A 45,943-nucleotide genomic window follows, 5' to 3' on the forward strand; every position below is an offset into this window, starting at 1 on the left:
CGCGGCAGCCGCAGCAAGCGGCGGACGGCTCGACGGCGGTCTTCCGCGTCCCGCACCTCTCCGCCCCGGAGCTGTCCGCCCTCCCCGAGGGCCGCGCCTGGTAGCCGCCCGCCGGGGCCCGCTCACTCCAGCATCCCGATCTGCCGCGCGCACCAGCCCCAGGCGTTCCAGCCCTGGCGGCGCAGGATCTCCTCCCCGACCGCGATCTGCTGCGCCCGGCTCGCCCGGTCGGGGCGGTCGGCGTAGCGCAGGCCGCCGGCCTCGCGCCAGGTGGGCGGCCAGATCTGGAGGCCGCCGTAGTAGCCGTTGCCGGTGTCGGCCTGCCAGTCGCCGCTGCTCTCGCAGTCGGCGAGCCGGTCCCAGACCAGGTCGGAGACGCTCTGCCGGGCGGCGGCGGGCGGGCCGGCCACGCCGGCGACGACGGTGGGGAGCAGCAGGCCGAGCACGATCAGCGCCCGCCGGTACGACCGAGGTATCCGCATCCCCCGACGCTACGCACCGCGCCCGCCGCGCCACCCTCCGGACACCGCCGAGCGGGTACCGCCCCGAAGCCACAGCACCCCGGCCCCCAGCCCCCGACACCCCGGTACCCCGGAAACGGCGGAAGCCGCCGCCCCGCACGCGGGGTGGCGGCTTCACGCCGACAGGGTGGGACCGACGGGCGGCCCCGGGGGAAGCGGTGCTTCCGAGGGGGTGGGTCAGACCGACAGGACCTGGCCCGGGTAGATCAGGTCCGGGTTGCCGCCGACGACACCGGAGTTGTTGTTGTACAGGGCGTGCCAGTCGACGCCCAGGCTGTCCGCGATCTTGGACAGGGTGTCGCCGGACTTCACGGTGTAGCTGTTGCCGGAGGCGGCGGTGTTGGTGCCGGTGGTGGCCGCGGCGGACTTGTTCTTCCAGGTCTGCTTCGGGGTCTCCTGCGCGGCGGCCTTGGGGGCCTGGGCGCGGGACTCGGAGCGGGAGGCCTTGGCGGAGTTGTCCGAGGCGGTGCTGTCCGACTTCGACGAGGTCGACTTCGACGAGGTCGAGTTCGAGGTCGACTTCGAGGAGGAGGTCGACTTCGAGGAGCTGCTCGAGGAGGAGGAGCTGCTGGAGGAGGAGGTGTCGACCTGGGCCGGCGCGCCGCCCTTGGTCAGACCGGCCTGCACGGAGCAGACGGGCCAGGCGCCCGGGCCCTGCGAGGCCAGCACCTTCTCGGCGACGGCGATCTGCTGCGCCTTGGTGGCCTGGTTGGCCTGCGGGGCGTAGGCGGTGCCGCCGAAGGCGGCCCAGGTGGAGGAGGTGAACTGCAGGCCGCCGTAGAAGCCGTTGCCGGTGTTGATCGACCAGTTGCCGGTCGACTCGCACTGGGCGACCTTGTCCCAGGTGGACACGTCCGCGGCGGAGGCCGTGTTGGCCGTGACGAGGCCGGCCACCGGGGCGGCGAGCAGGGCGCCGCCGATCACAGCCGCGCGGACGCGGTTGCGCTTGGGGGTGGTGGTGGCAGCGGCGGTCTCGTTACGGAAGGTCATGAGATTCCTCTCGACATCCCCGGGATGGGCAGGCGGAACCAGGCCCCAGCTGGGCCGTGTTCGCTCGCCAAGTCCGGTGGGCGGGCCGTGCACGTGTCGGACGTGCCGCTTGCCGCCCCGGCCACCTGTCCGCATCCCCGGCGGCGGCTGGCTGCCGTCGCGCCGGTGGGCGCAGGGTCCGCGTTCCGGGGTGAGCCGGTCCGGGGTGAGCCGGTCCGGGGTGAGCCGGAGGGCGGGCCGTGCGTCGGGGGTGAACCCGGGAGGTGCTCGTTGCACCGGGCAAAAACCTACGATTCGGGCTGCCGGGCTCCAAACACTTTCGGGTCGTCCCAGGTCAAAGCAGCGTTACCGACGGTATTGATCAAGCCGATCGAAGCCGAATGTCCGTTTCGTCCGCTTTTTCGAAGATCAAACCATATGCGAATATGGCCCCGGTCACAGTTTGTCCGGTGTGAGGTCAGGCACAGTGTCGACAGAATGTGACATTCCGCGCACACGCAGCTATCAGAAGCCGGGCAAATCCCGTCGCCCGGCCGCGCACCCGTGACCCCAGCCACAACCTCCCGTTGGTAATGGCGGTCGGCGCTCCCCGCGCCGCGCGCCCGGGACGTCCCGCCCGGGGGTACCCGAACGAGCACCCGGAACGTCAGGGCGAACGAGGAGTCTTCAGTGCCGCGCATGCTTGAGGTGAGCGAGGACGTACGCGCCGAGATCGGCGACGACGAGGCCGAGAGCCTGCTCGCGGGCGTCCACGCCCCCGACGCCTACGACTGCACCTCCTGCCGACAACCGGGCGACTCGCTGCGCGAGCCCACCAGCACCGTGCTGTTCGTCGGCGAGGAGACCGCGGTGCTGGCCTTCGCGCACGCCCGCTGCGTGCCGTCCCAGGTGGTGCCGGTGGACGAGCAGCAACTGCGCGGCGCCGTCGAGTCGATCGGCCAGGGCGCGGACGCCGCCGTGCAGCCCGCGGCCGCGCCCCCCGAGCCGGAGCCGGCCGTCCGGGTGAGCATCCCGGAGCCGATCACCGCCCCGCCGACCGCGCCGCCCGGCCGGCCGCAGCCCGCGGTGCTCGGCGTGACCTGCGGCATCGTGCTGTGCGGCGACACCCAGCACGCCGCGCTGGTGGTCGAGCCGACCGGGCCGATCGGGCGCCCGGGCAGCGCCCAGGGCGAGGACGAGTTCCTCTCGCTGCTGACCGAGCACGGCTTCCAGATCGTCCAGGACGTCAACCAGGCGCCGGTGCGGCCGCGGGCCGGCTGGTCGGTGCTGATGGCGATGGGCCAGCTGCACGCGATCCTGCAGCCCTCGGCGACCGGCGGCTCGGCCGCCTGGTGGCAGGCGCACCAGCCGCTCCAGGTCACCCCGGGGTGGCGGGCCGCGGCGGCCCGCAAGTCCGAGGTGATCATGTACGCGGTGCCGGCCGGCACCATCGGCCGCCAGCCCCGCGAGGACCTGCTGCGGATCGCCATGGACCGGGCCGCCGCCCGCGGCCTGCTCGCCGCCGGCATGCTCCCGCTGGCCGGCACCTGAGAGCGGGGGCACGCCGATGACCGACCCCGTGAACGACCCGGCCGTCACCGGGAGCGGCCCCGACGGGCCGTCAACCCCGGCCGCCCGGAACGCCGTTGACCAGGACATGAGCGCCCCGGCCGGGATAGCACCGGGGGCGGCGCCCCCGCATCCCAAGCCGGTCTCGCTCGTTGGCTCCTACGTGTACAGCTACGACCTCGCGTCCCCCGGCCGTCCCCCCGCCCAGTCCGGCCCCGGCGGCGCCGGCCGGTCGATCCCGAACATGCGCCCGTCGTACGACGCCGAGCACCCGGTGTCGGCCACCCCGATCTACGACACGCTGTACTCCGAGTACCGGCGGATGTTCCGGGCGCTGCCCGGCGACCGCTCCGGCGAGGAGGGGATGAAGTTCACCGGCTTCGCGGTCCGCGAAGCGCAGTCGGCCGCCCCGGCGGCGGCGCACGCCCGGGAGGCCGCCGACCGCCCGGGCGGGTCGGCCCACCCGCAGCAGCACCAGTCGTTCGAGACGTACGCCGGGCAGGTCGCGGGCGCCCCGCAGTTCATGCCCGCGCAGGGCTCCGCCGCCAACGGCCAGGGCTGGGTGGCCACCGGCTACCTCGGCACCCCGGGCAGCAGCGCCCCGGGCGGCAGCACCCCGGGGGGACGGCACCGCTCGGTGCTCTCCCTGCCCCCGGGCCGGGACGCCTGAACGGCCGGCCGCCGCCGCACACGGGAAGAGGGCCCGCGGACGAGTCGTCCGCGGGCCCTCTCCTGCTGTCCTGCCGCTACTTCTTCCGGTTGCGCTTCTCGCGGACCCGGACCGAGATCGAGATCGGGGTGCCCTCGAAGCCGAACTCCTCGCGCAGCCGGCGCTCGACGAACCGGCGGTAGCCCGCCTCCAGGAAGCCGGACGCGAACAGCACGAACCGCGGCGGGCGGGTGCCCGCCTGGGTGCCGAACAGGATGCGCGGCTGCTTGCCGCCGCGGATCGGGTGCGGGTGCGCGGCGACCAGCTCGCCGAGGAAGGCGTTCAGCCGGGCGGTCGGGATGCGGGTCTCCCAGCCGGCCAGCGCGGTCTCGATCGCCGGGACGAGCTTCTCCATGTGGCGGCCGGTCTTCGCCGAGACGTTCACCCGGGGCGCCCACTGCACCTGCACCAAGTCGCGCTCGATCTCGCGCTCCAGGTAGAAGCGGCGCTCCTCGTCCAGCTGGTCCCACTTGTTGTAGGCGATGACCACGGCGCGCCCGGCCTCGACGGCCATCGAGATGATCCGGGTGTCCTGCTCGGCGAGGGTCTCGCTGGCGTCGACCAGGACGACCGCGACCTCGGCCTTGTCCAGCGCGGCGGAGGTGCGCAGCGAGGCGTAGAAGTCCGCGCCGGAGGTCAGGTGGACCCGGCGGCGGATGCCCGCGGTGTCGATGAACTTCCAGGTCTTGCCGCCGAGTTCGATCAGCTCGTCGACCGGGTCGCGGGTGGTGCCGGCCAGCTCGTTGACCACCACCCGGTCCTCGCCCGCGACCTTGTTCAGCAGGCTGGACTTGCCGACGTTGGGCCGGCCGATCAGCGCGACCCGGCGCGGGCCGCCGGGGGCCAGGCCGTCGCCGAACAGCTGCGGCGGGGCCTCCGGCAGCACCTTCAGCACGGCGTCCAGCAGGTCGCCGGAGCCGCGGCCGTGCAGCGCGGAGACGGGGTACGGCTCGCCCAGGCCGAGCGACCACAGGTAGGCGGCCTCGGCCTCGGCGGACGGCCCGTCCACCTTGTTGGCGCACAGCACCACGGGCTTGCCGGAACGGCGGATCAGCCGGACCAGGGCGTCCTCGGTGTCGGTGGCGCCGACGGTGGCGTCCACCACGAACAGCACCGCGTCGGCCTGCTCGATGCCCAGCTCGGCCTGGGCGGCGACCATCGCGTCCAGGCCCAGGACGTCGATCTCCCAGCCGCCGGTGTCCAGCACCTTGAACCGGCGCCCGGCCCACATCGCCTCGTAGCTGACCCGGTCGCGGGTCACGCCGGGGCGATCCTCGACGACCGCCTCGCGGCGGCCGATGATCCGGTTGACCAGGGTCGACTTGCCGACGTTCGGGCGGCCGACGATCGCCAGCACCGGCAGCGGGCCGTGGCCGTCCAGGTCGGCGTCGACCTCGTCGCTGTCGAAGCCCTCCTCGGCGGCGAGCGCCATGAACTCGGCGTACTCGGCGTCGCCCAGCTCGCCGTGGTGGGCGGTGGTGTCGTTGCTCATGTTCCGTTTTCCGTTTCCCGGCCCGGCCCTTCCCAGGGGCGTGCCGTGCGTACCTGCCAGGCGGCAGCGCGAACCGCGCGGATCTCGCGCGGTCGGATGGTCGTTGCTGTCTTCGGTCCTACTGGGCGGCGGTCAGCCCGGCCTTCCGCTCGACCAGCGCGGTGATCGTGTCGATCACCTGGTCGAGGGTGAGTTCGCTGGTGTCCACCAGGACCGCGTCGGCGGCCTGGGTCAGCGGGGCGGTCTCCCGCGAGGAGTCCGCGGCGTCCCGGCGGGCCAGGTCGGCGGCCATCGCGGTGATGGTCGCCTCGTCCACGCCCTTCGCCCGGAGCTCCGCGGCCCGGCGCTCGGACCGGGCCCGCTCGGACGCGGTCAGGAACACCTTCACGGTGGCGTCCGGGAACACCACGGAGCCCATGTCGCGGCCCTCGGCGACGATCCCGCGCTCGGTGTGCGCGGCGCAGCCGCGCTGCAGCTCCACCAGCCGGGCCCGCACCGCCGGAACGGCCGACACGGCGCTCACCTTGGCGGTCACCTCGGGCCCGCGGATCGGCCCGGACACGTCCTGCCCGTCCACCGTTATGGTCGGCCCCGCGGCGTCCGTCCCGGACACGATCACCGGCTTCCCGCAGGCGATCGCCACCGCCTCCGCGTCCTCGACGTCCACCTCGTTGGCCAGCATCCACCAGGTCATCGCCCGGTACATCGCGCCGGTGTCCAGGAAGCTCAGCCCCAGCCGCGCGGCCACCGCCCGCGACACGGTCGACTTCCCCGACCCCGAGGGCCCGTCAATGGCGACGACGACCGGGCCGCTCGACGCTCGGTCGACACTGTCCACGGGGCGAACCTCTCTCTCACGACACCAGCACTCACCCCCAAGGTTAATGGACACCCACCCACCCCCCGCCCCGCCCACCCTCCGCCACCACCCCACACCGACAGCGACCCCCGGACCCCGCCCAGCGCCAGCCCTCCCGCCCCGCGCGCCTCGCACAACGGGCAACGGCCCCACCCGGACCCCGCGCCCTCGCCCTTCCCCCTCTCCTCCCCACCCCCGGAAGCCCCGCGCAGCGGCCCCGCCCCCTCTCCTCCCCCTACTGCTCCCGCACGCCCCAGCCCCGCTCGCGCAGCCCCGCCGCCAGCGCCCGCACCGACGTCGGCGCGACCGCCAGTTGCACGTGGCCGACCTGCTGGCCCGTCGAGTGCTCGATCGTCACGTCCTCGATGTTCACGCCGAGCGCGCCGACCTCGCCGAAGAGGCGGCCGAGTTCGCCGGGCTGGTCGCCGAGGACGACGGTGACGGTCTCGTAGCGGGTGGGCGGCGCGCCGTGCTTGCCGGGGATGCGGGCCTGGCCGGTGTTGCCGCGGCGCATGACGGCCTCGATGCCGGCCGCGCCGGCCCGCCGCTGGCCCTCGTCGGCGGCCTGCAGGGCCCGCAGCGCGGTGACGGTGTCGGCGAGGTCGGCGGCGAGGTCGTCGAGGACGTCGGCGACGACGCCCGCGTTGGCGGAGAGGATGTCGATCCACATCGCGGGGTTGGAGGCGGCGATCCGGGTGACGTCGCGCACGCCCTGCCCGGAGAGCCGGACGGCGGTCTCCTCGGCGTGCTCGAGCCGGGCGGCGACCAGCGAGGAGAGCAGTTGCGGGGCGTGCGAGACGAGGGCGACGGCCCGGTCGTGGTCGGCGGCGTCCATCACGATCGGCATGGCCCCGCAGAGGGCGACGAGTTCGAGTGCGGCGTTGAGCGTCTCGGTGTCGGTGTCGGCGGTGGGCGTGAGCACCCACGGGCGGCCCTCGAACAGGTCGGCGGTGGCGGCGAGCGGCCCGGAGCGTTCGCGGCCGGCCATCGGGTGCGAGCCGATGTAGCGGGCGGTGTCGAGCCCGAGCGCGGTGATCTCGCCCCGCGGTCCGGCCTTGACGCTGGCGACGTCGGTGTAGCAGCGGGCCAGGCCGCGCCGCTGGCAGTCCGCGAGGACCTTGCCGACCAGCGCCGGCGGGACGGCGATGACCGCCAGGTCGACGGGGCCGTCGGCGGGCTCGGTGGTGCCCGCGCCGAGCGAGGCGGCCGTGCGGGCGGCGTCCTGGTCGGCGTCCTCGAGGTGGACGCTTATCCCCCGGCGGGTGAGGGCGAGCGCGGCGGAGGTGCCGATCAGTCCGGTGCCGATGACGGCGGCTGTGCGCATGGCGGCTTCTCGTCTCCCGGGTGCGATGTGCGGCTGCATGGGGCGGTCGCCCCCATCCTCCCGCACCCGCGGACGACCCCGCATACCGCCCCGGCCGGGCCGTCCGGCCGACGCGCAGCGGAAATCCGGGTGCGGCGACGGGGGTTGGGTGCAGACTGGGCGCCCGGGTCCGGGGTGCGGGCCGGCAGCGAAGGGGGCCAGGTGGCGGGGCAACGGGCGGTGTGGGAGTCCGGGTTGGAGTCGGTGGTGGTGCACGCGGTGGGCGCGGTGTGCCGGCGCCGGGCCGCGGGCGTACTGCCGGCGGACGGCCGGGTGCGGGTGTCGGGGCTGCCGCTGCTGGCGGCGGCGGGGTCGCTGCGGGTGCGGGTGCTGTCCGGCGAGGGGCGGGTCGCCGAGGCCCGGCTGGGCTATCCGGCCCGGGTCCGCGAGGAAGACGAACTCCCTTCCTGGGAGCAGGAGTTGAAGAACCTCCGGGCCCGGTCCGAGCTGCTGGAGGAGCGCTGCCGCCGGCTGGACGAGCGGATCGCGGAGGTCGCGGCGCTGCGCCCGGTGCCGCCGCAGCGCCGCCGGGACGAGGGGCACCGGCGGGCCCCGGCGGACGCGGTGCTGGCGCTGGCCGAGTTCGTGGACGCCCGGCTGGAGGTGCTGCAGGAGCGGGCGGTGGAGCTGGCCCAGCAGGCCCGGCTGGCCGAGCACGCCTACCAGGTGGCGGCCGCCCGGGCGGACGCCCGTTCCTCGGCCGAACGGGCGGGCGGGGTCGAGGCGGGGGCGTGCGCGGAGCTGACGGTGCGCGGCGCGGGCCCGGTGGAGCTGGAGGTGGAGTACACCGTGCCGGGCGCGGTGTGGGTGCCGACGTACCAGCTGGCGCACCGCCGGGGCGAGCGGACGGCGCGGCTGGTGCTGCGGGCGTCGGTGGCGCAGCGGACGGGCGAGGACTGGTCGGGGGTGCGGCTGGCGCTGTCGACGGCGGGCCTGCTGCGGGCGGGGGCGCTGCCGGAGCTGGCGTCGCTGCGGATCGGCCGCCGGCAGGCGGCGCCCGCCCCGTCGGGGTGGCGCGCGCAACCGGAGGGCCTGGACGGGCTGTTCGACGGCTGGCAGGACGCGCAGCGGTCGAAACCGGAGCCGCCGCAGCCGTCGCCGCGGCGGTCCGGACGGCCGGGCGGCGGGCCCGGTGCGCCGGGTTTCGCCCCGGGCGCGCCGGCCGCGCCGGGGTTCGCGCCGGCCGGGCCGCCGGTGCGGCTGGCCCCGATGGCGATGCCGGTGGCCGCGGCCGCTCCCCCGCCGCCCCCGGCCGGTGAGCTGTCCCGGAGCCTGGCGTACGGCGGGGCGGCGCCCGCCCCGCAGGCCGACTCCGCGCCCGCGGCCCCGGCCGAGCCGCGGCCGTCCGCCGACCAGCTGGACTACCCGGCGATGGTGCTGGCGGGCCCGGCGGAGGAGTCGTACCGGCGCGGCCGGCTGTTCCCGGAGCCGCCGCGGCTGCGCGGCGGCGGGAGTGCGCTGCGCGCGGCGGAGGCGGTGGGCCGGCTGCCGCTGCCCCGGTTCGGGGCGCCGCCGCGCGAGTCGGCGGGCTCGTTCGACCACCGCTTCGACGCGCAGGCCCCGGCGGACGTCCCCTCGGACGGGGTGTGGCACACGGTGGCGGTGGCGGAGCTGCCGGTGGGGGTGCGGACCGCCTACGTGACGGTGCCGTCGGTGGAGGAGGCGGTGTACGCGGTGCTGGAGCTGTCGAACGCGACGGCGCACGCGCTGCTGGCCGGCCCGGTGGAGGTGTCGGTGGACGGCGACTTCCTGCTGACGGCGGCGCTGCCGACGCTGGCGCCGGGCGGGGTGCGGGAGTTGGGCCTGGGCCGGGCCGAGGAGCTGCGGGTGGCCCGGCACGCCGAGGTGCAGGAGTCGACGTCCGGGGTGCTGAACTCGACGACGGTGCTGGAGCACGGCGTGCGGATCGAGCTGGTGAACCGGCTGCCGCACGAGGCGTCGGTGGAGGTCCGCGAGCGGGTGCCGGTGCCGGGCGATCCGGAGGTGCGGGTCGAGGAGCGGCCGGGCTGGTCGCCGCCGGAGCAGCCGTCCGACGGGGTGCCCTCCTCGGCCCGGATCCGCCGGGTGGTGGTGCCGGCGGGCGGTTCGGTGGAGCTGACGGGCGGTTATGCGATCCGCATTCCGGCCGGCAAGGCCGTGGTCGGCGGGAACCGGAGGAGTTGAACGTGCCGGAGGAGTTGAACGTGGACGAGGAGACGATCGCCCTTCCGGTGACCGCCGCGACCTGTCTGGAGGACCGGGCGCAGCTGGAGCGGACGGCGGAGCTGGAGCTGGCACCGGGCGTGCACCGGCTGCGGCTGGGCCCGGTGACGGCGCTGGCGGCGGACCGCTCGCTGCACGCCCGGCTGCTGGACCGGGACGGCGCGCCGACCGGCGCGGCCAAGGTGCTGGACGTGCGGCTGGTGCGGTCCTGGCAGCCGCCGGTGCCGCTGCCGCCGGGGCCGGACGACTCGGCGCTGCGCCGCCGGGTGCACGACCTGGAGCGCGAGCACCTGGCCGAGTCGCGCCGCCAGGAGCGGCTGCAGGCCCGGCTGGCGCTGCTCGGGCAGCTGGCCGCGGACCTGCTGCGGGAGATCGGCGAGGGCGCGGGCCACGGCGAGCTGGAGCAGGCCCGCTGGTCGCGCGAGCTGGACCGGGTGGACGCCGAGCGGGAGTCGTACGGCGAGCGGCTGCGCGGCTCGCGGCTGCGCTCGGTGGAGCTGGCCGCGGAGCTGGCCCGGGCCGAGGAGGCGCTGGACCTGGCGGAGCGGGAGCCGGCCGAGCTGCTGGCGTTCGTGGAGCTGTCGGTGGAGTGCACCGAGCCGGGCCGGTTCCTGGCCCGGGTGGGGCACCTGACGGCGTGTGCGCTGTGGCGTCCGGCGTACCGGGCCGAGCTGGTGGGCGGCACGCTGCGGCTGGAGAGCGACGCGGTGGTGTGGCAGCGCACCGGCGAGGACTGGTCCGACGTGCGGCTGACGCTGTCGACGGCGCGTTCAGCGTCGGCGGGCGAGCCGCCGGCGCTGGTCGAGGACCGGCTGGTGCTGCGGGAGCGCTCGGCGCAGGAGAAGAAGACCGTCGAGGTGGAGCTGCGCGAGCAGGCGGTCTCCGACGCGGGCCCGCTGGAGCCGGGCCTGCCGGGCCTGGACGACGGCGGCGAGGTGCGGGTGCTGCGGGTGGACGGCCCGGTGTCGGTGCCCTCGGACGGGCGGGCGCACCGGGTGCCGGTGAGCGTGTTCGAGGCGGCGGCGCGCAGCGAGTTCGCGGCGGCGCCGGAGCTGTCGGAGGCGGTCACCGAGGTGGTGTCGTTCCGCAACGCGGCGGGGCACCCGCTGCTGGCCGGCCCGGTGGACCTGGTGCGCGGCTCGGGCTACACCGGCCGGGGCGCCCTGGAGTTCACCGCGCCGGGCGCGCCGGTGCGCCTGGCGTTCGGCTCCTCGGACGGGCTGCGGGTGGTCCGGGAGGCCGACGAGCGCCGGGAGGGCGCCGGCCTGGGCGGCCAGCGCACCCTGGTGACCCGCACCGTGCGCCTGCACCTGTCGCGCTTCTCCGGCCCGGACGAGCACACCGAGCGGGTGGTGGTGCTGCGCGAGCGGATCCCGGTCTCCGAGGTGTCCGCGGTGCAGGTGCGGCTGCGCAAGGAGCACTGCTCGCCGCCGCCGGACGAGCTGGACGCCGAGGGCATCGCCCGCTGGGAGGTCCCGCTGCCGCCGGGCGGGCGGCGCACGGTGACGCTGGTGTACGAGATCGCGGCGACGGCGAAGGTGGCGGGCCTGTGAGCCGCGCCCTTGGCCCGGCGGCCCGGCCCGGAAGGGGTAGAAAAGACCCATGATCTACCACCTCGCCCCGCTGGACGACTGGCTGCGCGACCCGGGCCGGCCGTACACCGCCGCGTCGCTGCTGACCGAGGGCTTCCTGCACTGCTCGCCGGACGAGCCCACCGCGCTGGCGGTGGCCAACGCGTTCTTCCGGGACGCCCCGGAGCCGCTGATGGCGCTGCTGATCGAGGAGAAGCTGGTCGAGCCGATGGTGAAGTGGGAGGCGGCGGCCGGCGGGCCGCCGCCGGGCGCCGCCGAGGGGGTGCTGTTCCCGCACATCTACGGCCGGCTGAACCGGACGGCCGTGCTCGGCCTGGAGAAGCTGGAGCGCGGCCAGGACGGCCGCTGGGCGGCCCTGCGGCCCTGGAGCTGACCCGCCCCGGCCCCGGGGGCCCGGCCGGGCGGACGACGGCCCGTCAGGGCCGGTCCGTCAGAGCCAGCCGCGCTCCCGGGCCGCCATGCCCGCCTGGAAGCGGGTGGTGGCGCCGAGTTCCCGCATCAGGCCCTGCAGGCGGCGCTGCGTGGTGCGGGCGCTCCAGCCCAGCGAGCGGGCGATCGACTCGTCGGTGAGGCCGGCCGCCAGCAGGCCCAGCAGCTTGAGGTGGTCGGCCTCCGGCCCGGGCCCCTCGCCGTCGCCGAGCACGGTCTGCAGCGGCACGGCCCGCTCCCACTCGGCCTCGAACAGCGCGTCCAGGGCCTGCAGCAGGGCGGACGGGTGGATGACGTACGCGGCGTCCAGCACGCTGTCGCCGACGCTGATCGGGATGATCGCCATCTTGTCGTCGGCCATCATCATCTTCATCGGCAGCACCGGCCGGACCCGGGCCTCCTCGCCGTCCTCGACGCCGGTGAGGATCTCCTGCTCCAGCCGCCCGGGCCAGGCGATCGCCTCCTTGTCGAAGACGGTGCGGATCCGCACCCCGGACTTGAGCTTGGCCCGCTGCCGGGGCTGCTCGACCGTCGGGTCCTGCACGTACGGCGGGCAGTCGAAGCCGCGGATCTGGTACTGGCTGGACTCGATCAGGTGCTCCAGGCGCTGGGCGATCGCCTCGCCGCCGGTGAGCACCTCCACCGAGTGCGCCGGGTCGGTGTACCGGGAGGCTTCGCGGAAGGCGTCCATCAGCCGGTGCATCTCGGCGCGGGCGGAGCGCAGTTCGGCCTCGCGGTGGCCGATCAGGGTGCCGATGGCGACGTCGGGGGCGACCGACAGGTAGCGCTCCCGGTCGACCGGGGCGCGGGTGGCCATGCCCTGCTCGGCGAGCCGGTCCAGGGCGGCCCGGCACTGCTCCAGGGTCAGGCCGCAGTGCTCCGCCAACTCCTCGGCGGTGGACTGCGGCGCGACGACCAGCGCGGCGTACACCTGGCCGTCGGGCCGGCCGAGGCCCAGCACGGTGAATGCGTCCAGCATGGTGGTGGTTCCTTCCCCCGCCGCCCAGTGGCCTGACGCGGTGGCGCACTTCCGCCACGCGCCGGGGCGAACTTCGGTGGCAATCTTCTGCCACCGGGCGGAACGATAGCAAGGCCGTGCGGTGCGCCTCACATGTCAAGGCGCGTCAAGGCCCGGTAAAGCCCGCCCTCCGCCCGGCCGTCCGGGCACGCGTCGGAGCCCGTCCCCGGCGGTGCGGCGGACGGGCTCCGGTGGGCGGCTGCTACAGGCCGACCTCGTGCATCAGGGTGCCGACCTCGGGGTTGGTCAGGCGGCGCAGCCAGCCGGACTTCTGGTCGCCCAGCGAGATCGGGCCGAACGCGGTGCGCACCAGCCTCTCCACCGGGAAGCCGACCTCGGCCAGCAGGCGGCGCACGATGTGCTTGCGGCCCTCGTGCAGGGTCACCTCGACCAGGTAGTTCTTGCCGAGGTTGGAGATCACCTTGAAGCTGTCGGCGCGGGCCCAGCCGTCCTCCAGCTCGACGCCCTTGGCGAGGGTCTTGCCGAGGTCGCGCGGCAGCGGGCCCTGGATCGCGGCCAGGTAGGTCTTGGTGACGCCGTACTTGGGGTGGGTGAGGCGGTGGGCCAGCTCGCCGTGGTTGGTGAGCAGGATCAGGCCCTCGGTCTCGGTGTCCAGGCGGCCGACGTGGAACAGCCGGGTCTCCCGGTTGGTCACGTAGTCGCCCAGGCACTGCCGGCCCTCGGGGTCCTCCATCGTGGAGACCACGCCGGCCGGCTTGTTGAGCGCGAAGAACAGGTAGGACTGGGTGGCGACGGTCAGGCCGTCCACCTTGATCTCGTCCTTCATCGGGTCGACCCGACGGCCCTGCTCCAGCACGGTCTCGCCGTTGACGTCGACCCGGCCCTGCGCGATCAGCTCCTCGCAGGCCCGGCGGCTGCCCATGCCGGCCCGCGCCAGCACCTTCTGCAGGCGCTCGCCGTCCTCGCCGACCTCCTTGCCGGGGCCCTCGTGCCGGGCCAGCACCCGGTCCTCGATCCGGCCCTGCAGCTCCCGGGAGCGCTGCGGCTGACGCCGCGGGTCGCCGGGCGCGCCCTGCCCCTCCCGCCGCGGCCGGGGCGCCGCCCCGGGCTTGCGGGAGTCGTACGCGCCGCGCCCGGGCGTCGCGTTCGGCCCGCCGCCGTACTCGGGCCGGTCGTACCTGCGCTCCTCCGGACGCGGCTGCCGCCGCTCCTCGCGCCGCTCGCCACCGCGCCCGTACGAGCCCGCGCCCGAGCCGGAGCCCGACCCGCCGCGGCCCTGGCCGCCGCCGTACGAGCCGCTGCCGCCGCCGTACGAGCCCGAGCCGCCGCGCGAGGACTGCCCGCCGCGGCCACCGCCGCTGCCGCCGCCGTAGGACGACGATCCGCCCCGGCCCCCGCCCTGCTGGCCGCCTCGGCCGCCGCCCTGCCCGCCCCGGCCCTGGCCGCCGCTGTTCCTGCCGTTGCCACCGTTGCCACTGCTACGCATCAAAATGTCCGTACGTCGATATCCGTCTGGTCGGCCTGGTTCGGCCTCGGCCCTTCCTGTGCGGCGGCGACCGCCTGCGCGATCATCGTGCCCTCCAGGGACTCCGCTTCCACGTCGTCGACCTCGGGCAGGAAGGGCGCGAGCTCCGGCAGCTCGTCCAGGCCGCGCAGCCCCATCCGTTCCAGGAAGTAGTTCGTCGTCCGATACAGGATCGCTCCGGTCTCGGGCTCGGTGCCGGCTTCTTCGACCAGTCCTCGCTGTACCAGGGTACGCATCACGCCGTCGCAGTTCACACCACGGACCGCGGAAACCCTCCCGCGCGACACCGGCTGCCGGTACGCGACCACCGCCAGCGTCTCCAGCGCGGCCTGGGTGAGCCGGGCCTGCTGCCCGTCCAGCACGAACCGCTCGACCGCCCCGGCGCACTCCGCGCGGCTGTAGAACCGCCACCCGCCGGCCACCTGCCGGAGCTCGAAACCGCGCCCCTGCGCCGTGTACTCGGCCGCCAACTCCCGCAGCACCGCGGCCACTTGATCCCGCGGCGCGTCCAGCACCCCGGCCAGCCTGCCCTCCGCGACCGGCTCGTCGGCGACCATCAGCACCGCCTCCAGCCCCGCCCGCAGCGGCACCCCGCCGGACTCCGGCTCCGGCACGTCCGGCAGCGCCAGGACGCGCTCCACCGGCTCGACGCGCACCCCGTCCGGGTACGCCGACTCCTGCCACTCCCCGGGCCGGGGCGCACCCGGCAGCCCCAGGGACCGGCGCGCGGGCCGCTCCGTCATGCCGTACCGCCTTCCTCGCCGCCGCCCGCCGGGCGGTCGAACTCGTCGGTCACCTCGACCCGCTGCCCGGAGGCGGCCACCCAGCGCACCACCAGCTCCTCCAGGGCCCGCGGCTGCTCGAAGTCCACCGCCCGCTCCCGGTACAGCTCCAGCAGCGCCAGGAACCGGGCCACCACCACCAGCGTGCTCTCCGCGTCCGCCGCCAACCGCCCGAAGGTCGCCTCGCCGAGCTCGCCCAGCCGCCGCGCCACCAGCGCGGCCTGCTCGCGCACGCTCACCGGCGGCACGTGGATGTGGTCCACGTACACGGCCGGCCGCGGCTTGGGCGCGAACGCCTTCGCGGCCAGCTGCGCGAACCGCTCCGGGCCGACCGCCAGCACCACCTCGGGCAGCAGCTGCGCGTACCGGGGCTCCAGCGCGACCGTCCGCGCCCGGCGCAGCGCCTCGCCGTCCCAGCGCTCGGCGAACAGCGCCGCGACCCTCTTGTACGCCCGGTACTGCAGCAGCCGCGCGAACAGCAGGTCGCGCGCCTCCAGCAGCGCCAGGTCCTCCTCGTCCTCGACCTCGGCGACCGGCAGCAGCCGGGCCGCCTTCAGGTCCAGCAGGGTCGCCGCGACCACCAGGAACTCGGTCGCCGCGTCCAGGTCCCACTCCGGCCCCATCGCCCTGATGTGCGCGACGAACTCGTCGGTGACCTTCGACAGCGCCACCTCGGTGACGTCCAGCTTGTGCTTGGCGATCAGTCCGAGCAGCAGGTCGAACGGCCCCTCGAAGTTCTCCAACCGGACCTGGAACGCCATAACGCCACATTCTGGCAGAAGGACCGGCGCGCCCGGGGGTGCGAGGAACTGCGCGCCGACGGCCCGGCAGCCGTGTCCGGGTCGCGCCGCGACCCCCGGCCCCGCCGCGCCCGGCGCCTGCGCCTCGCGGCAGCCCTCAGCGCCCGCGCAGCCGCCGCACCAGGATCGACGCCTCGCCGCGCTGCTCCAGGTCCGCCAGGACCACCGCGACGGCCTCCCGGACGACCCGTCCGCGGTCCACCGCCAGGCCGTGCTCGCCGCGCAGCACCAGCCGGGCGTGCTCCAGGTCCATCAGTTCCTCGGCGGACACGTACACGGTGATCTTCTCGTCGTGCCGTTCCCGCCCGGAGGGCCGCCGGGCCCGTCCGCGTCCGCGCACCGTGGCCGGGGTCGTCCGCCGGGCCTCTGCGGGGTCCTCCGCGCGCCCCGCAGGGGCCGCCGGGGCGGCTTCCGGTCTGGCGGCCGGCACCTCGGGGGTGCGCGGCGCGGGAGCGGCGCCCTCGCCGCTCCCGGGGGGTTCCTGCCCCACCGGGGCGGTGCCGTTCGCGGGGGCGGTGCCGGAGCCGGAGCCGTTGCGCGCGAGCGAGGGCGACAGGGCCATTCCGCCGGTTGCCCGGAACAGTTCGTCGGCCCCCGGGAGGCTCACTCGGCGGGGCGGCACCGGTCGAGCACCTCCCTGGCGAGCTGGCGGTAGGCGGCCGCGCCGACCGAGTTGGTGGCGTAGGTGGTGATCGGCTCGCCCGCCACGGTGGTCTCCGGGAACCTGACGGTCCGTCCGATGACGGTGTGGAAGACGTGCTCGCCGAACGCCTCGACGACCCGGGCCAGCACCTCGCGCGAGTGCACGGTGCGCGAGTCGTACATGGTGGCCAGGATGCCGTCCAGCCGCAGGTCGGGGTTGAGCCGCTCGCAGACCTTCTCGATGGTCTCGGTGAGCAGCGCGACGCCGCGCAGCGCGAAGAACTCGCACTCCAGCGGGACGATCACGCTGTGCGCGGCGGTCAGCGCGTTGACCGTCAGCAGGCCCAGCGAGGGCTGGCAGTCGATGATCACGTAGTCGTAGTCGGGCAGCAGCGGCTTGAGCGCGCGGGCCAGCGCCGACTCCCGGGCGACCTCGCTGACCAGCTGCACCTCGGCGGCCGACAGGTCGATGTTGGACGGCAGCAGGTCCATGCCGGGGATGGCGGTCTTCAGCAGCACCTCGTCGGCCGTCAGGCCCCGCTCCATGAGCAGGTTGTAGACGGTGACGTCGAGCTCCATCGGGTTGACGCCGAGGCCGACCGAGAGCGCGCCCTGCGGGTCGAAGTCCACCAGCAGCACCCGGCGGCCGTACTCGGCGAGCGCCGCGCCCAGGTTGATGGTGGAGGTGGTCTTGCCGACGCCGCCCTTCTGGTTGCACATCGCGATGATCTGCGCGGGGCCGTGCTCGGCGAGCGGCGCGGGGATCGGGAAGTACGGCAGCGGGCGGCCGGTCGGGCCGACCCGCTCGCGGCGCTGGCGGGCCGCGTCGGGGGCCAGGGTGGCGGCGTACTCGGGGTCGGGCTCGTACTCGGCGTCCGGGTCGTCGTAGGGCCCGTAGCCGAGCTCGCTGTAGGCCAGGCCGTACGCCGCGAAGTCGGCGTCGTAGTCGGTGGCGGCCGTCGCCGCGCTCTGGCGGGCCTCGAAGGTGCGGACCGCGACCGAGCCGACCTCCTGCGCACCCACCGTGGCCTGCCGGGCTTCCTCGTTCGGCTGCCCGGCGGAGAGCTCCGCCAGTCCTGGCTGACCACCCCCGGGAGCAAATGTCGACTCATTCACAAGTCGTCTTACCTCCTTGGACGTCCAGGACTCTATGTCGATTCGTCAGCGTGGCAGCATGCCAACGGTTTGCGACTCTAGGCCGTTTCGGGCATTCGCAGCAACACAATCCACGGTAGTGGGCCGTGTGTGTCGGCCGTTCACCCACCCCGTGTCAAGACACGACCCTAACGTTTCCGCGCAGGTACCGGGCCGTGAGGGCCCGTCAGGTGTCCTTGTCGACAGAGCGGGTGACAAACCGCACCGCAATTGACCGCCGGTGGTCACCGCCGGTCCGTCCGCCGGCCCGCGCGGGCATGCCGAAGCCCCCGGCGCGAAGGGGTAGGACGGCCGGGGGCGACAGCGGGTGAGGGGGCGTCAGGCGAGCACGCTCTCCAGGGAGACCGACTCCAGGCCGAAGGCCTCGGCGACGGCCGGGAAGGTGATCTGGCCCTCGTGCACGTTCAGGCCCTTGGCGAGCGCGGCGTCCCGGCGCAGCGCCTCCTTCCAGCCGCGGTTGGCCAGCTCGACCACGTACGGCAGGGTCGCGTTGGTGAGCGCGTAGGTGGAGGTGTTGGGGACGGCGCCCGGCATGTTGGCCACGCAGTAGAAGACCGAGTTGTGGACCTGGAAGGTCGGCTCGGCGTGCGTGGTGGGGTGCGAGTCCTCGAAGCAGCCGCCCTGGTCGATGGCGATGTCCACGAGCACCGAGCCCGGCTTCATCTTGGCGACCAGCTCGTTGGTGACCAGCTTGGGGGCCTTGGCGCCCGGGATCAGCACCGCGCCGATCACCAGGTCGGCCTCGACGACGGCCTTCTCCAGCTCGAAGGAGTTGGAGACGATCGCCTTGACCTTGGTGCCGAAGACCTTGTCGGCCTCGCGCAGCTTGTTGATGTCGCGGTCCAGCAGGGTCACGTCGTAGCCCATGCCGATGGCGATGGTGGCCGCGTGCCAGCCGGAGACGCCGCCGCCGATGACGACCGCCTTGGCCGGGTGGGTGCCGGGCACGCCGCCGGGCAGCACGCCGCGGCCGCCGGCCGGGCGCATCAGGTGGTAGGAGCCGACCTGCGGGGCCAGCCGGCCCGCGACCTCGGACATCGGGGCGAGCAGCGGCAGCGCACCGTTGGGCAGCTGCACCGTCTCGTAGGCGATCGCGGTGGTGCCGGAGGCGACCAGCGCGTCGGTGCCGGCCCGGTCGGCCGCCAGGTGCAGGTAGGTGAAGAGGGTCTGGCCCTTGCGCAGCCGGTGGTACTCGGAGGCGATGGGCTCCTTCACCTTGAGGATCATGTCGGCCGCGGCCCACACCTCGTCGGCGGTGGGGAGGATGGTCGCACCGGCGGCCACGTACTCCTCGTTCGGGATCGAGGAGCCGACACCGGCGTTGTCCTCGATGACGACCTCGTGTCCGTTGCGGACCAGCTCATGCACACCGGCAGGCGTGATGGCCACGCGGTACTCGTGGTTCTTGACCTCGCGGGGGATGCCGACCTTCACGGCTAACACGTCCTCTTGCCATGGGGGATACCGGCCGGGGAAGACCGGCAGGCGACGCACAAGAAGGCACAACGGACAGGCCGGTGCATAGATCTATGCGCGACTGAGTTCGAGTGTAATGAAGCCCAGTCGGCGTGTCAGCCTTCCAAAGTGACTAAATCAGCCAGACACATTGGCAGGTTCGTAGGCTTGCACGTGCTCCAAGGCCACATTTCCGGGCGAACTCGGCACCTACGACATTACTCCGGAAGCGGACGCAGGCCCTCCCGGCCGAGGTGCCGCTGCAGCCGGGCGGCCAGCGCCGCGACCTCCTGCTCGCCCCGCCCGTCGCCGATCCGGCGCAGCACCGCGGCCGCCGACCGGTACTCGCGCAGCGCCTCCTCGAACCGCCGCAGCCCGGCGTGCGCCTCCGCCAGCCGCACCAGCAGCCGGGCCTCGGCCGGCCGGTCGCCCAGCGCCTGCCGCAGCACCAGCGCCCGCCCGTACGCGTCGGCGGCGCGCAGCGGGTCGCCGAGCGCCCGGTGGCCGTGGCCCACGCCCTCCAGCGCGCGGGCGCAGCCCGCCTCGTCGCCCGCCCCCCGGGCCAGCTCGACGGCCCGGCGGTAGCGCTCGCCCGCCTGCTCCCAGCGCCCGGCGGCGGCCTGCAGGTCGCCCAGGTTCAGCAGCGCGGCGGCGGCCCGGCGCGGCGCGCCCTGCCGCTCGGCCACCCTCAGCACCGACTCGTGCAGGGCGTGCAGGTCCGCGGGGGCCGCCTCGCCGGTCAGCGGCAGGGCGCGCAGCAGCGCGGTCACCAGGCGGCCCGCCGAACCGTCCAGGTCGCCCTGGCCCACCGCGTCGGCGACCGCGGCCAGCAGCAGCTCGCGCTCCCCCAGCAGCCAGCCCTCGGCGTGCGCGGCGGTGCGCAGCCGCAGCGGCCCCGGCAGCGGGTCCGGATTGGGGCCCGCCGCCGGGTCCAGCAGCAGCCGCGCCGAGTCCACCAGCCGCACCAGCCGCTCCAGCAGCCGGGCCCGGGCCAGCTCCACCTCGGACGGGCGGTCCACCTCCCCGCGCAGCTCCACCAGCCGCCCGTGCAGCCGGCCCGGCACCCGGTAGCGCTCGGTGCCGTCCGCCGCGTCCGGCTCCCGCTCCAGCAGCTCCAGCTCGGCCAGCGCCGCCAGCCCCGCCCCCGCCTCCGGCGCCGGACACCCCGCCAGCGCGGACGCCGTGCGCAGGTCGACCAGCTGGCCGGGCGCCAGCGTGCACAGCCGCAGCAGCCGGGACCGGGCCGCGGGCAGCCGCCGGTACGCCAGCTCGAACGCCCCGCGCAGCGGGTCGCCCTCCACCACCGGCACCGTCTCCCGCTCCGGATCGGCCGGCCGCACCGGCCCCTCCACCACCACCGGCACGGGCGCCGGCACGGGCCGCAGCCGGGCCGCGGCGTCGGTGACCGCCAGCCGGGGCTCGGTGCGCAGCCACCCCGCCGCCAGGCGCAGCGCGGCCGGCCGGTTCGCGCACGCCTCGGCCAGGTCCGCGGCGCCCACCGGGTCGCAGGAGACCCTGGTCCCGCCGACCAGTTCGCCCAGCAGGTCCACCGCGGCCCGGTGGTCCAGCCCGCCGAGGATCACCGGATCGATCCCCTCGATGCCCATCAGCGGCCCCGAGGTGGTCGCCAGCAGCAGCGAGTCGGTCTTCTCCGCCAGCAGCGGCCACACCTGCCCGGCGTCCCGCACGTCGTCCAGCAGCACCAGCGCCTTGCGCTGCCCCAGCGCCTCCCGCAGCGCCTCGCAGGCCGGGTCCTCCTCCGCCGCCCCCGGCAGCAGCGCCGCCCCCGGCCGCTCCCCCAGCTGGTCCAGCAGCACCCGGGCCGCCCGCCCGGCCCCCACCCGCCCCCCGTCCGGCGCGGACAGCCGCGCGTACAGCAGCCCGTCCGGGTAGTCCCCCGCCACCGACCTGGCCCACCGCACCGCGAGCGCGCTGCGCCCCGAACCCGGCCGCCCCGCCAGCACCAGCAGCCGCCCCCGCCCCTCGGCGGGCCGCCCCGCCGCGACCGTCAACGCCGCCAGCTCCGCCCCCGCCCGGCGAACGGCCGGGCACCCGCGGGCAACACGTCGAAGATCCCGGCCGCCTCGGCCACCGCCGCCGTCTTCCTCGCCACCCGCGCCACTCCCGACCCGTCGCCCAGCGCCCCGAGCCCGCCCACCGAGCCCTGTCCGCGAAGCGTAGTTCGCCCACCCCGCCCCGCCGAGACACCTTGGTATGACCAACGGCCGAATCACCTTGCTGGCGCAAGGGGAACGCACCGACAGGGGCGCACTAATGCAGGCCCGCCGATGCGAAAGCAGGGGCGCGGGGAACTGCGCGGCCGACCGAGCACGCACAGCCGGATCGCCCCGCAGGACAGTGTGTTGCACTGTCCCGCGACCGCACCGACGTGCGACTCCGCCGCGCGCAGTTCCCCGCGCCCCTGCTTTCGCTCCGCTGTCGCCCCCGCCCGCCCCCGCGTCAGTACGGCCGGGCCGGCCACTCCGCGTCCGCGGGCCTGAGCGCGTCGAGGTCGCCGCCGGTCGCGGTGAGGGCCAGGACGCCGGTGACCAGGGTCGGGTTGTGGAGTTCGCCGGCCAGGACCAGCCGGACCAGGTCCTCGCGCGGGACCCGGGCCGTCTCGATCTCCAGTTCCTCGCCGTGCGCCGCGTAGCGCTCGCCGTCCGCCTCCGACAGGTCCGTCGCCAGGAAGATCCGCACGGCCTCGTCGCTGCCGCCGGGCGAGGTGAAGAAGTCGACCAGGACGCGCCACTGCCCGGCCTTGCAGTGGGCCTCCTCGAAGAGCTCCCGCTGCGCCGCGTGCAGCGGGTTCTCGCCGGGCACGTCGAGCAGCCCCGCCGGGAGTTCCCAGAGCCGGTGCCGGACGGGGTGCCGGTACTGGCGCAGGGTCAGCACCCGGCCCTGTTCGTCGAGGGCGAGCACCGCGACCGATCCGGGGTGCAGTTGGTAGTCGCGCTGCGCCCAGACGCCGTCGGGCATCCGCACCTGTTCGCTGCGCACGCCCGTCACCTTGCCGCGGAAGGGCGTGCGCCCGTCCCGGACGTCCCACTCCTCGGCCACGTCGTGAATCCCGGCCACCGGGCACCACCCCTTCTCGTCAGATAGACACAATCTACCGGACGCCGCCCCCGCGACACGCCGAAGCGCCCGCCGGGAGGATCCCGACGGGCGTTCGGCACTACTGGTGGGGCCTTCAGCCGACCTTGCGGTCGATCGCCGCCGCGACCAGGCCCGCGAACAGCGGGTGCGGGCGGGTCGGGCGGGACTTCAGCTCGGGGTGGGCCTGGGTGGCGACCAGGTAGGGGTGCACCTCGCGCGGGTACTCGACGTACTCGACCAGGTCGCCCTTCGGGGAGAGGCCGGAGAACTGCAGGCCGGTCTTCTCCAGGTCGGCGCGGTAGGCGTTGTTGACCTCGTAGCGGTGGCGGTGGCGCTCCTCGACGTACTGCTCGCCGCCGTACACCTCGCGCACGATCGAGCCCTCGGCGAGCTTCGCCGGGTACAGGCCCAGGCGCATGGTGCCGCCCAGGTCGCCCTTGCCGTCGACGATGGCCAGCTGCTCGGCCATGGTCGAGACGACCGGGTACTTCGCCGCGGCGTCGAACTCGGTGGAGTTGGCCTCGGGCAGGCCGGCCAGGTTCCGGGCGGCCTCGATGACCACGCACTGCAGGCCCAGGCACAGGCCCAGCAGCGGGATCCGGTTCTCCCGGCCGTAGGTGATCGCGGCGACCTTGCCGTCCACGCCGCGGTCGCCGAAGCCGCCGGGGATGCAGATCGCGTCCACGTCGCCGAGCTGCTCCTGGGCGCCCTCGGGGGTCTCGCAGTCGTCCGAGGCGACCCACTTGATCTGCACCCGGGCGTTGTTGGCGAAGCCGCCGGCCCGCAGCGCCTCGGTCACCGACAGGTAGGCGTCCGGCAGGTCGATGTACTTGCCGACCAGCGCGACCTTGACCTCGTGCTGCGGCTCGTGGACGCGGCGCAGCAGGTCGTCCCAGACCGTCCAGTCCACGTCGCGGAACGCCAGGTCCAGGCGGCGCACCACGTACGCGTCCAGGCCCTCGCCGTGCAGCACCTTGGGGATGTCGTAGATCGACTTGGCATCGATCGCGGCGACCACGGCCTCCTCGTCGACGTCGCACATCAGCGAGATCTTGCGCTTGATGGCCTGCGGCACCTCGCGGTCGGCGCGCAGCACGATCGCGTCGGGCTGGATGCCGATGTTGCGCAGCGCGGCCACCGAGTGCTGGGTGGGCTTGGTCTTCAGCTCGCCGGACGGGCCGATGTAGGGCAGCAGCGAGACGTGCACGAAGAAGACGTTGTCCCGGCCGACCTCGTGGCGGACCTGGCGGACGGCCTCCAGGAACGGCAGCGACTCGATGTCGCCGACGGTGCCGCCGACCTCGGTGATGACCACGTCGACGTCCTCGGTCGCCATCCGGCGGATCCGGGACTTGATCTCGTTGGTGATGTGCGGGATGACCTGGACGGTGTCGCCGAGGTACTCGCCGCGCCGCTCCTTGGCGATCACGGTGGAGTAGACCTGGCCGGTGGTGACGTTCGCCGAACCGTGCAGGTTGGTGTCGAGGAAGCGCTCGTAGTGGCCGATGTCGAGGTCGGTCTCGGCGCCGTCGTCCGTGACGAAGACCTCACCGTGCTGGAACGGGTTCATGGTGCCCGGGTCCACGTTGAGGTACGGGTCGAGCTTCTGCATCGTCACCCGCAGGCCGCGGGCCTTGAGCAGGGCGCCGAGGCTGGAGGCGGTGAGCCCCTTGCCGAGCGAAGAGGCGACACCCCCGGTGACGAAGAGGTGCTTGGTCGTCACGGCACGGCCGTTGGCCGACTTGCCGGAATGGGGCTGTGCCAAGAGGGGGCTCCCGTGGGTCGCGTGTCGGAGGGTGACGCCGGTGGAGGGGCTCCCGGCCCTCGTTCCCACCAGTTCCACGGGATACCAGCGTATCAGTGCCCCGGCGAGTGCTCGCCCGCGTCCGGGTACCGGGGCCCCGGGCGGATCGGCCGGACGGCGCATCCGGGCTGCTCGGAGCGGGGTCGCCCGGCATGGTCCCGGCACGCGCGGGCAGGCGGCGGGGGCGCGTGAAACCCCCCTAACCGCCCCGATCCACGTATTCTGCTCAAACGTCGACATCCTCGCCCGACCCGTGCGCGCCGTCCGCCGCGGGGCCCGCACGGAACGGAGAACCATGGCCGGTCGCATCGAGGACTACGCGCTGATCGGGGACATGCAGACCGCCGCGCTGGTCAGCCGGGACGGCGCGGTCGACTGGCTGTGCCTGCCCCGGTTCGACTCCCCCGCGGTGTTCGCCGGGCTGCTGGGCACCGACGAGCACGGCTTCTGGCGGATCGGCCCGGCCACACCGGTCGAGGCACCGTCCCCCGCCCCCGAACCCCGCTCCGCGCTGCTCGACAGCGGCGAGCCGCGCGTCCCTCCGGTCACCGCCGCCGCGCCCGCGGTCCCCTGCGACCGGCGCCGCTACCGCGGCGACTCGCTGGTCCTGGAGCAGGAGTGGGACACCCAGGGCGGCACCGTCCGGGTGATCGACTTCATGCCGCCGCGCCACCTGCTCGGCACGCCCGACGTCCCGCAGATGATCCGCATCGTCGAGGGCCTGGCCGGCACCGTCCGGATGCGCTCGGCGGTGCGGATGCGCTTCAGCTACGGCCGGATCGTGCCCTGGGTGCACCGGGTCGAGCACCCGGACGTCGGGCACCGCACCGTCGCCGTCGCCGGGCCCGACTCGGTGTGGCTGGACGGCATGGCCGAGACCTACGGGCGCGACCTGACCACCTACGCCGACTTCACCGTCTCCGCCGGCCAGCGGATCGCCTTCGGCCTGACCTGGAAGGCCTCGCACGAGTCGGCCCCCGTCCCGCCGGACGCCGAGGGCGCGCTCGCCTCCACCGAGCGGTTCTGGCGCGAGTGGGTCGCCCAGTGCACCTACCAGGGCCCCTACCGGGAGGCCGTGGTCCGCTCGCTGATCACCCTCAAGGCGCTCACCTACGCCCCCACCGGCGGCATCGTCGCCGCCCCCACCACCTCGCTGCCCGAGGACCTCGGCGGCGAGCGCAACTGGGACTACCGCTACACCTGGCTGCGCGACGCCGCGATCACCCTGTCCTCGCTGCTGCGCACCGGCTACCGCGAGGAGGCCCGGGCCTGGCGCGAGTGGCTGCTGCGCGCGGTGGCCGGCGACCCGGAGAACCTGCAGATCATGTACGGCATCGCCGGGGAGCGCGAACTCACCGAGTCCGAGCTCGACTGGCTGCCCGGCTACGAGGGCTCCCGCCCGGTCCGGGTCGGCAACGGCGCCGCCGGGCAGCTCCAGCTCGACGTGTACGGCGAGGTCGTCGAGGCGCTGCACCTGGCCACCATGTCCGGCCTGTCCCGGCACGACCACGCCCACCAGCTGCAGCTGCGCCTGATCGAGTACCTCGAGGAGCACTGGCGCAACCCGGACGAGGGCATCTGGGAGGTCCGCGGGCCGCGCCGGCACTTCGTGCACTCCAAGGTGATGGCCTGGGTCGCCGTCGACCGCACCCTCAAGCTGCTGGCCCAGGCCGAGGACCCGCCGCCCGGCCTGGTCGAGCGCTGGACGGCGCTGCGCGCCGAGATCCACGCCGACGTGTGCGCCCGCGGCTACGACGAGCAGCGCAACACCTTCACCCAGTACTACGGCGGCCGGGAGCTGGACGCCTCGCTGCTGCTGATCCCGCAGGTCGGCTTCCTGCCGCCGGACGACAAGCGCGTCATCGGCACCATCGAGGCGATCCAGCGCGAACTGTCCACCGAGGACGGCTTCGTGCTGCGCTACCCCACGCACGACGACGACGGCAACAACGTCGACGGGCTGTCCGGGCACGAGGGCGCGTTCCTGGCCTGCTCGTTCTGGCTGGCCGACGACCTGGCGATGATCGGCCGGGTCGGCGAGGCCCGCGAGCTGTTCGAACGGCTGCTGGCGCTGCGCAACGACGTCGGGCTGCTCGCCGAGGAGTGGGACCCGCGGGCCCGCCGCCAGGTCGGCAACTTCCCGCAGGCGTTCAGCCACGTCCCGCTGATCGACACCGCGCTGCGGCTGACCGCCGCCGGCGGCCTCAACCTGTCGGGCTGACGGCCGCTCACTCCTCCTCCGGGCGGCCGAACATCACCTCGGCCGCCCGGCCGGCCCGCCAGGCCAGCAGCGGGGCGAGCAGCAGCAGCGCCACCCACAGCGCGTACAGCACCGCCATGCCCGGGGTGTAGCCCGAGGAGTGGGTCAGGCCCAGGACCAGCACGAACGTCCCGGCCAGGCCGATCAGCGCGGCGGCGCCCACGCACAGCAGCAGCGCCGTCCCGCCGACCAGCAGGGCCGCGCCGCGCAGCAGCAGGCCCGCCAGCGGGGCGCCGACGCCCTCCAGCAGGACGCCCGCCGAGTACCCGGCGAGCAGCGCGGCGGCCGCCGTCACCGCGTACGACGAGGGCCGCGACCAGTCCTGGTAGCCGAGCAGGTGCCGGGCCGCGAACGACCAGTCGAAGCGGGCGCCGTCGGCGATCCGCGGGCGGCCCTCGAGCGGGGTGTAGGTGACCATCGCCAACTGGCCCAGCGCGTAGGCGGTGGCGACGAACCCGGCACCCGCCAGCACGAAGCCGAGCGCGGCCCGCTGCCGCTCGCCGGTGCGCTCCCGCAGCAGCGCGCCGCCCGCGGCGACCGCGGCGGAGGTCCGGCGGGCCAGCGCGACCCAGCTCGCCGCCGCGCCGGCGGCCGCCCACAGCGCCAGCAGCACCGCCGGGACGCCGATCGCGGCGGCCAGCCGGGTCAGCAGGTCCTCCGGGGTGGGGACGGGTGTCATGGCCGGAGGGTAGGACGGTCCGGCCGCCCCGTCCACGGGCCGGACGCCCGAAAGCGCGTCAGTTCTGACGCTGCGCCAGTTCGTCGTAGATGGACAGCACCTGGGCGACGGTGGCCGCCTCGTCCGGCCAGGTGGCGGCCTGCGCCCGGCCGGCGGCGGCGAGTTCGGCCCGGCGGTCCGGGTCGGCGAGCAGCTCGCGGACGGCGCCGCCCAGCGCCCGCGGGTCGGCGAAGGGCACCAGCACGGCGGCATCGCCCACCAGTTCGGGCACCCCGCCCACCGCGGTGGCGACCACCGGGACGCCGGCCCGCATCGCCTCCTGGGCGACCAGCGAGCGGGCCTCCCAGCGGGAGGAGAGCACCACCAGGTCGGCGGCGGCCAGCAGGTCGGGGATGTCGGTGCGGTAGCCGAGCAGCTCGACGGGCAGCTGCTCGGCGGCGACCCGCTCGCGCAGGCCCTGCCGCTCGGGGCCGTCCCCGGCCAGCAGGACGCGCGGGGCCGGGCCGCCGGGCGCGGCGAAGTGCCCGACGGCGTCGAGCAGCAGCGCGAAGCACTTCTGCGGGACGAGCCGGCCGATCGCCAGCACCACCGGGCGGCCGTCGTCGCCGCCGGGCAGCGCCTTGCGGGCGGTGTCCCGGTCGAGGGTCCCGGGCGGCATCGGCGGGGCGGCGACCGGGCCCAGCCGGGCGTCGGTGGCGCCGAGTTCGCGGGCCCGGGCGACCAGGTCGGAGGAGGCGCCGAGGACCAGGTCGGCGGCCCGCACCACCCGGCGCTCCATCAGGCGCTGCAGGCGGCGGTCGAGCCCGGTGGTGAGCAGCGCGTGGTGCGAGGTGACCACCAGCGGGGTCTCCGGGCGGATGCCGGGGAAGCGCCCGGCGGTGCGCAGCGCCAGGTCGGACAGCAGGCCGGCCCGCAGGCCGTGGGCGTGCACGATGTCGGCGCCGGTGAAGGCGCGGCGCAGCTCGCCGATCGCGGTGGCGTCGCTGCGGGCGCCGGAGGTCGGGGTGATGTCGACGGTGTGCAGCCGGGCGCCGGCCGCCGAGAACCCGAACAGCCGGTCGGTGCCCTCGGGCGCGCAGACCGTGACGGTGACGCCGTGCGCGACCAGTCCCCGGGTGAGGGAGCGCACGTGGGCGCCGATGCCGCCGGTCGCGGCGGCGAGGACGAGCACCACGTGCAGCTGGGGGGCCGCGGCGGCCCGGGCGGCGGAATGGTCCACGTCTGTCTCGCTCCGACTCGTTGTCAGCTGGTGTCCGTCCGCCACGATGCCAGGTCGGTCCACCTCTTGGACAGTCGGCACCGCTGCGGGCGCGTCGCCCGCAGCGGTGCGGCCGCGGCCGGGGTCAGCGGGCGCGGGCGGTGCGGGCGGCCTCCAGCAGCTCCTCGGCGTGCGCCCGGCCCAGCTCGGAGTCCTCCAACCCGGCGAGCATCCGGGACAGTTCGCGCACCCGCTCCTCGTCGCTGAGGGTCTTCACGCCGCTGCGGGTGACGATGCCGTCGTTGGTCTTCTCCACCACCAGGTGCCGGTCGGCGAACGCGGCGACCTGCGGGAGGTGGGTGACCACCACGACCTGCGCGCTGCGTGCGAGTTTGGCCAGCCGGCGGCCGATCTCGACCGCCGCCTTGCCGCCGACGCCCGCGTCGACCTCGTCGAACAGGTAGGTCGGGACGGGGTCGGCGCCCGCGAACACCACCTCGACGGCCAGCATCACCCGCGACAGCTCGCCCCCGGAGGCGCCCTTGGCGATCGGGCGGGGCTGCGCACCGGGGTGCGGGGCCAGCAGCACCTCGACCTCGTCGACGCCGTGCGGGCCGTAGGCGACGCTGCGGCCCTCCAGCTCGATGCCGGCCAGGTCGTCGAGCTGGCTGATCGCGAACGTCACCCGGGCGTGCGGCATGGCGAGTTCGGCGAGCTCGTCGGAGACCGCGGCGGCGAACTTGTCGGCGGCGGCGTGCCGGGCCTGCGAGACCTCGGCCGCCAGGTCGGCCAGCCGGGCGCGCAACTCGGTCTCCCGCGCGCCGAGTTCGTCGATCCGCTCGTCGTCGCCGTCGAGCTCCAGCAGCCGCACCGAGCCGGTCTCGGCCCAGCCGAGCACCTCGGCGAGGGTGCCCTCGGTGCCCGCGTACTTGCGCACCAGGTGGGCCAGCACGGCCCGGCGGTCCTCGACGGCGGCCAGCCGGACCGGGTCGGCGTCCAGGTCGTCGGCGTACCCGGCGAGGTCGCCGGCCACGTCGGCCAGCAGGTAGCCGCACTCGCCGAGCCGGTCGGCGAGGGCCGCCAGGCGCTCGTCGTGGTGGCGCACCGCGTCGACGGCGCGGCGGGCCTGCGCGAGCAGGGTGCCCGCGTCCACGGCCTCCGGGTCGGCCGGGTCGCCCGCCAGGGCGGCGTGCGCCAGCGTCGCCGCGGAGGACAGCGCGTCGGCGTGGCCGAGCCGCTCGGCCTCCACGGCCAGCTCGGCGTCCTCCCCGGCGACCGGCTCGGCGGCGGCGACCTCCTCCAGGCCGAAGCGCAGCAGGTCGGCCTCCTGGGCGCGCTCGCGGGCCCGGGTGGTCAGCTCCTCCAGCGTCGCGGAGACCTCGCGCAGCTCCCGGTACACCTCCCGGTAGCGGGCCAGCGGCTCGGCGACGGCCTCGCCCGCGTACCGGTCCAGCGCGCCGCGCTGCCGGGACGGGCGCAGCAGCCGCTGCTGGTCGGTCTGGCCGTGCACGGCGATCAGGTCCTCGCCGAGCTCGGCGAGCAGCCCGACCGGCACCGAGCGGCCGCCGACGTGCGCCCGCGAGCGGCCCTCGGCGGAGACGGTGCGGCTGACCAGCAGCTCGCCGTCGTCCAGCTCGGCGCCCGCCTCCAGCGCGCGGGCCACCACCGGCGAGGCCGGGTCGAGGGTCAACCGCCCCTCCACCACGGCCCGTTCGGAGCCGTTGCGCACCAGCGCCGGGTCGGCCCGGCCGCCGAGCAGCAGACCGAGGCTGGTCACCACCATGGTCTTGCCCGCGCCGGTCTCGCCCGTGACGGCGGTGAAGCCGGGGGCGAGCTCGACCACCGCATCGTCGATGACACCCAGATCCCGTATCCGCATCTCGTCCAACACGGAGACGACCTTACGAGGTTCCACCGTCGCTTTGCGACGACCGCCCCCCGTTTCACACCTGAGTGGCGGCCCCGGCCCGGTCGCCCGCGCCGGATCGGCGGCCGGTCAGAACCTGCGGAGGAAGGAGCCGAGCGACTTCACCGCGGCGTCGGCCAGGTCGGCGACCGCCCGGCCGAGCTGGTCCAGCTCCTCGGAGAGGGGGCCCGGCTCCGGCCGGTCCCCGGCCGCTGCCCCGGCCTCGACCGGCTCGCCCCGGTAGCCGACCGGCCCCTCGTTGACGCGCTGGGACCACCCGAGGAAGGAGCTGCCGTCCCCGGTCAGCCCGATGGACGCCGAGCAGGCCCGCTGGTCGGTCCAGGCGATGCGGTCGAAGGGGGTCTCCTCGCCCACGGCGAGGTGGATCGTGAGCGGGCCGCCCCGGTGCCAGCGGCCGCCCCAGCCGCTCTCGGTGGAGAAGGTGCGGGTGGCGGCCGGGTCGCAGTCGCCGGGGAAGGCCCGGCGGTCGGTCAGGGTGCCGCGCAGCTCGTACCACCGGCCGTCGGCGTCGCGGGTGTGGCCGTAGAAGGTGGTCAGCTCCAGGGCGAACTCGACGGACGCCTCCGCGCCGGACCGCACCCGCCAGTCGATCCGGGCCGGCATCGCGCCCTCGCCGGAGTCGAGGTGCAGCCGCCAGGGCGCGGTGGGCTCCCACTCCTGCGCGCCCGGTGCCCGGCGGTCCGTCCGGTAGGTCAGCAGCGACCGGCCCGCGGAGTCGGCGAGCCAGGCGCGCTCGGCCCCGTCGCGGTCCCAGACGGGCTCGGCCAGCACCCGGTACAGCCACAGGTGCGAACGCGCGTCGGCAGAGGTGCGGAGCGTCAGGCTGTTGGTCTCCCCCGGGACGAGCAGCTCGGCGGGGACGGCGAGGACGACCTGCTGCGGGATGTCCCCGCCGCCGGGTATCCGGTAGTCCCCGACGATCGCCTTGGAGTTGACGGCCACGTCGAGCGGCGCGAAACCGGGCCGGGCCCCCAGCTTGGAGACGAGGGCGCGGACCTTCACCGTGAGCTCGTCCGTCACGCCCTCCGGCGAGACCTCGAACTCGACGGTGACCGTGGCCCCGGCGTCGAGCGCGAGGTGGTCGCGGGCGAAGCCGGCCCGTTCGGTGCCGACCACGGCGTTGCCGGTCCGGGGGACGGCGGTGGAGAAGTCGACGAACACGGGCTGCACTTGGGCTCCTTGGAACGACCACTGGGCACGGGTGACTCGGCTCCGGATGATGCCACGGCCCGGTGACGCCCGGCCCCCGGCAGCCGCGGGGGAACAGCCGGGGCCCGGGGGCTGGCGGGGCCGCGCTGCCGGCGGCCGGATCCCGTCGGAGGTCGGGGCTGCTGCGTGTCTTCGGCGGAACCACGAGCAGGTGCGCGCGACGGCGGTGAACCGCCGGCAGAACCGTGCTCGCCGTTCCCCGAACCCCTGGCGGGGCTCTCGCCGTTCAGGCCGGCACGGTCAGCCGCGGCAGGAGGAACTGCACCAGCGGGCCGATCGCCAGGGCGTACGCGACCGTGCCGGGGCCGAAGGTGCCGCCGAGGGCGATGCCGGCGGTCAGGACGGTCAGCTCGATGCAGGTGCGGATCAGCCGCACGGAGCGGCCGGTGCGCCGGTGCAGGCCGGTCATCAGGCCGTCGCGGGGGCCGGGGCCGAGGCGGGCGCCGATGTAGAGGCCGGTGGCGAGGGCGTTGAGGAGGATGCCGACGGCGAGCAGCGGGATCCGGACGGCGAGGGCGTGCGGGTGCGGGACGAGGGAGAGGGTGGCGTCCATCGCCACGCCGAGGACGGCCACGTTGCCGACCGTGCCGATGCCGGGCCGCTGGCGCAGCGGGATCCACAGCAGCAGCACCAGCGCGCCGACCAGCGTCACCCAGGTGCCGACGCTGAGGGGGGCGTGCCGGGCCAGCCCCTGGTGGAAGACGTCCCACGGGTTGCCGCCGAGCGAGGAGCGCAGCACCAGGCCCATCGAGACGCCGTACAGCACCAGGCCGACGGCCAGCTGGACGAGACGGCGGGGCAGGCGGCGGGACGGACCGGTGCGGGACGGGGACAGGGGCAGGGAGACGACCGCCATCGGGTGGACCTCTTCTCGGTGCGGTGCTTGCCGTTCTTCGGCACTGCACGCCACTATGGGGAGTCCAAAACCGGACCCGACAGGGCCAATCCGAACCGATTGGACTGATTGCAGATGGCCGAGTGGCACAGCACGCTCACCCCGTACGCCCTCGCCCGCCAGCTGCCCGCCCCGGACGGCCGCCGCCCCGCCTACCGCGCCCTGGCCGCCCAGGTCTCCCGGCTGGTCGCCGACGGCCGCCTCCCGGTCGGCACCCGGCTGCCCGCCGAACGCGAGCTCGCCGCCGAACTGCACCTCTCCCGCACCACCGTCGCCGCCGCCTACGAGGCCCTGCGCACCGACGGCTACCTGCGCTCGCGCCGCGGCGCCGGCTCCTGGACCGCCCTGCCCGAGGGCACCTCGCCGCCCGCCGACGCGCTGCACCCCGTCTCCCCCGAGCAGGGCGCCGTCCTCGACCTGGGCCTGGCCGCCCCCACCGCCCCGCCGCAGCTCGCCGAGGCCGCCGCGCACGCCGTCGCCCAACTGCCCGCCTACACCGGCGGGCACGGCAACTACCCGACCGGCCTGCCGGTGCTGCGCGAGGCCGTCGCCCGCCGCTACACCGAACGCGGCCTGCCCACCGGCCCCGAGCAGGTCCTGGTCACCACCGGCGCGATGAGCGCCCTGCACCTGGCCCACCAGGCGCTGCTGGCCCGCGGCGACCGGGTCGCCGTCGAAGCCCCCAGCTACGCCAACACGCTGCGCGCCCTGGACCGGGCCGGCGCCCGCCTGGTGCCCGTCCCGCTGAGCGCCGACGGGGCCGGGCGCACCGGCTGGGACCTCGCCCAGTGGCAGCGGGTGCTGCGCGGCGCCGCACCCCGGCTGGCCTCCGTCATCCCGGACTTCCAGAACCCCACCGGCGCCCTCGTCGACGAGGACCAGCGCCGCGCCCTGCTCGCCCACGCCCGGGCCGCCGGCACCGCCGTGATCGCCGACGAGACCTGCGCCGAACTCGGCTGGGACGTCGCCGACGCCGACCTGCCCCGCCCGCTGGCCGCGCTCGACCGGGACGCCCAGGTGATCACCGTCGGCTCGGCCGGCAAGATCCTCTGGCCCGGCCTGCGGATCGGCTGGCTGCGCGCCCAGCCCTCCCTGGTCCGCAAGCTCGCCTCCGACCGGGCCCTGTACGACCTCGGCACGCCCGTCCTCGACCAGCTGGTCGCGGCCCGGCTGCTGACCGACCACCTGCCCGCCGTCCGGGCCGAACGGCACGCCCAGCTGCGGGCCACCGCCGAGGCGTTCGCCCGCGAGCTGCCCCGGCACTTCCCCGCCTGGCGCTTCGCCCTGCCGCCCGGCGGCCTCGCCCTGTGGGCCGCCACCCCCGGTCTGCCCACCAGCGCGCTGGCCCGGGCGGGCGAGCGCACCGGCGTCCGGATCGCCTCCGGCGCCCGGTTCGGCGTCGACGGCGCGTTCGAGGAGCACCTGCGGCTGCCGCTCACCCTGCCCGCCGCACACGTCCCCGACGCGCTGCGGCGGATCGCCGAGGCCGCCGCCCTGGCCCGCACCGAACGCCTCGCGGGCACCGACCCGGCCCCCGCCGCGCTCTGACCCGGCCCGCCCGGCCGTGACGGGCCGTCACCGCGGCCGGGCCGTCACCGCGGCGCCGCGGCCGGGCCGTCACCGCGGCGCCGCGGCCGCGACGGCCCGCCCTGTCGCGATGACGGGCCGTCAACTGCCGCCGCGGGCCGCTCAGTGCGCCGAGCGGCCGCGCCAACCCGTCACCGGCAGCGCGAACTTGGCGACCAGCCGGTCCGTGAACGGCGCCCGGTGCAGCCGGGCCAGCCGCACCGGCGTCTTGCCCCGGCGCACCTCCACCCGCGCCCCGGCCGGGAGTTCGACCGAGCGGCGGCCGTCGCACCACAGCACCCCGTGCGGGGTCCTCGGCTGCACCTCCACCGCCAGCACCGAGTCCGGCGAGGTCACCAGCGGCCGTGCGAACAGCGCGTGCGCACTGATCGGCACCATCAGCAGCGCCTCCACCTCCGGCCACACCACCGGCCCGCCGCCGGAGAACGCGTACGCCGTGGAGCCCGTCGGCGTGGACAGCACCACCCCGTCGCAGCCGAAGTTCGACACCGGGCGGCCGTCCACCTCGGTGACCACCTCCAGCATCCGCTCCCGGGCCGCCTTCTCCACCGACGCCTCGTTCAGCGCCCAGTCCTCGTGCAGCACGTCACCGTTGGTGCGCACCAGCACGTCGATGGTCATCCGCTCCTCGACCTCGTAGTCGGCGGCCACCACCCGCTCCACCACCGTGGCCAGGTCGTCGCGCTCCGCCTCGGCGAGGAACCCCACCCGGCCCAGGTTGATCCCGAGCATCGGCAGCCCCGACTCGCGGGCCAGCTCCGCCCCGCGCAGCAGCGTGCCGTCCCCGCCCGCGACCAGGATCAGCTCGCAGCCGTCGGCCGCGCCGTGCCCGCCGGGCACCAGCTCCACCCCGTCCGGCAGGTCCAGGCCCACCGCCTCCGACTCCAACAGCCGGATCCGGATCCCCGCCCGCAGCAGGCCGTCCACCAGCCCTTCGACGCTGCGCAGCGCCGCCTCCCGGCCGGTGTGCGCGATCAGGAAGACCGTACGACGATCGCTCATTCCCCGCTGCCCTCTCCCTACGCCCGCCGGGCCGTTGCGGCCCGGCCACGACCTGCCAGTCTGCGCAACGCCCGGACGCCTGCCAAGTACCCTACTTGGGCCCCTCGGCCACGGCCCGGTCCGCCGCCGCCGGATCCAGCGGTTCCGCATCCCGGCGCAGCCACAGGAAGTACTCCACGTTCCCCGACGGCCCCGGCAGCGGCGACGCCGCCACCGCCCGCACCCCGAGGCCCGACTCCCAGGCCTGCCCGGCCACCTGCCGGATCGTCTCCGCCCGCAGCTCCGGCGACCGCACCACCCCGCCCGAGCCCAGCCGGTCCTTGCCGATCTCGAACTGCGGCTTCACCATCAGCACCAGGTCCGCGTCCGGCGCCGCGCAGCGGGCCAGCGCCGGCAGCACCAGGCCCAGCGAGATGAACGACAGGTCGCCCACCACCAGGTCCACCAGCTCCCCGCCGATCAGCTCCGGCGTCAGCTCCCGCACGTTGGTGCGGTCCATCACCGTCACCCGCTCGTCGCTCTGCAACGACCAGGCCAGCTGCCCGTAGCCGACGTCCACCGCCAGCACGTGCGCCGCGCCCGTGCGCAGCAGCACGTCGGTGAACCCGCCCGTGGACGCGCCCGCGTCCAGCGCCCGACGGCCCGCCACCACCAGGCCCTGCGGCCCGAACGCCGCGAACGCGCCCGCCAGCTTGTGCCCGCCGCGCGACACGTAGTCCGGGTCCGCGTCGTCCTTCGCCACCACCACCGCCGCCGCGGTCTCCACCTGCGTCGCGGACTTCGTCGCCACCGTCCCGCCCACCGTCACCCGGCCCGCCGCGATCAGCTCGCTCGCGTGCTCCCTCGAACGGGCCAGCTTGCGGCGCACCAGCTCCGCGTCCAGACGGCGTCGTGCCACTGCCACTGCTACGTCAGCTCCCACATCGGACGGTCCCTACCCGCGGTCCAGCGCCGCGAGGGTCGCGGCGAGCCGCGCATGGACATCTTCGTACACCTCGGCCCACTGCTCCGCCCCCGCCCCGTCCGGCTCCCCCAGCCGGGCCAGCGCCCCGTCCACCTCGGGCACCCCCGTCCACGGCCCCTCACTCACCGCCGTCCCCCTCCGCCCCGGCCTTCCCCCCGGACGCCGCCCGCTTGGCCGGAGCCTTCTTCGCCGCGGTCTTCTTCGCCGCGGCCTTCTTCGCCGCGGCCTTCTTCGCGGGCGACGGCGCGTCCGCGGCCGACGCCCGCGCCGGGGAGCCGTCGGCGGGCCGACCGGACGGGGCGGCCTTCTTCGCGCCCGGGCTCCGCTTCACCGGCGCCTTCTTCACGGGCAGCGGCGCACTCGGGGACTGCGCCTGCGCCGAGGAACCGTCGGCGGACCGGCCGGACGCCGGGGCCGCCTTCCGCGCCGCGGCCTTCTTCGCCGTACCGGGCCGCTTCGCCGCCGCCTCGGCGGGCGTCCCGACCGCACCGGCCGCACCCGCGGCCCGGCGCGGCACCGAGCGCTGCGCCGACGCCTGCTTCGCCGCCGCGCCCTTGCGCGCCGCCGCCTTCCGCGCCGGAGCCCGCCGCGGCCCCGCCTGCGCGCCGGCCGCCGCCCGACGGCGCGCCGCCGCCACGTCCTCGGCCACCGGTGCCACCGGCGCCTCCGGCTCCGCGTCCCAGCCCGCGTCGAACAGGCCCTGCGCCCGCGCCGCCGGACGCACCGGCGGTGCGTCCGGCTCCGCGGGCTCCGGCTCCGCCACCGGCTGCTCCGCCGCCGTCCCGGCCTCCGGCTCCTCGTCGACCTCCCGCAGCTTCGACTCCAGGAAGCTCAGCACCACGCCGACCTTCACCACCTGGTCGCCGACCTTCTCGAACACCCGCTCCACCTCGCCCCGGGCCACCCCGGCCACCAGGTCGACCCCGGCCCGCCCGGCCGTCACCGCCTCCCCGGCCAGCACCCTCAACTGCTCGGCCCCGGGCGGCAGTTCACCCCCCTGCTTGAGCAACTCCCCGGCCGTGTCCAGTACCCGGCGGCCCGCCTCCTCGGCCAACTCCGCCGCCACCACCAGCACGCCCCGCACGCCCCGCACCGCGTCCTGCAGCATCCGCCTGCCTCCTCGCCGCCACCACCGACTACCCGCACCGACGCTACCCGATCCCCCCACCACGCACCGGAGCCCGCGCGAACCCGTTCCACCGGCCGACGTACCCCCGCCCCGCACTCCCCCGGAACGGGCACCGCCGCCGGACGGCCCTGCGCTAGCGTGGGACGCCGAACGACCACCGACGGGAGCAAGCCGCACACATGGCCACCATCGAGGAGTGCCGCACCGCACTGGAGCAGCTCAGCCGCAACCTCGCCGCCGCCGGCGGCGACATCCGCAAGGCCACCGCCCTCGACCGCTCCCTCAGCTGCCACCTCACCGACCTCGGCCTGACCTTCACCGGCCGCCTCACCGACGGACGGCTCACCGGCATCACCGACGCCCCCGGCCCGCCCGCCACCAAGGCCGACATCAAGCTCACCACCACCGGCGACGACCTGGTCGCCCTGGTCGACGGCAAACTCCCCTTCCCCACCGCCTGGGCCACCGGCCGCCTCAAGCTCGACGCGAGCTTCCGCGACCTGCTGCGCCTGCGCACCCTGCTCTGAGCCGCCCGGCGGCCCCCCCGCCGACGGCCCGTCAGCAGCGCCGCGCCACCGCCCCCGGCACCACCGCGGGCACCAGCTCGTCCAACGGCTCGGCGCCGACCGTCCCGTCCCCGTCCCGGACCACCGCGGCCACCAGCGGGCCCACCACCGCGAACGGCTCCTCCAGCGCGTAGTAGCGGCGCGTACCGCCCGCCAACCGCTCGGAGCCCAGCTCGTACACGTGCACCGGCAGCGCCCCGCAGGACACCCCGGTCACCCGCTCCCGGTCCGTCCTGAACGTCAGCTCCCAGTGCCCCGAGAACATCGCCGCGGACCCGGTCCACAGCGACGGCCCCGCCGACAGCGGACCGGACCCGGCCCCCGCGCAGGTGGACCACGGCAGCTCGGGCGAGCCCAGGCAGCGGTTCCCGGACCGCGCCACCCAGCCGAAGAGCGGATGCCCGTCGAACGACCCCGCCGGCACCGCCGAATCCGGCACCCCCGCCCCGCCGCCCGAGGACGGACCCGACGACGGGACCGGAGCCGAGGACGGCGCCCCCGGCCGGGAGGCCGGCGCCGGCACCACCACCGGACCGCCCCGCGACGTGCACCCCGCCGACGCCAGCAGCAGCACGCACCCGGCCGCCGCCACCACACCCGACCGTCCGCGCACCATCCCACCCCCCAGGACGACCCGAACCCACCCGGGGATACCCGCCCCGACGGCCCGTCAACCCGCCGCGGGCAGCCCCGCCAAGGCCTTCGCCGACTCCGGCGCCGCCCCGTGCCCGTCCGCCCACGTCCACGCCGCCGCGCACAGCGCCCGCAGCGCGTCGATCCGCCCGCCCGCGCCGTCCAGCACCAGCACGCCGCCCTCCGCGCCCGCCGTCCAGCCCCCGCAGCCGAACCGGCCGCCGCCCAGCGCCGCCACCTCCGGCTGCGCCTCCAGCAGGCCCCGCAGGTCCTCCGCCAGGTACGTCGGACGGTGCCGCACCGGCGCGGCCAGCACCTGCTCCGGCGTGGCGATGCCGGTGAACACCAGCAGCGAGTCCACCCCGCCGTTGAACGCGCCCTCGATGTCGGTGTCCAGCCGGTCCCCGACCACCAGCGGGCGCTTCGCGCCCGTCCGCAGCACCGTCTCCCGGTGCATCGGCGGCAGCGGCTTGCCCGCCACCTCCGGCTCCACGCCGGTCGCCGCCCGCACCGCCGCCACCAGCGTCCCGTTGCCCGGCGCGATGCCCCGCGCCGTCGGGATCGACAGGTCCGTGTTCGACGCCACCCACGGCAGCCCCCGGCCCACCGCGTACGAGGCCTCCGCCAGGTCCGCCCAGCCCACCGACGGGTCGTAGCCCTGCACCACCGCCGCCGGACCGTCCTCCAGCGAACGCACCGGCACCAGCCCGCGCTCCTCCAACGCCTCCACCAGCCCCGCCCCGCCGACCACCAGCACCCGCGACCCGGCCGGCACCTTCTCCGCCACCAGCCGCGCCGCCGCCTGCGCCGAGTTGATCACGTCCGCCGGATCGGCCGGCACGCCCAGCTCCGTCAGGTGCTCCGCCACCACCCGCGGCGGCCGCGACGCGTTGTTGGTGACGTACGCCAACCGCATCCCGGCCGCCCGGGCCCGCTCCAGCGACTCCACCGCGTGCACGATCGCGTGCGGCCCGGCGTACACCACCCCGTCCAGGTCCAGCAGCGCCGTGTCGTACGCCTCCGTCAGCGCCTGGGCACTGGCCCCCGGCACGCTCCGCACCACCGCGGCGTTCTCCGTCATCGCTGCTCCACCCTCGTCACCTCGAACCGACCCGAACACCCGCCACCCTATGGCGCGGCCGGATCCTCCGGCGGCGCCAGGTACCCGGGCGCCCCCGGCAGCAGCGGCCCGTACGCCCCCGCCCGGGCCGCCAGCGTCGCCCTGGTCTGCCGCAGCGCCGACTGGTAGTGCCGGTTGCCCGGCTGCATCGCCACCGCCAGCGCCAGGTGCTCCGCCGACGTCTCGAAATCGCCCAGCCGGGCCGCCGACACCCCCCACCCGAACTGCGCGTAGTCGTCCGACGGATCGGCCTCCGCCACCGCCCGGAAACTCTCCAGCGCCCGCGCGTACTGCCCCGCGTCGAACTGCGCCCGCGCCAGCGCCTCCCGGATCGACCCCGACCCCGGCTCCGCCTCCGCCGCCCGCGCCAGCAACTGCACCGCCGCCGCCGGGTGCTTCTCCTCCAACAGCCGCACCCCGCGCCGGAACCAGTCGTACACCCCGCCGCCCGGCACCCCGGCCCCGCCGCCGCTCCCCTCCGGAACCGCCGCCCCGCCGTCGCCCTCGTGCTCCCGGTGAGTCATCCGCCGCTACCCCGCTTCCCGTTCGCCCCGCCCATGACCTGGACGTCCGCCCTCATCCCGATCTCCCAACAAGCACTACCCGACTAACATGCCCAGAATGAGCGCCCCTCGTGCCGAAACCGGCAACGAGCCCTCGGGCGGCCCCGGAGACCCCGGGCACGTCGCCACCGCAGGGCTGTCCCTGTCCCCGTTCCGCGGCCTGCGCTACGACCCGCACCGGGTCGGCGACCTGGCCGCGGTCACCTCCCCGCCGTACGACGTGGTCGACCCCGGACGGCGCCTGGACCTGGAGACCGCGGACCCGCACAACATCGTCCGCCTGATCCTCCCCCGCCCCGAACCCGACGACGCCGGCCACCGCCCCGACCGCGACACCCGCTACCGGCACGCCGCCCGCCTGCTCCGCGACTGGCGCCAACAGGGCGTCCTGGCCGCCGACCCGCGCCCCGCCCTGTACGTCTACGAGCAGCGCACCCCCGCCGGCACCCTCCAGCGCGGCCTGATCGGCGCCCTCGCCGTCAGCGGCCCCGAAGCCGGCATCGTCCTCCCGCACGAGGACGTCATGCCCAAACCCGTCGCCGACCGGGTCGGCCTGATGCGCACCACCCGCGCCAACCTCGAACCCCTGCTGCTCACCTACCGCGGCCACGGCCGCGCCGCCGACGTCATCGAACGCACCGCCACCACCGACCCGCTGCTCGCCACCACCACCAGCGACGGCACCCACCACCGCCTGTGGGCCGTCACCGACCCCGCCGACCTGGCCGCCGTCACCCGCGACCTGGCCGGCTGCCGCGCCCTGATCGCCGACGGCCACCACCGCTGGGAGATGTACCTGCGCCTGCAGCGCGAACACCGCCACCTGCCGCGCAGCCCCTGGGACCGCGGCCTGGTCCTGCTCGTCGACACCGACCGCTACCCGCTGCGGGTCCGCGCCATCCACCGCGTCCTGCAACGCCTCCCGCTGGACGCCGCGCTCGCCGCCCTCGACCCCGCCGCCTGGCAGACCACCGACCTCCCCGGCACCCTCCCCGACGCCCTGCACGCCCTCGCCGAGGCCCAGCACACCCCCGGCAACTCCTTCGTCCTCACCGACGGCACCGGCCGCTTCCACCTCCTCACCGGCCCCGACGAGGCCACCCTCGCCGACACCGTCCGCACCGACCGCCCCGAGGAGTGGCGCCGCCTGGACGCCACCGTCCTGCACGCCGTCCTGCTCGACCGCACCTGGCACGTCCCCGACAGCCCCGAGCACATCGGCTACCTGCACTCCGCCGAGGCCGCCGTCCGCGAGGCCGCCCGCACCGGCGGCACCGCCGTCCTGCTCCACCCCGTCGAGGAACGCGTGGTGCGCCACCTCGCCGAACAGGGCGTCACCATGCCCCGCAAGTCCACCTCCTTCGGCCCCAAACCGGCCACCGGACTGGTCCTGCGCTCCCTCGAACTCGGCTGACACCCCACCCCCCGCCACACGGAGAAGGCCCCCGTCCCTACCCGGAACGGGGGCCTTCCTCTCACCGCCTGCGGATCAGCCCTGCTTCTTCGGCTGCCCCGGCTGCTCCTCGAACGAGTCCTCGTCGTAGTCCTCGTCGATCTCGAGGTCGTCCTCGTCGTAGAACTCCTCGACGTCCTCCTCGTCCTCGAAGATCATCCGGTCGTCGCCGACGTCGTCCTTGTCGATCTGACGGCGCACCGGCTCCACGGCCTCCGCGCCCTCGTCCTCGACCTCGGCGTCCTCGTCCAGCGCGTCGGTGAACTCGATGCCGTCGATCTCCGCGAGCCGCTCGGCCGCGTTGGTCGACCCGTCCGTGTCCGCCTCCACGGCCTTCACGAACCACTCCCGGGCCTCGTCCGCCCGACCCGCCGCGATCAGCGCGTCCGCGTACGCGTAGCGCAGCCGCGCCGTCCACGGGTGGATCGCCGAGGACGCCAGCTCCGGGCTCTGCAGCGTCACCACGGCCGCGTCGAACTGCTCCAGGTCCGCCCGGGCACCCGCCGCGACCAGCCGCATCTCGACCTGACCCGCCTTGTCCAGCTGCTTCACCTCGGGCTCACCGGCCATCGCCAGCGCCCGCTCCGGCCGGCCCAGACCGCGCTCGCAGTCCGCCATCACCGGCCACAGGTCCACCCGACCGGTCATCCGCTTCGCCGCCCGGAACTCGGTCAGCGCCTCCGAGTACCGCTGCGTCATGTACGAGGCGAACCCCGCCGCCTCCCGCACGCTCGCCACCCGCGACGCCAGCCGCAGCGCGACCCGCGAGTAGTTGTAGGCCTCCTCCGGCTCGCTGTCGAGCAGCCGCGCCACCATCACCAGGTTGCGCGCCACGTCGTCCGCCAGCGTCTTCGGCAGGCTCTTCAGGTCCTGCTTGACGTCCGCGTCGATCTCGAACCCGGTCACGTCGTCCGGAATCGGCAGCCGCTTCACCGGCTCTTGACGCCGCTCGTCGTACCCACCCCGGTCGTCCCGCCCACCGCGGTACCCACCCCGGTCGTCACGCCCGCCCCGGTACCCACCCCGGTCGTCCCGACGCTCGTAACCACCGCTGCGCTGCGGCCGGTCGTCCCGACGCTCGAAGCCGCCACTGCGCTGCGGACGGTCGTCCCGGGAACGGAACCCGCCACCCTGCGGCCGGTCGTCCCGACGCTCATAGCCACCGCTGCGCTGCGGACGGTCGTCACGGTCCCGCCCGTACGACGGCCGGTCCTCACGCGGACGGAACCCACCACGGTCCCCGCCCTGCGGACGGTCGTACCCGCCACTGCGCTGCGGACGGTCATCCCGACGCTCGAAGCCGCCACTGCGCTGCGGACGGTCGTCGAACGAACGCTCCTCACGCGGACGGAACCCACTACGGTCCCCACCCTGCGGACGGTCGTACCCACCACTGCGCTGCGGACGCTCGTCCCGGCGCTCGAAGCCGCCACTGCGCTGCGGACGGTCGTCACGGTCCCGCCCGTACGACGGCCGGTCCTCACGCGGACGGAACCCACCACGGTCCCCACCCTGCGGACGGTCATCCCGCCCACGGAACCCACCACGGTCCCCACCCTGCGGACGGTCGTACCCACCACTGCGCTGCGGACGGTCATCCCGGGAACGGAACCCACCACCCTGCGGCCGGTCGTCCCGACGCTCGTAACCACCGCTGCGCTGCGGACGGTCGTCGAACGAACGCTCCTCACGCGGACGGTACCCACCGCCCTGCGGACGGTCGTAGCCGCCACTGCGCTGCGGACGGTCGTCCCGGCGCTCGAAGCCACCGCTGCGCTGCGGACGGTCGTAGCCACCGCTGCGCTGGGGACGGTCGTCGCGGTCCCGCCCGTACGACGGCCGGTCCTCACGCGGACGGAACCCACCACGGTCGCCACCCTGCGGACGGTCATCCCGCCCACGGAACCCACCACGGTCCCCGCCCTGCGGACGGTCGTCGCGGCCGCGGTAACCGCCACCGCCGCCGCCACCGTACGAGGGGCGGTCGTCACGCGAACGGTAGCCACCGCCACCGCCGCTGCCACCGCCCTGCGGACGGTCGTCGCGGCCGCGGTACCCACCGCCGCCACCACTGCCGCCGTACGACGGCCGGTCGTCACGGGAACGGAAACCCCCGCGGTCGCCGCCACGGTCACCGCGGTCGTCACGACCGCGGTAGCCGCCGCCTTCGCCACGGTCGTCACGACGCGGGCCGCGGTCGTTCGACCAGCCCCCGCGCGACCGGGGTTCGTAACCCCGGCCGCCGTCGTTACGGCGCTCCGGCCGGTCCTGGGGCGGGTTCGACATGCTGGTGACTCCTGTCTGCACACTGCGAGTTCGAGAGGCGCCACTGTCGATCCACCGACACCGGCGCGAGATCCGGACGTCTCCCGCACCCCACCAGGGCCCGGAACGTCCACCTTGTCCATTGTCCGGCATCCGGCAGAACACCGCGTCCGGGTGCCCGACCACCGTCCGCCGGCCGTCCACGTGTCCGGCCGATGCCCAACAAAAAAGGCCGAGGCCCCAGCGAATCGCTGGGGCCTCGGCCTATTGAATAATTGTTCGGCGGCGTCCTACTCTCCCACAGGGTCCCCCCTGCAGTACCATCGGCGCTGTGAGGCTTAGCTTCCGGGTTCGGAATGTAACCGGGCGTTTCCCTCACGCTATGACCACCGAAACCCTATCGGGTATTCAGCGAACACACTTTTCAGTTGAAAGTTGTGTTACTTAACCTGGCGGAGCCAAGAAAACTAGGCTCCGGACCGGCGATAGCTGTTCGCTACCCGGGAACCACACAGTGAACGCGAGCGTCTGAGGACAAGCCCTCGGCCTATTAGTACCGGTCAACTCCACCCCTCACAGGGCTTCCATATCCGGCCTATCAACCCAGTCGTCTACTGGGAGCCTTACCCTCTCAAGGAGGTGGGAGTGCTCATCTCGAAGCAGGCTTCCCGCTTAGATGCTTTCAGCGGTTATCCCTCCCGAACGTAGCCAACCAGCCATGCCCTTGGCAGGACAACTGGCACACCAGAGGTTCGTCCGTCCCGGTCCTCTCGTACTAGGGACAGCCCTTCTCAACACTCCTACGCGCACAGCGGATAGGGACCGAACTGTCTCACGACGTTCTAAACCCAGCTCGCGTACCGCTTTAATGGGCGAACAGCCCAACCCTTGGGACCTACTCCAGCCCCAGGATGCGACGAGCCGACATCGAGGTGCCAAACCATCCCGTCGATATGGACTCTTGGGGAAGATCAGCCTGTTATCCCCGGGGTACCTTTTATCCGTTGAGCGACGGCGCTTCCACAAGCCACCGCCGGATCACTAGTCCCTACTTTCGTACCTGCTCGACCCGTCAGTCTCACAGTCAAGCTCCCTTGTGCACTTACACTCAACACCTGATTGCCAACCAGGCTGAGGGAACCTTTGGGCGCCTCCGTTACCCTTTAGGAGGCAACCGCCCCAGTTAAACTACCCACCAGACACTGTCCCTGATCCGGATCACGGACCCAGGTTAGACATCCAGCACGACCAGAGTGGTATTTCAACGGCGACTCCACAACAACTGGCGTTGCTGCTTCACAGTCTCCCACCTATCCTACACAAGCCGAACCGAACACCAATATCAAGCTATAGTAAAGGTCCCGGGGTCTTTCCGTCCTGCTGCGCGAAACGAGCATCTTTACTCGTAATGCAATTTCACCGGGCCTGTGGTTGAGACAGTCGAGAAGTCGTTACGCCATTCGTGCAGGTCGGAACTTACCCGACAAGGAATTTCGCTACCTTAGGATGGTTATAGTTACCACCGCCGTTTACTGGCGCTTAAGTTCTCAGCTTCGCCCGACCGAAATCGGACTAACCGGTCCCCTTAACGTTCCAGCACCGGGCAGGCGTCAGTCCGTATACATCGCCTTACGGCTTCGCACGGACCTGTGTTTTTAGTAAACAGTCGCTTCTCGCTGGTCTCTGCGGCCACCACCAGCTCGGGGAGCAAGTCCCGTCACCAGCAATGGCCCCCCTTCTCCCGAAGTTACGGGGGCATTTTGCCGAGTTCCTTAACCACAGTTCACCCGAACGCCTCGGTATTCTCTACCTGACCACCTGAGTCGGTTTGGGGTACGGGCCGCCATGAAACTCGCTAGAGGCTTTTCTCGACAGCATAGGATCATCCACTTCACCACAATCGGCTCGGCATCAGGTCTCAGACACGTGTTGCGCGGATTTGCCTACGCAACGTCCTACACCCTTACCCCGGGACTACCACCGCCCGGGCTGGACTACCTTCCTGCGTCACCCCATCGCTCACCTACTACCCCGTTGGGTCACCGGCTCCACCACGTCCCTTTGTCCGAAGACTCCGGGCCGGCTTCACGGGCTTAGCATCAAGAGGTTCGACGTTGGCGCTTCAAAGCGGGTACGGGAATATCAACCCGTTGTCCATCGACTACGCCTGTCGGCCTCGCCTTAGGTCCCGACTTACCCTGGGCAGATCAGCTTGACCCAGGAACCCTTGGTCAATCGGCGCAAGAGTTTCCCACTCTTGTATCGCTACTCATGCCTGCATTCTCACTCGTGAACCGTCCACAACTCGATTCCTCGGCTGCTTCACCCGGCACACGACGCTCCCCTACCCATCACAGCCCCCGTTGGGGGTATTGCTGCAATGACACGACTTCGGTGGTGTGCTTGAGCCCCGCTACATTGTCGGCGCGGAATCACTTGACCAGTGAGCTATTACGCACTCTTTCAAGGGTGGCTGCTTCTAAGCCAACCTCCTGGTTGTCTCTGCGACTCCACATCCTTTCCCACTTAGCACACGCTTAGGGACCT

The 45,943-nt window shown here is 74.6% G+C and carries 39 protein-coding genes and 2 rRNA genes (2 of these 41 running past the window's edge); 10 read left to right on the top strand and 31 right to left on the bottom strand.

The genetic code is table 11. From position 1 onward, the window contains the following. A protein-coding gene (locus EDD39_RS31805; protein ID WP_123562672.1) for a DUF4865 family protein crosses the window boundary here: on the top strand, nucleotides 1–104 show its 3' portion. It extends 529 nt beyond the left edge of the window; the window shows 104 of its 633 coding nt (coding positions 530–633); the start codon falls outside the window, past its left edge; it ends in the stop codon at nucleotides 102–104. A gap of 18 nt (nucleotides 105–122) precedes the next feature. On the opposite strand, the gene EDD39_RS31810 is transcribed toward EDD39_RS31805, so the two are convergent. Both EDD39_RS31810 and EDD39_RS42340 read right to left on the bottom strand, forming a co-directional pair. Continuing rightward, nucleotides 123–482, bottom strand: a complete 360-nt coding sequence (locus tag EDD39_RS31810; RefSeq protein WP_162870280.1) for a transglycosylase family protein — start codon at nucleotides 480–482, stop codon at nucleotides 123–125. A 216-nt stretch (nucleotides 483–698) separates the two neighbouring features. Next, entirely contained in the window at nucleotides 699–1,511 is an 813-nt protein-coding gene (locus tag EDD39_RS42340; protein ID WP_123562674.1) for a LysM peptidoglycan-binding domain-containing protein, read from the bottom strand. A gap of 678 nt (nucleotides 1,512–2,189) precedes the next feature. On the opposite strand from EDD39_RS42340, the gene EDD39_RS31820 reads away from it, so the two are divergent. Together EDD39_RS31820 and EDD39_RS31825 are read left to right on the top strand one after the other, a co-directional pair. Continuing rightward, a complete protein-coding gene (locus tag EDD39_RS31820; RefSeq protein ID WP_208765694.1) occupies nucleotides 2,190–3,041 on the top strand; it encodes a hypothetical protein in 852 nt (283 codons plus the stop codon). Nucleotides 3,042–3,057: 16 nt separating this feature from the next. After that, a complete protein-coding gene (locus tag EDD39_RS31825; protein ID WP_123562679.1) occupies nucleotides 3,058–3,729 on the top strand; it encodes a hypothetical protein in 672 nt (223 codons plus the stop codon). 76 nt (nucleotides 3,730–3,805) lie between these two features. Here the strand turns inward: EDD39_RS31825 and der are convergent, their stop codons facing one another. The 3 genes from der to EDD39_RS31840 all read right to left on the bottom strand — a co-directional run bounded on the left by der (nucleotide 3,806) and on the right by EDD39_RS31840 (nucleotide 7,443). Continuing rightward, a complete protein-coding gene (der, locus tag EDD39_RS31830; RefSeq protein WP_123562681.1) occupies nucleotides 3,806–5,260 on the bottom strand; it encodes a ribosome biogenesis GTPase Der in 1,455 nt (484 codons plus the stop codon). Nucleotides 5,261–5,378: 118 nt separating this feature from the next. Beyond that, on the bottom strand, nucleotides 5,379–6,098 hold the full coding sequence (gene cmk, locus EDD39_RS31835; RefSeq protein WP_123562683.1) for a (d)CMP kinase: 720 nt from the start codon (nucleotides 6,096–6,098) through the stop codon (nucleotides 5,379–5,381). A gap of 256 nt (nucleotides 6,099–6,354) precedes the next feature. Further along, complete coding sequence (locus EDD39_RS31840; RefSeq protein WP_123562685.1) at nucleotides 6,355–7,443, bottom strand: prephenate dehydrogenase; 1,089 nt, start codon at nucleotides 7,441–7,443, stop codon at nucleotides 6,355–6,357. 201 nt (nucleotides 7,444–7,644) lie between these two features. Between EDD39_RS31840 and EDD39_RS31845 the strand changes: the two genes are divergently transcribed. Genes EDD39_RS31845 through EDD39_RS31855 form a run of 3 tightly spaced genes read left to right on the top strand, consistent with a single transcriptional unit; the run spans nucleotide 7,645 to nucleotide 11,649 of the window. Next, nucleotides 7,645–9,645 carry a DUF4139 domain-containing protein gene (locus EDD39_RS31845; protein ID WP_244257383.1) on the top strand — a complete coding sequence of 667 codons (2,001 nt, stop codon included), beginning with the start codon at nucleotides 7,645–7,647 and terminating at the stop codon, nucleotides 9,643–9,645. Between the two features lie 14 nt (nucleotides 9,646–9,659). Continuing rightward, nucleotides 9,660–11,237 (top strand): DUF4139 domain-containing protein, encoded by a 1,578-nt coding sequence (locus tag EDD39_RS31850; RefSeq protein ID WP_123563463.1) that lies wholly within the window; start codon nucleotides 9,660–9,662, stop codon nucleotides 11,235–11,237. A gap of 49 nt (nucleotides 11,238–11,286) precedes the next feature. Then, nucleotides 11,287–11,649, top strand: a complete 363-nt coding sequence (locus tag EDD39_RS31855; protein WP_123562687.1) for a DUF952 domain-containing protein — start codon at nucleotides 11,287–11,289, stop codon at nucleotides 11,647–11,649. Nucleotides 11,650–11,706: 57 nt separating this feature from the next. Here the strand turns inward: EDD39_RS31855 and EDD39_RS31860 are convergent, their stop codons facing one another. The 10 genes from EDD39_RS31860 to EDD39_RS31905 form a co-directional block, all read right to left on the bottom strand. Beyond that, on the bottom strand, nucleotides 11,707–12,684 hold the full coding sequence (locus EDD39_RS31860; RefSeq protein WP_030461782.1) for a helix-turn-helix domain-containing protein: 978 nt from the start codon (nucleotides 12,682–12,684) through the stop codon (nucleotides 11,707–11,709). 241 nt (nucleotides 12,685–12,925) lie between these two features. Further along, a complete protein-coding gene (locus tag EDD39_RS31865; RefSeq protein WP_123562689.1) occupies nucleotides 12,926–14,170 on the bottom strand; it encodes a pseudouridine synthase in 1,245 nt (414 codons plus the stop codon). Next, nucleotides 14,170–14,766 (bottom strand): SMC-Scp complex subunit ScpB, encoded by a 597-nt coding sequence (scpB, locus tag EDD39_RS31870; RefSeq protein ID WP_244257444.1) that lies wholly within the window; start codon nucleotides 14,764–14,766, stop codon nucleotides 14,170–14,172. The genes EDD39_RS31865 and scpB overlap by 1 nt, the downstream gene beginning before the upstream one ends. Nucleotides 14,767–14,948: 182 nt before the next feature. Next, a complete protein-coding gene (locus EDD39_RS31875; protein WP_123562693.1) occupies nucleotides 14,949–15,752 on the bottom strand; it encodes a segregation and condensation protein A in 804 nt (267 codons plus the stop codon). 136 nt (nucleotides 15,753–15,888) lie between these two features. After that, entirely contained in the window at nucleotides 15,889–16,353 is a 465-nt protein-coding gene (locus EDD39_RS31880; RefSeq protein ID WP_208765695.1) for a hypothetical protein, read from the bottom strand. Between the two features lie 41 nt (nucleotides 16,354–16,394). Beyond that, the gene (locus tag EDD39_RS31885; protein WP_030461777.1) at nucleotides 16,395–17,456 is read right to left on the bottom strand and encodes a ParA family protein; all 1,062 of its coding nucleotides are present in this window, start codon (nucleotides 17,454–17,456) and stop codon (nucleotides 16,395–16,397) included. Nucleotides 17,457–17,906: 450 nt separating this feature from the next. Next, entirely contained in the window at nucleotides 17,907–19,022 is a 1,116-nt protein-coding gene (gene ald, locus EDD39_RS31890; RefSeq protein ID WP_030461776.1) for an alanine dehydrogenase, read from the bottom strand. A gap of 239 nt (nucleotides 19,023–19,261) precedes the next feature. Further along, nucleotides 19,262–21,055 (bottom strand): tetratricopeptide repeat protein, encoded by a 1,794-nt coding sequence (locus tag EDD39_RS31895; protein ID WP_123562698.1) that lies wholly within the window; start codon nucleotides 21,053–21,055, stop codon nucleotides 19,262–19,264. Between the two features lie 448 nt (nucleotides 21,056–21,503). Further along, complete coding sequence (locus EDD39_RS31900) at nucleotides 21,504–22,121, bottom strand: NUDIX domain-containing protein (protein WP_208765696.1); 618 nt, start codon at nucleotides 22,119–22,121, stop codon at nucleotides 21,504–21,506. Between the two features lie 115 nt (nucleotides 22,122–22,236). Next, nucleotides 22,237–23,907 (bottom strand): CTP synthase, encoded by a 1,671-nt coding sequence (locus EDD39_RS31905; RefSeq protein ID WP_279638458.1) that lies wholly within the window; start codon nucleotides 23,905–23,907, stop codon nucleotides 22,237–22,239. A gap of 334 nt (nucleotides 23,908–24,241) precedes the next feature. Here EDD39_RS31905 and EDD39_RS31910 point away from each other — a divergent pair, with 334 nt between their 5' ends. Next, nucleotides 24,242–26,167, top strand: a complete 1,926-nt coding sequence (locus tag EDD39_RS31910) for a glycoside hydrolase family 15 protein (protein ID WP_123562700.1) — start codon at nucleotides 24,242–24,244, stop codon at nucleotides 26,165–26,167. A gap of 7 nt (nucleotides 26,168–26,174) precedes the next feature. On the opposite strand, the gene EDD39_RS31915 is transcribed toward EDD39_RS31910, so the two are convergent. From EDD39_RS31915 to yczE, 5 genes are all read right to left on the bottom strand, one after another. Beyond that, on the bottom strand, nucleotides 26,175–26,885 hold the full coding sequence (locus tag EDD39_RS31915; protein ID WP_123562702.1) for a hypothetical protein: 711 nt from the start codon (nucleotides 26,883–26,885) through the stop codon (nucleotides 26,175–26,177). 58 nt (nucleotides 26,886–26,943) lie between these two features. Continuing rightward, complete coding sequence (locus tag EDD39_RS31920; RefSeq protein WP_123562704.1) at nucleotides 26,944–28,104, bottom strand: glycosyltransferase family 4 protein; 1,161 nt, start codon at nucleotides 28,102–28,104, stop codon at nucleotides 26,944–26,946. Between the two features lie 124 nt (nucleotides 28,105–28,228). Further along, complete coding sequence (gene recN / locus EDD39_RS31925; RefSeq protein WP_123563466.1) at nucleotides 28,229–29,962, bottom strand: DNA repair protein RecN; 1,734 nt, start codon at nucleotides 29,960–29,962, stop codon at nucleotides 28,229–28,231. 117 nt (nucleotides 29,963–30,079) lie between these two features. Beyond that, a complete protein-coding gene (locus EDD39_RS31930; protein ID WP_123562706.1) occupies nucleotides 30,080–31,180 on the bottom strand; it encodes a hypothetical protein in 1,101 nt (366 codons plus the stop codon). Nucleotides 31,181–31,445: 265 nt separating this feature from the next. Continuing rightward, nucleotides 31,446–32,075 carry a membrane protein YczE gene (gene yczE / locus EDD39_RS31935; protein ID WP_123562708.1) on the bottom strand — a complete coding sequence of 210 codons (630 nt, stop codon included), beginning with the start codon at nucleotides 32,073–32,075 and terminating at the stop codon, nucleotides 31,446–31,448. Nucleotides 32,076–32,189: 114 nt separating this feature from the next. On the opposite strand from yczE, the gene yczR reads away from it, so the two are divergent. Continuing rightward, complete coding sequence (gene yczR, locus EDD39_RS31940) at nucleotides 32,190–33,662, top strand: MocR-like transcription factor YczR (RefSeq protein WP_123562710.1); 1,473 nt, start codon at nucleotides 32,190–32,192, stop codon at nucleotides 33,660–33,662. Between the two features lie 141 nt (nucleotides 33,663–33,803). On the opposite strand, the gene EDD39_RS31945 is transcribed toward yczR, so the two are convergent. The 4 genes from EDD39_RS31945 to EDD39_RS42345 form a co-directional block, all read right to left on the bottom strand. Continuing rightward, the gene (locus EDD39_RS31945; RefSeq protein ID WP_030461765.1) at nucleotides 33,804–34,703 is read right to left on the bottom strand and encodes an NAD kinase; all 900 of its coding nucleotides are present in this window, start codon (nucleotides 34,701–34,703) and stop codon (nucleotides 33,804–33,806) included. A gap of 91 nt (nucleotides 34,704–34,794) precedes the next feature. Beyond that, the gene (locus tag EDD39_RS31950; protein ID WP_123562712.1) at nucleotides 34,795–35,601 is read right to left on the bottom strand and encodes a TlyA family RNA methyltransferase; all 807 of its coding nucleotides are present in this window, start codon (nucleotides 35,599–35,601) and stop codon (nucleotides 34,795–34,797) included. A 36-nt stretch (nucleotides 35,602–35,637) separates the two neighbouring features. Next, nucleotides 35,638–35,793, bottom strand: coding sequence for a hypothetical protein (locus EDD39_RS39970; protein WP_157852447.1), 156 nt, complete (start codon nucleotides 35,791–35,793; stop codon nucleotides 35,638–35,640). Next, nucleotides 35,786–36,775, bottom strand: a complete 990-nt coding sequence (locus EDD39_RS42345) for a hypothetical protein (protein ID WP_279638459.1) — start codon at nucleotides 36,773–36,775, stop codon at nucleotides 35,786–35,788. The genes EDD39_RS39970 and EDD39_RS42345 overlap by 8 nt, the downstream gene beginning before the upstream one ends. Before the next feature lie 200 nt (nucleotides 36,776–36,975). Between EDD39_RS42345 and EDD39_RS31960 the strand changes: the two genes are divergently transcribed. Continuing rightward, nucleotides 36,976–37,323: an SCP2 sterol-binding domain-containing protein gene (locus EDD39_RS31960; protein ID WP_030461762.1), complete on the top strand. Its 348-nt coding sequence runs from the start codon at nucleotides 36,976–36,978 to the stop codon at nucleotides 37,321–37,323. Between the two features lie 31 nt (nucleotides 37,324–37,354). On the opposite strand, the gene EDD39_RS31965 is transcribed toward EDD39_RS31960, so the two are convergent. The 3 genes from EDD39_RS31965 to EDD39_RS31975 form a co-directional block, all read right to left on the bottom strand. Continuing rightward, nucleotides 37,355–37,786 (bottom strand): hypothetical protein, encoded by a 432-nt coding sequence (locus EDD39_RS31965; protein ID WP_123562714.1) that lies wholly within the window; start codon nucleotides 37,784–37,786, stop codon nucleotides 37,355–37,357. A gap of 246 nt (nucleotides 37,787–38,032) precedes the next feature. Continuing rightward, the gene (locus EDD39_RS31970; protein WP_123562716.1) at nucleotides 38,033–39,076 is read right to left on the bottom strand and encodes an HAD-IIA family hydrolase; all 1,044 of its coding nucleotides are present in this window, start codon (nucleotides 39,074–39,076) and stop codon (nucleotides 38,033–38,035) included. Nucleotides 39,077–39,123: 47 nt separating this feature from the next. Further along, nucleotides 39,124–39,639: a tetratricopeptide repeat protein gene (locus EDD39_RS31975; protein ID WP_123562718.1), complete on the bottom strand. Its 516-nt coding sequence runs from the start codon at nucleotides 39,637–39,639 to the stop codon at nucleotides 39,124–39,126. Between the two features lie 97 nt (nucleotides 39,640–39,736). Here EDD39_RS31975 and EDD39_RS31980 point away from each other — a divergent pair, with 97 nt between their 5' ends. After that, the gene (locus tag EDD39_RS31980; protein ID WP_244257384.1) at nucleotides 39,737–41,092 is read left to right on the top strand and encodes a DUF1015 family protein; all 1,356 of its coding nucleotides are present in this window, start codon (nucleotides 39,737–39,739) and stop codon (nucleotides 41,090–41,092) included. A gap of 75 nt (nucleotides 41,093–41,167) precedes the next feature. On the opposite strand, the gene EDD39_RS31985 is transcribed toward EDD39_RS31980, so the two are convergent. From EDD39_RS31985 to EDD39_RS32000, 4 genes are all read right to left on the bottom strand, one after another. Further along, a complete protein-coding gene (locus EDD39_RS31985; protein ID WP_123562720.1) occupies nucleotides 41,168–42,064 on the bottom strand; it encodes a tetratricopeptide repeat protein in 897 nt (298 codons plus the stop codon). Next, on the bottom strand, nucleotides 42,061–43,314 hold the full coding sequence (locus EDD39_RS31990; protein ID WP_123562722.1) for a hypothetical protein: 1,254 nt from the start codon (nucleotides 43,312–43,314) through the stop codon (nucleotides 42,061–42,063). Before EDD39_RS31990 ends, EDD39_RS31985 begins: the two co-directional genes overlap by 4 nt. A 359-nt stretch (nucleotides 43,315–43,673) precedes the next feature. Beyond that, a 5S ribosomal RNA gene (gene rrf / locus EDD39_RS31995) occupies nucleotides 43,674–43,790 on the bottom strand. Nucleotides 43,791–43,926: 136 nt separating this feature from the next. Continuing rightward, nucleotides 43,927–45,943, bottom strand: a 23S ribosomal RNA gene (locus EDD39_RS32000) (it continues 1,089 nt past the right edge of the window).

This window comes from Kitasatospora cineracea (assembly GCF_003751605.1).
In the GTDB taxonomy this organism is placed as follows: domain Bacteria; phylum Actinomycetota; class Actinomycetes; order Streptomycetales; family Streptomycetaceae; genus Kitasatospora; species Kitasatospora cineracea.

Excerpts from the sequence above, each read along its gene's own strand:
- EDD39_RS31945 (WP_030461765.1), bottom strand. The coding sequence starts at position 34,703 with ATGAGCGATCGTCGTACGGTCTTCCTGATCGCGCACACCGGCCGGGAG.
- EDD39_RS31910 (WP_123562700.1), top strand. The coding sequence starts at position 24,242 with ATGGCCGGTCGCATCGAGGACTACGCGCTGATCGGGGACATGCAGACC.
- EDD39_RS31880 (WP_208765695.1), bottom strand. The coding sequence starts at position 16,353 with ATGGCCCTGTCGCCCTCGCTCGCGCGCAACGGCTCCGGCTCCGGCACC.
- EDD39_RS31975 (WP_123562718.1), bottom strand. The coding sequence starts at position 39,639 with ATGACTCACCGGGAGCACGAGGGCGACGGCGGGGCGGCGGTTCCGGAG.
- EDD39_RS31980 (WP_244257384.1), top strand. The coding sequence starts at position 39,737 with ATGAGCGCCCCTCGTGCCGAAACCGGCAACGAGCCCTCGGGCGGCCCC.
- EDD39_RS31875 (WP_123562693.1), bottom strand. The coding sequence starts at position 15,752 with ATGGCGTTCCAGGTCCGGTTGGAGAACTTCGAGGGGCCGTTCGACCTG.
- EDD39_RS31820 (WP_208765694.1), top strand. The coding sequence starts at position 2,190 with ATGCTTGAGGTGAGCGAGGACGTACGCGCCGAGATCGGCGACGACGAG.
- der (WP_123562681.1), bottom strand. The coding sequence starts at position 5,260 with ATGAGCAACGACACCACCGCCCACCACGGCGAGCTGGGCGACGCCGAG.
- EDD39_RS31825 (WP_123562679.1), top strand. The coding sequence starts at position 3,058 with ATGACCGACCCCGTGAACGACCCGGCCGTCACCGGGAGCGGCCCCGAC.
- EDD39_RS31860 (WP_030461782.1), bottom strand. The coding sequence starts at position 12,684 with ATGCTGGACGCATTCACCGTGCTGGGCCTCGGCCGGCCCGACGGCCAG.
- yczR (WP_123562710.1), top strand. The coding sequence starts at position 32,190 with ATGGCCGAGTGGCACAGCACGCTCACCCCGTACGCCCTCGCCCGCCAG.
- EDD39_RS31915 (WP_123562702.1), bottom strand. The coding sequence starts at position 26,885 with ATGACACCCGTCCCCACCCCGGAGGACCTGCTGACCCGGCTGGCCGCC.
- EDD39_RS31810 (WP_162870280.1), bottom strand. The coding sequence starts at position 482 with ATGCGGATACCTCGGTCGTACCGGCGGGCGCTGATCGTGCTCGGCCTG.
- EDD39_RS31865 (WP_123562689.1), bottom strand. The coding sequence starts at position 14,170 with ATGCGTAGCAGTGGCAACGGTGGCAACGGCAGGAACAGCGGCGGCCAG.
- EDD39_RS31970 (WP_123562716.1), bottom strand. The coding sequence starts at position 39,076 with ATGACGGAGAACGCCGCGGTGGTGCGGAGCGTGCCGGGGGCCAGTGCC.
- yczE (WP_123562708.1), bottom strand. The coding sequence starts at position 32,075 with ATGGCGGTCGTCTCCCTGCCCCTGTCCCCGTCCCGCACCGGTCCGTCC.
- EDD39_RS31840 (WP_123562685.1), bottom strand. The coding sequence starts at position 7,443 with ATGCGCACAGCCGCCGTCATCGGCACCGGACTGATCGGCACCTCCGCC.
- EDD39_RS42340 (WP_123562674.1), bottom strand. The coding sequence starts at position 1,511 with ATGACCTTCCGTAACGAGACCGCCGCTGCCACCACCACCCCCAAGCGC.
- EDD39_RS31855 (WP_123562687.1), top strand. The coding sequence starts at position 11,287 with ATGATCTACCACCTCGCCCCGCTGGACGACTGGCTGCGCGACCCGGGC.
- EDD39_RS31960 (WP_030461762.1), top strand. The coding sequence starts at position 36,976 with ATGGCCACCATCGAGGAGTGCCGCACCGCACTGGAGCAGCTCAGCCGC.
- recN (WP_123563466.1), bottom strand. The coding sequence starts at position 29,962 with ATGCGGATACGGGATCTGGGTGTCATCGACGATGCGGTGGTCGAGCTC.
- scpB (WP_244257444.1), bottom strand. The coding sequence starts at position 14,766 with ATGGTCGCCGACGAGCCGGTCGCGGAGGGCAGGCTGGCCGGGGTGCTG.
- EDD39_RS42345 (WP_279638459.1), bottom strand. The coding sequence starts at position 36,775 with ATGCTGCAGGACGCGGTGCGGGGCGTGCGGGGCGTGCTGGTGGTGGCG.